General features: G+C 67.7%; 52 protein-coding genes and 1 pseudogene (1 of these 53 cut by a window edge). 25 read left to right on the top strand and 28 right to left on the bottom strand.

Going from position 1 to position 57241, the window contains the following annotated elements:
* Window positions 1-460 carry the 5' portion of an MFS transporter gene (locus tag ACIBLC_RS38565; RefSeq protein ID WP_399216149.1) on the bottom strand. Its footprint begins 818 nt before the window's first position, so only the first 460 of its 1278 coding nucleotides appear in the window; its start codon is at window positions 458-460; its stop codon lies beyond the left edge, outside the window.
* A 600-nt stretch (window positions 461-1060) separates the two neighbouring features.
* Between ACIBLC_RS38565 and ACIBLC_RS38560 the strand changes: the two genes are divergently transcribed.
* Together ACIBLC_RS38560 and ACIBLC_RS38555 are read left to right on the top strand one after the other, a co-directional pair.
* A complete protein-coding gene (locus tag ACIBLC_RS38560) occupies window positions 1061-1819 on the top strand; it encodes an FkbM family methyltransferase (protein WP_399216148.1) in 759 nt (252 codons plus the stop codon).
* Window positions 1820-2027: 208 nt separating this feature from the next.
* Window positions 2028-2600: a TetR/AcrR family transcriptional regulator gene (locus ACIBLC_RS38555; protein ID WP_399216147.1), complete on the top strand. Its 573-nt coding sequence runs from the start codon at window positions 2028-2030 to the stop codon at window positions 2598-2600.
* A 43-nt stretch (window positions 2601-2643) separates the two neighbouring features.
* Here ACIBLC_RS38555 and ACIBLC_RS38550 read toward each other — a convergent pair whose 3' ends face one another.
* From ACIBLC_RS38550 to ACIBLC_RS38530, 5 genes are all read right to left on the bottom strand, one after another.
* Window positions 2644-2982: a hypothetical protein gene (locus tag ACIBLC_RS38550; RefSeq protein ID WP_399216152.1), complete on the bottom strand. Its 339-nt coding sequence runs from the start codon at window positions 2980-2982 to the stop codon at window positions 2644-2646.
* Window positions 2983-3237: 255 nt separating this feature from the next.
* Window positions 3238-4743: a UvrD-helicase domain-containing protein gene (locus ACIBLC_RS38545; RefSeq protein WP_399216146.1), complete on the bottom strand. Its 1506-nt coding sequence runs from the start codon at window positions 4741-4743 to the stop codon at window positions 3238-3240.
* Window positions 4724-5212, bottom strand: coding sequence for a hypothetical protein (locus ACIBLC_RS38540; protein WP_399216145.1), 489 nt, complete (start codon window positions 5210-5212; stop codon window positions 4724-4726). Before ACIBLC_RS38540 ends, ACIBLC_RS38545 begins: the two co-directional genes overlap by 20 nt.
* A 2-nt stretch (window positions 5213-5214) precedes the next feature.
* Window positions 5215-6072 carry a DUF6083 domain-containing protein gene (locus ACIBLC_RS38535; RefSeq protein ID WP_399216144.1) on the bottom strand — a complete coding sequence of 286 codons (858 nt, stop codon included), beginning with the start codon at window positions 6070-6072 and terminating at the stop codon, window positions 5215-5217.
* 171 nt (window positions 6073-6243) lie between these two features.
* On the bottom strand, window positions 6244-6507 hold the full coding sequence (locus tag ACIBLC_RS38530) for a helix-turn-helix transcriptional regulator (RefSeq protein ID WP_399216143.1): 264 nt from the start codon (window positions 6505-6507) through the stop codon (window positions 6244-6246).
* Window positions 6508-6692: 185 nt separating this feature from the next.
* Between ACIBLC_RS38530 and ACIBLC_RS38525 the strand changes: the two genes are divergently transcribed.
* The 5 genes from ACIBLC_RS38525 to ACIBLC_RS38505 all read left to right on the top strand — a co-directional run bounded on the left by ACIBLC_RS38525 (window position 6693) and on the right by ACIBLC_RS38505 (window position 11327).
* Window positions 6693-7706, top strand: coding sequence for a hypothetical protein (locus ACIBLC_RS38525; RefSeq protein ID WP_399216142.1), 1014 nt, complete (start codon window positions 6693-6695; stop codon window positions 7704-7706).
* Between the two features lie 563 nt (window positions 7707-8269).
* On the top strand, window positions 8270-8536 hold the full coding sequence (locus tag ACIBLC_RS38520) for a hypothetical protein (protein ID WP_399216141.1): 267 nt from the start codon (window positions 8270-8272) through the stop codon (window positions 8534-8536).
* 158 nt (window positions 8537-8694) lie between these two features.
* On the top strand, window positions 8695-9774 hold the full coding sequence (locus ACIBLC_RS38515) for a helix-turn-helix domain-containing protein (RefSeq protein WP_399216140.1): 1080 nt from the start codon (window positions 8695-8697) through the stop codon (window positions 9772-9774).
* Between the two features lie 27 nt (window positions 9775-9801).
* Entirely contained in the window at window positions 9802-10365 is a 564-nt protein-coding gene (locus ACIBLC_RS38510) for a hypothetical protein (protein WP_399216139.1), read from the top strand.
* A 107-nt stretch (window positions 10366-10472) separates the two neighbouring features.
* Entirely contained in the window at window positions 10473-11327 is an 855-nt protein-coding gene (locus ACIBLC_RS38505) for an SAM-dependent methyltransferase (protein WP_399216138.1), read from the top strand.
* Between the two features lie 28 nt (window positions 11328-11355).
* Here the strand turns inward: ACIBLC_RS38505 and ACIBLC_RS38500 are convergent, their stop codons facing one another.
* Window positions 11356-12258, bottom strand: coding sequence for a helix-turn-helix domain-containing protein (locus tag ACIBLC_RS38500; RefSeq protein WP_399216137.1), 903 nt, complete (start codon window positions 12256-12258; stop codon window positions 11356-11358).
* An 88-nt stretch (window positions 12259-12346) separates the two neighbouring features.
* Entirely contained in the window at window positions 12347-12583 is a 237-nt protein-coding gene (locus ACIBLC_RS38495; protein WP_399216136.1) for a DUF397 domain-containing protein, read from the bottom strand.
* A 203-nt stretch (window positions 12584-12786) separates the two neighbouring features.
* Between ACIBLC_RS38495 and ACIBLC_RS38490 the strand changes: the two genes are divergently transcribed.
* Together ACIBLC_RS38490 and ACIBLC_RS38485 are read left to right on the top strand one after the other, a co-directional pair.
* Window positions 12787-13332: an ATP-binding protein gene (locus tag ACIBLC_RS38490; protein WP_399216135.1), complete on the top strand. Its 546-nt coding sequence runs from the start codon at window positions 12787-12789 to the stop codon at window positions 13330-13332.
* A gap of 462 nt (window positions 13333-13794) precedes the next feature.
* Window positions 13795-14442 carry a hypothetical protein gene (locus tag ACIBLC_RS38485; RefSeq protein WP_399216134.1) on the top strand — a complete coding sequence of 216 codons (648 nt, stop codon included), beginning with the start codon at window positions 13795-13797 and terminating at the stop codon, window positions 14440-14442.
* A 469-nt stretch (window positions 14443-14911) separates the two neighbouring features.
* Here ACIBLC_RS38485 and ACIBLC_RS38480 read toward each other — a convergent pair whose 3' ends face one another.
* From ACIBLC_RS38480 to ACIBLC_RS38455, 6 genes are all read right to left on the bottom strand, one after another.
* Window positions 14912-16165 carry a hypothetical protein gene (locus tag ACIBLC_RS38480; RefSeq protein ID WP_399216133.1) on the bottom strand — a complete coding sequence of 418 codons (1254 nt, stop codon included), beginning with the start codon at window positions 16163-16165 and terminating at the stop codon, window positions 14912-14914.
* Window positions 16165-17415: a hypothetical protein gene (locus tag ACIBLC_RS38475; RefSeq protein ID WP_399216132.1), complete on the bottom strand. Its 1251-nt coding sequence runs from the start codon at window positions 17413-17415 to the stop codon at window positions 16165-16167. The genes ACIBLC_RS38480 and ACIBLC_RS38475 overlap by 1 nt, the downstream gene beginning before the upstream one ends.
* Before the next feature lie 515 nt (window positions 17416-17930).
* A complete protein-coding gene (tpg, locus tag ACIBLC_RS38470; RefSeq protein ID WP_399216131.1) occupies window positions 17931-18485 on the bottom strand; it encodes a telomere-protecting terminal protein Tpg in 555 nt (184 codons plus the stop codon).
* A gap of 9 nt (window positions 18486-18494) precedes the next feature.
* Window positions 18495-20582, bottom strand: a complete 2088-nt coding sequence (gene tap, locus ACIBLC_RS38465) for a telomere-associated protein Tap (RefSeq protein ID WP_399216130.1) — start codon at window positions 20580-20582, stop codon at window positions 18495-18497.
* A 22-nt stretch (window positions 20583-20604) separates the two neighbouring features.
* The gene (locus ACIBLC_RS38460) at window positions 20605-20961 is read right to left on the bottom strand and encodes a hypothetical protein (protein WP_399216129.1); all 357 of its coding nucleotides are present in this window, start codon (window positions 20959-20961) and stop codon (window positions 20605-20607) included.
* Window positions 20962-21447: 486 nt separating this feature from the next.
* Window positions 21448-21969, bottom strand: a complete 522-nt coding sequence (locus ACIBLC_RS38455) for a hypothetical protein (RefSeq protein ID WP_399216128.1) — start codon at window positions 21967-21969, stop codon at window positions 21448-21450.
* A gap of 375 nt (window positions 21970-22344) precedes the next feature.
* On the opposite strand from ACIBLC_RS38455, the gene ACIBLC_RS38450 reads away from it, so the two are divergent.
* A complete protein-coding gene (locus ACIBLC_RS38450; protein ID WP_399216127.1) occupies window positions 22345-23103 on the top strand; it encodes a TnsA-like heteromeric transposase endonuclease subunit in 759 nt (252 codons plus the stop codon).
* 305 nt (window positions 23104-23408) lie between these two features.
* On the opposite strand, the gene ACIBLC_RS38445 is transcribed toward ACIBLC_RS38450, so the two are convergent.
* Together ACIBLC_RS38445 and ACIBLC_RS38440 are read right to left on the bottom strand one after the other, a co-directional pair.
* Entirely contained in the window at window positions 23409-27674 is a 4266-nt protein-coding gene (locus tag ACIBLC_RS38445) for a hypothetical protein (RefSeq protein ID WP_399216126.1), read from the bottom strand.
* A gap of 426 nt (window positions 27675-28100) precedes the next feature.
* Complete coding sequence (locus ACIBLC_RS38440) at window positions 28101-28751, bottom strand: hypothetical protein (RefSeq protein ID WP_399216125.1); 651 nt, start codon at window positions 28749-28751, stop codon at window positions 28101-28103.
* Between the two features lie 297 nt (window positions 28752-29048).
* Between ACIBLC_RS38440 and ACIBLC_RS38435 the strand changes: the two genes are divergently transcribed.
* On the top strand, window positions 29049-29885 hold the full coding sequence (locus tag ACIBLC_RS38435) for a pentapeptide repeat-containing protein (RefSeq protein ID WP_399216124.1): 837 nt from the start codon (window positions 29049-29051) through the stop codon (window positions 29883-29885).
* A 27-nt stretch (window positions 29886-29912) separates the two neighbouring features.
* Here ACIBLC_RS38435 and ACIBLC_RS38430 read toward each other — a convergent pair whose 3' ends face one another.
* From ACIBLC_RS38430 to ACIBLC_RS38415, 4 genes are read right to left on the bottom strand one after another with little or no spacing between them, the layout of a single operon-like run.
* A complete protein-coding gene (locus ACIBLC_RS38430; protein WP_399216123.1) occupies window positions 29913-30677 on the bottom strand; it encodes a TatD family hydrolase in 765 nt (254 codons plus the stop codon).
* Window positions 30661-31932, bottom strand: a complete 1272-nt coding sequence (locus tag ACIBLC_RS38425) for a hypothetical protein (protein WP_399216122.1) — start codon at window positions 31930-31932, stop codon at window positions 30661-30663. The genes ACIBLC_RS38430 and ACIBLC_RS38425 overlap by 17 nt, the downstream gene beginning before the upstream one ends.
* Window positions 31929-32771 carry a hypothetical protein gene (locus ACIBLC_RS38420; RefSeq protein WP_399216121.1) on the bottom strand — a complete coding sequence of 281 codons (843 nt, stop codon included), beginning with the start codon at window positions 32769-32771 and terminating at the stop codon, window positions 31929-31931. The genes ACIBLC_RS38425 and ACIBLC_RS38420 overlap by 4 nt, the downstream gene beginning before the upstream one ends.
* Window positions 32771-34468 carry a P-loop NTPase fold protein gene (locus tag ACIBLC_RS38415; RefSeq protein WP_399216120.1) on the bottom strand — a complete coding sequence of 566 codons (1698 nt, stop codon included), beginning with the start codon at window positions 34466-34468 and terminating at the stop codon, window positions 32771-32773. Before ACIBLC_RS38415 ends, ACIBLC_RS38420 begins: the two co-directional genes overlap by 1 nt.
* Window positions 34469-35620: 1152 nt before the next feature.
* Between ACIBLC_RS38415 and ACIBLC_RS38410 the strand changes: the two genes are divergently transcribed.
* From ACIBLC_RS38410 to ACIBLC_RS38375, 8 genes are all read left to right on the top strand, one after another.
* Window positions 35621-36439 (top strand): sulfotransferase family protein, encoded by an 819-nt coding sequence (locus ACIBLC_RS38410; RefSeq protein ID WP_399216119.1) that lies wholly within the window; start codon window positions 35621-35623, stop codon window positions 36437-36439.
* Window positions 36436-37551: a DegT/DnrJ/EryC1/StrS family aminotransferase gene (locus ACIBLC_RS38405; RefSeq protein WP_399216118.1), complete on the top strand. Its 1116-nt coding sequence runs from the start codon at window positions 36436-36438 to the stop codon at window positions 37549-37551. Before ACIBLC_RS38410 ends, ACIBLC_RS38405 begins: the two co-directional genes overlap by 4 nt.
* A gap of 251 nt (window positions 37552-37802) precedes the next feature.
* Window positions 37803-38510: a hypothetical protein gene (locus ACIBLC_RS38400; RefSeq protein ID WP_399216117.1), complete on the top strand. Its 708-nt coding sequence runs from the start codon at window positions 37803-37805 to the stop codon at window positions 38508-38510.
* Window positions 38510-39553, top strand: a complete 1044-nt coding sequence (locus ACIBLC_RS38395; protein ID WP_399216116.1) for a hypothetical protein — start codon at window positions 38510-38512, stop codon at window positions 39551-39553. The genes ACIBLC_RS38400 and ACIBLC_RS38395 overlap by 1 nt, the downstream gene beginning before the upstream one ends.
* The gene (locus ACIBLC_RS38390; RefSeq protein WP_399216115.1) at window positions 39550-40383 is read left to right on the top strand and encodes an NAD-dependent epimerase/dehydratase family protein; all 834 of its coding nucleotides are present in this window, start codon (window positions 39550-39552) and stop codon (window positions 40381-40383) included. The genes ACIBLC_RS38395 and ACIBLC_RS38390 overlap by 4 nt, the downstream gene beginning before the upstream one ends.
* Window positions 40364-41209, top strand: a complete 846-nt coding sequence (locus tag ACIBLC_RS38385; protein WP_399216114.1) for a hypothetical protein — start codon at window positions 40364-40366, stop codon at window positions 41207-41209. The genes ACIBLC_RS38390 and ACIBLC_RS38385 overlap by 20 nt, the downstream gene beginning before the upstream one ends.
* Entirely contained in the window at window positions 41194-41952 is a 759-nt protein-coding gene (locus ACIBLC_RS38380; protein ID WP_399216113.1) for a phytanoyl-CoA dioxygenase family protein, read from the top strand. The genes ACIBLC_RS38385 and ACIBLC_RS38380 overlap by 16 nt, the downstream gene beginning before the upstream one ends.
* 45 nt (window positions 41953-41997) lie before the next feature.
* Window positions 41998-42216 (top strand): hypothetical protein, encoded by a 219-nt coding sequence (locus tag ACIBLC_RS38375; protein WP_399216112.1) that lies wholly within the window; start codon window positions 41998-42000, stop codon window positions 42214-42216.
* Between the two features lie 191 nt (window positions 42217-42407).
* Here the strand turns inward: ACIBLC_RS38375 and ACIBLC_RS38370 are convergent, their stop codons facing one another.
* From ACIBLC_RS38370 to ACIBLC_RS38355, 4 genes and pseudogenes are all read right to left on the bottom strand, one after another.
* The gene (locus ACIBLC_RS38370) at window positions 42408-42608 is read right to left on the bottom strand and encodes a hypothetical protein (protein ID WP_399216111.1); all 201 of its coding nucleotides are present in this window, start codon (window positions 42606-42608) and stop codon (window positions 42408-42410) included.
* A gap of 726 nt (window positions 42609-43334) precedes the next feature.
* Window positions 43335-43809 (bottom strand): annotated as a pseudogene (locus tag ACIBLC_RS38365) (transposase family protein); the annotation flags it as partial.
* A gap of 106 nt (window positions 43810-43915) precedes the next feature.
* A complete protein-coding gene (locus ACIBLC_RS38360; protein ID WP_399216110.1) occupies window positions 43916-44092 on the bottom strand; it encodes a hypothetical protein in 177 nt (58 codons plus the stop codon).
* A gap of 36 nt (window positions 44093-44128) precedes the next feature.
* The gene (locus ACIBLC_RS38355) at window positions 44129-45331 is read right to left on the bottom strand and encodes an IS110 family transposase (protein ID WP_399216109.1); all 1203 of its coding nucleotides are present in this window, start codon (window positions 45329-45331) and stop codon (window positions 44129-44131) included.
* Window positions 45332-45923: 592 nt separating this feature from the next.
* Between ACIBLC_RS38355 and ACIBLC_RS38350 the strand changes: the two genes are divergently transcribed.
* The gene (locus ACIBLC_RS38350) at window positions 45924-46469 is read left to right on the top strand and encodes a helicase associated domain-containing protein (protein ID WP_399216108.1); all 546 of its coding nucleotides are present in this window, start codon (window positions 45924-45926) and stop codon (window positions 46467-46469) included.
* Window positions 46470-46637: 168 nt separating this feature from the next.
* On the opposite strand, the gene ACIBLC_RS38345 is transcribed toward ACIBLC_RS38350, so the two are convergent.
* Entirely contained in the window at window positions 46638-48566 is a 1929-nt protein-coding gene (locus tag ACIBLC_RS38345; protein ID WP_399216107.1) for a pentapeptide repeat-containing protein, read from the bottom strand.
* Window positions 48567-49150: 584 nt separating this feature from the next.
* On the opposite strand from ACIBLC_RS38345, the gene ACIBLC_RS38340 reads away from it, so the two are divergent.
* Entirely contained in the window at window positions 49151-49312 is a 162-nt protein-coding gene (locus ACIBLC_RS38340; protein WP_399216106.1) for a hypothetical protein, read from the top strand.
* A 159-nt stretch (window positions 49313-49471) separates the two neighbouring features.
* Here ACIBLC_RS38340 and ACIBLC_RS38335 read toward each other — a convergent pair whose 3' ends face one another.
* Both ACIBLC_RS38335 and ACIBLC_RS38330 read right to left on the bottom strand, forming a co-directional pair.
* On the bottom strand, window positions 49472-50005 hold the full coding sequence (locus ACIBLC_RS38335) for a pentapeptide repeat-containing protein (protein WP_399216105.1): 534 nt from the start codon (window positions 50003-50005) through the stop codon (window positions 49472-49474).
* A 55-nt stretch (window positions 50006-50060) separates the two neighbouring features.
* Complete coding sequence (locus ACIBLC_RS38330; RefSeq protein ID WP_399216104.1) at window positions 50061-50453, bottom strand: hypothetical protein; 393 nt, start codon at window positions 50451-50453, stop codon at window positions 50061-50063.
* 578 nt (window positions 50454-51031) lie between these two features.
* On the opposite strand from ACIBLC_RS38330, the gene ACIBLC_RS38325 reads away from it, so the two are divergent.
* From ACIBLC_RS38325 to ACIBLC_RS38310, 4 genes are all read left to right on the top strand, one after another.
* Window positions 51032-51934, top strand: a complete 903-nt coding sequence (locus tag ACIBLC_RS38325) for a replication-relaxation family protein (RefSeq protein WP_399216151.1) — start codon at window positions 51032-51034, stop codon at window positions 51932-51934.
* Window positions 51935-52075: 141 nt separating this feature from the next.
* Window positions 52076-52615 carry an SMI1/KNR4 family protein gene (locus ACIBLC_RS38320; RefSeq protein ID WP_399216103.1) on the top strand — a complete coding sequence of 180 codons (540 nt, stop codon included), beginning with the start codon at window positions 52076-52078 and terminating at the stop codon, window positions 52613-52615.
* 218 nt (window positions 52616-52833) lie between these two features.
* Window positions 52834-53256, top strand: coding sequence for a carbohydrate-binding module family 14 protein (locus ACIBLC_RS38315; protein WP_399216102.1), 423 nt, complete (start codon window positions 52834-52836; stop codon window positions 53254-53256).
* A 493-nt stretch (window positions 53257-53749) separates the two neighbouring features.
* The gene (locus ACIBLC_RS38310; protein ID WP_399216101.1) at window positions 53750-54334 is read left to right on the top strand and encodes a hypothetical protein; all 585 of its coding nucleotides are present in this window, start codon (window positions 53750-53752) and stop codon (window positions 54332-54334) included.
* A 1499-nt stretch (window positions 54335-55833) separates the two neighbouring features.
* Here ACIBLC_RS38310 and ltrA read toward each other — a convergent pair.
* Complete coding sequence (ltrA, locus tag ACIBLC_RS38305) at window positions 55834-56856, bottom strand: group II intron reverse transcriptase/maturase (RefSeq protein ID WP_399216100.1); 1023 nt, start codon at window positions 56854-56856, stop codon at window positions 55834-55836.
* Window positions 56857-57241 lie beyond the last annotated feature (385 nt).

Genomic DNA, 57241 nt, shown 5'->3' with positions numbered 1-57241 from the left:
ATATCTGCTGCACACTCGTTATCTTCGCGTTGGCCTCGACCAAGTCCTCCCGCCCGACAAGTCCAGGGAGATAACTCTGGTAGGCCACATCGTAGAACACATTACAGATACCGAACAAGAGAACCGCAGCGCTTAACCACCAGACATTCAGGACATCGAACCACCATAACAATGGGATCGACAGCAGAATCACAGATCGCGCCATTTGGCAGAACATCAAGACCTGCCGGCGCTGCATCCGGTCCACCCAGGCCCCAGCTGGCAGCCCAACGAGCAGAAAAGGAAGCGTCAAGAAGACCGAGACGAGGCCAACCTCAAACTCGGTGGCATCCAACGCCACAACCGCAGTCAGTGGAACCGCTATCCTGGCTACGCTCACCCCCGCAGCACTTGCTGTTGTCGCCGCAAACAGGTTTCTAAAACCCTGATCTCTGAACAATTGAATCGATGGTCCAGGCACGTCAGGACCGTAGCACCGATTCCGACGGCTTCACAAGAGGTGATCCACAGGGAGTGATCCCGTTATCAGAACTAACTCCGAAGAATCCAGTACGCAATGCAATCTGTCTTGATCGTATCGGAATACATCTTTGCCCTGACACCGCTTTTGACGCCCGCAGACGGCCCCATTGACCAAGAAACGGACAGTCCATAATCGACTGGGACACACTAGGACACTTGTCGTTACTTACAGGGCAACCCCCTAGGCCCCATGAGCGCGCGGTGGGCGTGAGCTGGGCACCATCGGGGTCCGACTAGTACCCAGGCTGATATGGATGTATGACCCAGGCATGGACGACTTCTCGCCAACTTTGTTTGCCTGATTAATCCTGACCCCATAACAACACCGGGCGGCGCACAGGAAACTCTCAGCAACCGGACAGCAACCATGAAGCCAGTCGCGAGTGGGACTTGCAAGCCTGTGATTCCTTTGATGAACTGACATCCACCGCCATTCACTAATCGTCAGCAGGATCGCCAAGTTGCCACCTGCGAGCCCAAATTAGAGCGAACGGAGAAAGAAATGCACCCGAAGCGTAAGAGGCTCCCCAATGGGCAAATGATTTCCATCTTGAACCGAAGGGAAGCAGATTATCTCTATAAAGAAATTTTCGAGGATGAATCCTATATCCGCGCCAGCGGCATCACCCTACCTTCCCAACCGATCATATTCGACGTAGGGGCAAATATTGGAATTTTCTCTCTTTTCGCCGCCCAGAGTTGGCCTGCAGCGAAAATCTACGCCTTCGAACCGGTACCGGAAATATTCAAGATACTAAGAGAGAATGTACGCACTCTTCCAGACGTCACTCTCTACAATTCCGCGCTAGGAGAAAAAACAGGAACCAAGGACATAACCTACTACCCTCGTTACACCATGCTGTCTGGATTCAATGCCAATAAATCTGCAGATCGAACCATCGTCGCGCAATATATTCAAAACAGTTTCGATGAAGTGACTGACCCCGAGGTGAAACATGCTGTCCTTAGCAATTTAGACGGGCTGCTAGACGGCATGTTTGAGCAACAGGTAACCCCAGTTACAGTGGATCGGATTTCGAACGTGGTACGCCATCACAACCTCAATCGCATTGATCTCCTCAAGATTGACGTCGAAGGTTCCGAAATGCAAGTAATAAAGGGGATTGACGAAGAAATATGGCCACTACTGGGAAACGTTGTAGTCGAAGTAGCCGACCACAATGGGGGACTCTTAGCCATGGAAAGGGAATTTCACACGCACGGAATGGAAATAGATGTCCAACAGATGAACGGCTACCGAGGAACTAATCTATACCTTGTTTTCGCAGGCCGCTAACCGAAGAGATGACGACACGCGCAGGTTTCCATCAAGAAAGAGAGTGTCGGGTGAATCCGCAACATGGTGGCCCATTGGCACGTCCCGCACACGAGAGTCAGGAGATCGCTGACTGTCAGATACTTACGGAGTTAATGACAGTTGGGTTGGTGCCGTTCGGGGTGACGTGCTCATAAAGAAGGACCCGGCTCGACGAGAGAAGCCTGGTATGGAACAGTCCCGTCGCCGCGCGACACGGTCAGATGCACGGGATAACCGTGAACGTATTATTGAGACCGCGCGCAGGGTGCTCACCGAAAATCCGAGGGCGACTCTACAGTCGATCGCGAGAGCCGCAAACGTCGGTCAGGGAACGATGTACCGACACTTTTCCTGTCGCGAGGCATTGTTGCTGGCCGTTTATCGGGAGGACATCGAGGTGCTTATCGACGCAGTTCCGCAACTGCTCAAAGAGCAGCCACCTCTGGAGGCGCTCCGCCTCTGGTTCGACCGGCTCGCCGCCTACGGGCGCATTAAGCACGGCGCGTGCCTGGCTGTCGAGGCCGCCACTCGCGCCGACCAGGGAACTCAGTACTACGCGCCGGTCTTCGCCGCACTAGACCGACTGCTCACCGCCGGCAAGGAAGCCCAACAGGTTCGAGCGGACGCCGACGTGGACGAGGTCCTGCTGCTGGTGTCGTTCCTCTGGAGGGCCGATAGCGGACCCGACTGGCACAAACGCAGCCAGCACATGCTCACTATCGTCATCGACGGACTGCGCGCCGACACGCACCGCCGATAAGGCCGGGTTCGCCGCTTCCGCATCAGTGTGTACAACAAAGGGCTTAAATGAACCCTGGACTGTCATCAAGTAGCTGTTGTTGCACGTGCGTTGCAGACCGAGGCATCGTCCGAGCCCGAGATGGTGCCAGAGTTGGGGCCGTTGCGGAACAGCCGCCCGTGTCTGCGGTGATCACCGGAGTCCCGCTGTTCTGGTGGTTGCGGGCTTGTTCGTTGAGGTAGTGGAACGGTGCGTCCCTGTCGGGGTGTTGCCTGTCTTCTACTTCCAGGGTCTTGACTTTTCTCTGCAGGTTGAAGCCCCCTCGCGCAGGAGTCGTCCAGCGTATCCGCGCAGACCCGGCGGCGCCCTGGCGGGTCAGTTCCTCGGCGAGCCTGCGGGGGATTCGGTGATCCAGCCCAACGACGACATGGGATCCCCTCGAACGTCAGGCTCGACCAGCGCGAGAGGCGCCTTGCGGACGGCTGGGTTCAGGGCGACGACGCGTTTGCGGCCGCCGGGCCGGAGGACCCGTCCCAGCGACGTCTGCCCGGAGTCAAGTTCCCGCATTCCAGCAGACACACCCTTGCCTCACGGACACCGGCTGCAGAGGCGACCGCTCTGATCCTGCGGTGGCCCAGGGACTGGGCTTGCGCCCCTATCAATATACGACGCGGCTGCTCGTCAAGGTGCGCTGCCGCAGTGACAGCTGTGCAGCAGGGTGGTCTTCGATCCAGGACAGGCCTCCGATGTCGAGACGCTGGCGGGTACGGGTGACGGCGACATAGGCGAGGCGGGCTTCACCGTCGTCGATCGGTCCGGGCACCGCGCGGCCGGTGGCGTCCAGCTGGTCGCTGTCCTTAGGCGGGATGAAGTCGTCGGCAATTCTCACCCGCGCCCATTCACGGCCTTTGGCCCTGTGGGCGGTGGAGACGGTCACCTCGGCCTGTTGCTCCGGGACGAGCTGGGCAACAGCGCTGAGGATGGCGTCGGTGCCGTGCGTGTCGACGAGGTCGACCAGAGGCTGCAGGTCTCGTCCGGCAGGGTCGTGGGCGGCGTAGTCCTGCAGCTCACCCCAGGAGGAGAACAGAACCAGTTCGGGATGGGTGGTGCGGCGGCCTTCCTTCAGGTCGTAGGCGGCCAGTGCCAGAGCGCGCAGATTGTCCCCTCCCCCGACCAGGGCCACCCGGTACCTGTTCGCCAGAAGGTCCATGACCTGGGTCATGGCGCCGGCATTGGTGCGGCACAGGACTGCGTCGGGCCGGGTGAGAGGGCCGAGTTCGGTGGGGACGGTCTCGGTGCCGGTGAGGCGGATCGGGGCATCAGCAATGGCCAGCCACCGGTTGGCCTCTTCCGCAAGCCTGGGACCGAAGCGGAAGGATCGGGAGAGGGCGAGCTGGGTGCCGTCGAAGGCGGTCATGACGTCTTTGGCACCGCGCCAGTGATAAATGGCCTGGGCGGAGTCGCCGACTATCACCAACTGGGCGTGGCCGCGCTGGTTGAGGAAGATCTGCTCGACGACGGGGTTGGTGTCCTGGGCCTCGTCCAGCAGCAGGAAATCGGCGGCGATTCTCGGCTGGGTGAGGGCCCAGATTTTCAGGTAGTGATCGTGGTCGAAGCGGACTGCGCCGTCGTCGAAGTGCTGGAGGTCGGTCCAGGCCTTGCGGGCGAAGGGCACGATGTGGGCTGCGAGTTGGGCGTGCAGGGCATGGTCCTCCAGGCCACGCAGGTGCGGGACGTGGTAGCGGGTGATGGCAGCGTCAGCAGTGTGGCAGAAGCTGGCCACCGTACGTAGGGCGGCATTGGAGAGGGTCTTTTGTGACAGGTCGCGGTCGCCGATGCGGATGGCTTTGGTGATGCCAAGGGCATGTCCGGCCTGCCAGGCAGGGCGGCGGGGAGCATTCAGCCGGCGGGTGTAGCGGTGGCCGACGGCGGCGTAGGCCAGGGCGTGGGCGGTCTTGCAGGTGACGGTGGAGGGAAAACGGCTGCGGGCGTCCTGGGCGATGGCCCGGTTGTAGGCGAGATAGCGGCCTCGGCGTCGAGTGGTGGAGGCAAGGAGGGCCAGGGTAGTGGTCTTGCCGGTGCCCGCGCCGGCCTGCAGTACCAGGTGCTCGCCGGCGCGAAAGGCGTCGGCAGCCGCAGTCTGTTCATCGGTGGCATTCGGCACTGTGTGCTCCGAGTGTTCGTGTCAGGGCGCGTCCGAGGGCGGCCAGGAGGTGGGGTGCGGTGGTACTGGCCAGCAGGCACGTCACTACTTGGTCGAGGCGGTCGGCCTCGTTGCTGGCGTGCCGGTCCAGGGCACGGTGGATGGTCTGCTGGAGGAAGCGGTGGGGTGGTTGTCCTGTGTGGCTGGCGACGGTGCGCAGGGCGGTGTGCGCGGCGGGCGGAAGGGTGACGCTGAGGAGAATCTGTCCGTCTGCGTCGGGGTAGTGCGTGGTGATGATGTCCAGGGGCAGCAGTGCGTCTGCCTGGTGGCGCAGCCGGCTGAGGGCTTTGCGTTCAGTCTTGGCGTGGACGACGGTCATGAGGCGGGTGGCGTCGTGGTTGGCCGCGAGCGGCATCGTGCGGGCGGCCTGGTGAAGTTCGGCCGGGGTGAGGGGACGGATCAGGGTGATTTCCAGGGCGTGGTACGGCACCGTCACCTCTCCTGTCGGCGGCTGGCGTCGGGGTGCGGGAGGCGGGTGTGGAGGTGCTCCGCGTGGAGGAGGGGGTCGAGGACTTCCCATCTGGCCAGGGTGAGGTCGGCGGCGCCTGGGGCGGCGGCGTGGTCGGGGCAGCGCTGGGTGCGCCAGCGCAGTTGCTCGGCGTAGGACAGGCGGCTGAGGTCGTAGACGGCCATCAGCTGGGCGGGCAGGGCGAGTTGGCCGCGTCGTGGGCTGGTTTCGAGGAGCGTCCAGGCGCCTTGGGGGGTGTGGGGGGCGAGCACGGGGTGCGGGCAGCGGTGGCGGTGGCGGGTCTGGGCCACGCATTGGATGTCCGGTACCGGCCGGTCGGCCAGGTAGCACGTGAGCAGTAGCTGTACGACGGGGCGGGCAGGACGGCCGCTGCTGGAGGGAGGCGCGGCGGTGGGGGCGAGTGTGGCTGGGGTGAAGTTGCCGGTGTCGATGAGGCGGCGGGTGCGGACGGCTAGTTGGCGGCGCAGAACCGCAAGGTGCGGGCCCAGTGGTCCGGCTGGGGTGCGGTGGGGGCAGAGCAGTGTGTGCGGGATGCGGCACCAGTCGCTGCCATCGCCGTGCGGGTGGGCGATTCCGCAGTTCAGGTGCCAGCGGCAGGCGGCGGGAACCTGGGTGGTGGCCAGTTCCGCGGGGTGCAGGGCGATGGGCCGCTGGTCGGCGCGCTGGTAGAAGTCGATGCGGTTGCCGCACTGGCGGCAGCGGCCGCTCTGGCCGTGGCGCAGCAGGCGGCTGGGGCTGGTGGCAGTCACCCGTAGTGGGCGGCGGGGGCGGGCGGTGCGGGGGCTGCCGTCCCAGTGGCAGGCGGCGGGGGTAGGGCGCATGAGGGTGACCGTGCCAGGAGGCACGCCGCCCGGCCGGTGGAGCAGCTGCGGGTGTCCTGCGAATGGCGCAGCGGAGGGGAACGCGCATGCGACAGCTGGAATGTCCGTTCGGCGCCTGGTCGCCTTTTCGGGTGATTCGCATTGCGGTGGCGGAGGCGCCCGTTGGGCGGGTCAGGGTTGCGGCGTGCCGGAGGGAGTGTGGTCGGAGCAAAGGGCGCCCAGGAGCTGTTCGATGGGGACGTCGAAGGCGTGGGCGAGGGCGTGCCAGGTGGTGACACTGCCGGTGGTGCGGCCGTGTTCGAGGTCGATGAGGGTACGCCGGGCCAGTCCGCTGCGGCCGGCGAGCTCGTCGAAGGTCCAGCCGCGTTCGTCCCTCAGCCGCGCCAGCGTCACGCGCAGGGCGGCGAGGTCGGGGTCGGGCGGCAAGATCGTCACTCCACCATCCGACGGTGCAGGACCCTGCCCTGTCAGTGCAGACCTCTGCACTATCTGTGCAGGTGAGCGCTGCGGGCACGGGCACTGCGCGGGTGCAGAGGTCTGCACTACGGTGCGCTCCGACCCTGTTTGCCTACAGGGACGGTGCCCCCGGGGCGCGGATCGGACGGGAGGGTGACGAGCCCATGCGGCTTTCCAGTACGCATGCCACGGTGCAGCGCATCTGGACGGTGGAACTGCGCCCGCATGCCGGCGGGCTGGCCCTGGCCTGCCCCCGTTGCACCCCGCGCGGCCGCCCGCTGCAGGCCGCCTCCGCGCGGTCGGCCGCCCTGACCCATCTCGCGCGCCATGCCCGCACCGACGCGCTGCCCGGGCACTTGCGCACCTGCCAGTGCCGAGCGCGGGGCTGCCACTGGCACCCCCGTCACCGCGGCTGTGCAGGGCCGGTGCTCCTCGCGCTGACCTGTGACCGCGGTGGCCGCGCGTGGCGGCTGGCCGACGCCTGCGCCGCGTGCGCAGCCGCGATGAGCTATACCGCAGTGGTGCCCCCCACGCTGCTGAGCGCCGGCCGCCCCCAGTCCGCCCCGGGCAGGCCGGATGCCGGGCACAGCGCGGCGTCGTACGGGCCGGGTGAGCAGCAGCGGGTGCGGGAGATGCTCACCTATCTCGCTGCCGCGCTGCCGCGGTTCTCCTCGTCCGCCGTTCGGCTGCTGGCCCTGCAGTGCGCGCTGCGCGCCGACAGTCAGGGACGTGTCCGGCTACCGGGCGGCTTCCTGCGCGGCATGCGGCTGCGCGGCCGCACGGAGCTGTGGCATGAGTTGGAACACGCCGGCTGGTTGCGTCTCCCGGCCAGGAGGCATTCCTGCCTGGAGGTGCAGCTGCTCGATGCCGCCGTGCTCGCCCAGGCTCCCGGACGCACCGCACGGGTCCGCGCTGCCCAATGGGCCCTGCACCCCGTCCCGATGGCCGTCCCGCCCGCCATGCCCCCGGCTGTGCGGCTGACCACGCTCGTGCTGGCCTCTCACGCCTCCGTGAGGGCGGGCTGCGGCGACCTGGACACCCTTGGCCGCCAGTGCGGGCAATCGCCTCAGCAGTTGGAGGACCTTCTGGACCAGTTGGTCCGCTCGCAGGTCCTGGCCGCCTGGCACCACCAGGACAACGGCGAGGTCTCCTGGCGCCTGCCCGGCCACAGGGAGTGAGGGCGGGCAGCGACCGCCCGCCCGGCACGGCGTGTGGCGGTCGCGATGCCCCTCGACAGCACAGCTAGGTTCCCCGGGGTGGGCAGAGACCGAGGCTTCCTGGCGGCTGAGCTTCGGCGTGAGCTCGGCCGAAGGTGAGCTTCGCTTCTTCCAGAAGGCCTCGTTTCGAATTTGCGCAAACATTCGCGTGGCGGCGCGGACAGGAGTGCGGGCTTCCTGCGCATTCGGCGTCCGGGGAGGTGCGCGGGGCGCACGGCGGGGTAGCGAGTCAGGACGAAATCCCCGTCGCCCACCTGCACATACTCAGAAGAATGGCCCGCTTGGTCAACTGTGGTCACTTTCGGTCCGGACCGGACGGAAGTGAAAGCAAGCTGGTGTTCGCCTCGGTACCGCTCGCTAATTAGTCACCGCTGCGGCACTCGAACTTTGCGCGATGAACCGTTTATATAGCGCCGGGCGTTACGGAGGCACTACCGTCCGTTGACGCGAGGAAACCCCGGGCAGGCTCGCTACCAACTCCGGGGCTCCCTCATGGACCAGACCAAGAAAGAGGTAAATGCCCCATGCTTGATCGGTTTTCCGCCACCGCGCTGTTTCGTGCGGTAACTCGCGACGACGCTAGCATTCCGCGTCTTTCCCGGGATGAAACGCGTACCGCGAGTGCCTGGACTGTCACGGTGCAGGCAAGTGTGTTCCTGGCCGTCATGGTGCTGCCCGTGATCCTGATTCGCGGCTGGTGGACGGCCCCCGCCACCACAGCTGTGGTGACCGGGCTGTTTCTGGCGATGCGCCAGTCACGCTGCCACTACCAGCGTCTTCGGCTGAGCTGAGCTTCCCGGGGCGGGCGGCGGTGAGCCGCAGGATGCATCTCTGCCCGGCCCGGGCCAACCAGCGCTGCGACATTCAGGAATGCCGAGTTCTTCCTCCGGGTGCGCAAGAACCCGCGCACCCGGAGGAGAAACGGCCCCGTGTACTTGTTGGAGGAACAATGGCGGGCATCACTCCCCGCTATGACATCTGCCGCCGCTGCCAGGTGCGGTTTGCCCAGCGCGGCGGTCCGGGGCGGAAGAGGGAGTACTGCAGCATCGCCTGCCGTCGGCAGGCGCAGCGCGACCGGGACGGCCTGCTGGGGCAGCGGCCGACCCGCAGTGCGCATCCGCTGGGACGGCGCATTGCGGAAGATCTCCAGGCGCTGTCGGCGGCGTTGCTGGAGGCTGAGTACGACGGGCGGCCGCTGAAGGAGCTGTTGCGCTGCGCGGGCGAAGTGGCCCGGGAGATCGAGTACTACACGGCGGCAGCGGTTCACGATGCCCGTACCAAGGGTGCGGACTGGGAACGGGTGGCGGCGGCCGCTCAGGTCAGTGCGACCACGGCACGCACACGGTGGACAGAGAACAGGGTGCAGGAGCGTCTGAAGCGGCGGGCCTCGGAACGGGCCGCCGTGCGGCAGACGGCCCCCCCTCCGGTTCCGGGCAGGGACGCCGTGGAGGACAAGCTGCTGGCACAGGCCGCCGAACGGGCTTCGGCAAAGCTCGCCTCAGCGCTGTCGTACCTGCACCGGGCCAGTGAACTGACCATCAAGGACGTGGCCGATCAGACCGCACTGTCTCCGTCGTACGTGTCGCGGATCCTCTCCGGTGAGCGCACACCGACCTGGCCGGTGGTGCGCATGCTCGTCGAGCTGTTCGGCGGGGATCCGGCCGAGCTGGCGGTGCTGTTCGAGAGCGTGCACGGGCTGGGGCCGCGGGCGCGGCACGCGATCCCGGATGCGGTGGCTCGGCTGCAGGCTGCTCTGCGGGGGCTGCATCTGGCCGCGGGACGGCCGCCGTTCGGGTCGGTCCGTAAGGCCTCACACGGTGTGCTGAGCACGCAGGCGATCAGCGAGATCCTCGAGGGCCAGATGGTCCCGGGCTGGGAGCAGACGTCGGCCCTGGTGACGGCACTGGGCGGCTGGCCCGTTGATGTCCGGCCGCTGTGGGAGGCCATTCACTACGCCTTCCTGTTCTGTCTGGACCCCGTCCCGGAGGGATTCAGGCAGCTTCCTGCTGCACATCCCGAATCCACCTGACGCATCCTGCGTCCGGAGAGAGGTGCCATGTTCTGGTTTTTGCGCCGCTTCAGCACTGTGCATGCGTGGGGGTCGTGCCCCCAGTCCGCGCAGGACGATGACCCGCCGCAGCAGGCGATCGTGCTGGTCCTGCCGCTGGAGTACATGGCGTTCTGCCTGCTGCACCGGGACCGTTATCTGCGCTATACGCGGGAGCGGGTCCAGGACGCGTGGGTGAGCCAGAGGCTCGTCGAGGCGGCGCTGGGCAATCTCGCCATGATCTGGCCGGCGGTCATCAGCAGCTCCCGCCCGGCTGCGGTGGCCTGGCGGGAGCTGGACGCATTGATCTCCTCGGCTCTGCGAGACCGTAGGGCCGGGGCCGCGCAGCCGGTGGATGCGGTGCACCGGGTGCTGCCACCGGCCCAGGCGGATGCGGTGATCCTGCGCTGCCGCCTGCGCCTGAGCGAGGTGCAGGCGGCTGAGTTGATGGGAGTCGAACAGCCGGCCGTCGCCTCCCAGTTACTGATGGCCCAGCGGGCGCTGCCCGGCCGGCTGACGGCGGCGCCCGCCGCGGCGGGGGCGCAGCGGCAGACGGGTCGCACGCGCCGGTGACCCTCGACACCGGGGGTGTCCCGTAGCGCACTTCGGACCGCCTCGGTTGGTTCTGCGCAGAACTACCCTGGCGGGGAGCGGTTTTCCTACCATGGAGTGTCCGCAGCATGGAGTGTGCTGTGGATGCGCCGACGGGGGGTGCCGCATTGAAGCGCGGGCGAGTGCCGCAACTGGACGTACTCGATGTCCACTCGCCGAGTGTTGCCCGGATGAACAACTACCTGCTGGGCGGCAAGGACCACTATCCCGCCGACCGGGAGGTGTGCGAGCGGCTGCTGCGCATCGCTCCCGGTGCACGGCGAGTGGCCGAGGCCGGTCACCGGTTCCTGCTGCGCGTGACCAGCCGCCTGGCCCGGGACTACGGCGTGCGGCAGTTCGTCGTTTTCGGCGCCGGGCTTCCCACACCCCTGGGCGTGCATCAAATCGCCCAGCACGTCGATCCGCGGGCCCGGACGGTCTATGCCGATGCCGACCGGCTGGCCCTCGTGTACAACCGGGCCCTGTGGGAGGACCGGCGGCACACCCTGGCCGTGCGGGCGGATCCCCTGCACGCGGCGCATCTGCTGCTCGACCCGGAGGTAGAAGGGTTCATCGACCTCACCCGGCCGGTGGCGGCGCTGTTCGTCTCGGGGCTGCACACGATCCCCGGACCCGCCGATCCGGCCGGGATACTGGGCCAGACCGCCCGGCTGCTGGCCCCGGGAAGCTTCATCGCCGCCAGCCACCTCGTCAGCGAGGACGCCCGGCTGCGAAGGCAGGCCAGCGATCTGATGCTGAGGGCGACCGGCGGACGGTGGGGGCGAGTGCGCTCGCGTGCGGAGGTGGGCAGGTTCTTTGACACGCTGCGGCTGCTGGCACCGGAACTGGTCGACGTGTGCCAGTGGCGGCCGGGCAGCGACCGCGCCGCGGCTGCCGGGAGCCCGACGTGGGCCGAGCACGGTGGTGTGGCCATGATCCGCTGACGGGACAGGTCACGCCGGACAGCCGGGGTCAGCTGAGGCTGAACTCAAGCAGGTCAACGCTCTCCTGCGGGGAATGGCAGCTCTGGGCCAGGCCGTCCAGGACGCAACGGTAGTGCTCGGTCGCCTCGGGCCTGTCCAGGTATTCGGCATCCCTCAGCTGTTCGAGATAGACGATGTCGGGCAGGGCGGGCAGATCGAAGCGCAGGTGGGTTATCGGGAACCCGGCCGCGACGCAGCCCGGCCGGCTGAACGGCGCGATCTGCACGGTGACGTGGTCGAGCTGCGCCATCTCCACCAGATGGCGCACCTGTTCCCGCATGACCTGCTCGCCTCCGATGAAACGGCGCAGGACGGCTTCATCGAGCACCGCCCACAGGTGGGGAGCATCGGCGCGGGCGAGCACGTCCTGGCGGGTCATCCGCAGCTCCACCCGGTCGTCGATCTCCCCCTGCGGTGCCAGCGGGTAACTCAGGCGCATCACCGCCTCGGCGTATGCGGCCGTCTGCAGCAGTCCGGGCACCAACTGGACTTCGTAGGTGCGGATCGTGGAGGCGGCCTCCTGCAGGCCGATCAGCTTGCCGCACCAGTCCGGCAGCACCCCGTCATATCGGTGCCACCAGCCGGGCTGGCGGGATATACGCACCATGTCCACGAAGTGATCGAGAACTTGGGCATCGGTCACACCGTACAGGGACAGCAGATCCATCACGTCGGCGTGCTTGCAGGTGACCTGGGCCCGCTCCATGCGGGAGATCTTGGCCTCCGAGCTGCGGATGGCCCGGCCTGCCGCCTCCGCCTCGATCCCGGCCTCCTTGCGCAGCGCGCGCAGGAGATTGCCGAGGACCAGGCGCAGCGCGATAGGACTGCGCGCGGAGGCGGCGAGGTAGTACTCGAGCGTTGGTGCATCAACCGGGCGGGCAGACGCGGGCATGGGGACTCCTGCAGGGGAACAGAGGGCGAACGTCAGTGTCCCAGGATGCCGTCCGGCAAGGACTCGATTGGGCTTTTCTTCCCTGGTGTCAGCTGGCGATCCGGTCGAACTCGCCGTCCTTCACCCCCGCGATGAAGGCCGCGATCTCCACCTGCGTGTACACCAGTGCGGGACCGTAGGGGTCCCGGGAGTTACGCATTGCCACATCTCCTCCGACCAGTAAGGCCAGTTCGACGCAGTTTCCGTCTGCCGTGCTGTGCCGGCTTTTCACCCAGGCCACGTTGCTCAGCGAATCCGCCCGGACGCCGTTGCTGATCTGTTCCATGTCTGCCTTCTTCCGGTCCTGTCCGAAGTTCTCCTGCCCCTGGTCTGTGCTGTTCTCCATGCTGAGTACATGCGTTCCCCTCCCTTCCCCTTCGGATGCAAGTCACCGATGCAATTGCATCCGGGGCGGCGCGGCGCGGATACTAATCAGTCAGGGCAGGGTTTTACGGCCCGCAAACTGAACGTCTTCCGGGGGGATGAACAGTGACAACACGCGCGGCAGCGGCACTGAGCCGGGCCACAGGTGTCCAGATACCGCTCTCCCCTGCCGGCAGACACCCCCTCGAAAGCGCAACCCTGGCCCCACCGGCCGCACCGGACTGGGGACTCGCCCTAGGGATCAGCGCAGCCGGCTTCGCCGCCCGCGCCTTCACCTGCGAGCCAGACAGTCTGGAAAACATCCGCCGCTTCGTCCGCGACACCATCAGCGACTGGGGCCTGAGCGCGGTCGCCGACGACATGACCACCGTGGTCGGCGAACTCACCACCAACGCCGTACGCCATGCACTGACCGGACACGGCGAAGCCGACACCAGAGCATGGCTGGGCATGGTCCGCACCGGCAGCGCCGTCGTGTGCACCGTGGTTGACCCCAGCCCCACTCCCCCCTCACGCCAAGATCCGGACCACCTGGCGGAGACCGGGCGAGGATTACTCATCGTGGACGCCCTGACCAGCCAGTGGGGCTACTCCGAACCCGACCCGAACGGAAAAACCGTCTGGGCCCGCATCGCCGTACCCAACTCCTAAGTCTGTCGTGGTGTCCGATCCCGTGAGGCCGTTCCTCACCAGGGGCTGCTGTGCTGGAAACAACGCAGACAGGCGGGGAGGCGGGCGGATGACGCCGGCCACCCTACGCAGGGCCTGCGCGCGCCCGTCGACTCTGCAACGTTGAAGGGATCCGGGCGAGACCCCAGAAAGTGCGGGACCTCGGCCGCGTCGTGGTGGGAGCAGCTGCACGACGCCTACGCCGCAGCAGATGGCCGGCCGTTTGCTCGTTCGAGTCACGTGGGTGCCTTGGCCAGAACATGGGACCTCGGTATACGGCCGGGCAGCGCAGTTCACGCCGAGGTCGTGCTTCCGCTCCAGCCAGCCGCGTTCCCTGCCCCCTCGAGCATCCAAGTGCACGACGCAGCTGCGGGAACTGCACGAGAACGGGGCTGAGTAACATCCGCCATCAGCAGACCACTCGATTCCAGAAGAGGCACTCCCATGGCTGAAAGCACACCGGAGGCAACGAACCTGAAGGCGCAGTACACCGCCCAGGTCACTGCCGACCTCGAACGCAATGCGAAGGAGCAAGAACATGTCGGCGCCGAAATCGCGGCACTGCAAGAGCAGTTGGACGCTCTGCGGCATGACCAGGACCTGCTGGCGAACGTGCGACAGGCCCTCGACGGCAAGGGAGCGGCAGCCACGCCGGAGGGAGGCAGCGTCGCTGCGGCCGCAGCGACGCTGCCTCCTCAGCAGACTTCAGCCGCACCCGGAGCGCGCCGCCAGAGGAAGACTGCCACGAAGAGCAGGAAGGTGACAGCCGCGGGCAACGCGACTGCACCCAGCGCCGTCAGGGCCCCCACGCTCGGCGAACTTATCCGCAACCACCTCCTCCAGCAGCCCGAACCGCGCTCGGCGGCCGAGGTCACCACAGCCCTCGCCGAGGCCCATACCGAGCGCAATGCCAACGGCAAGGTGGTGCGCATGGCTCTGGAAGGGCTGGTCGCCAAGGGGCATGTCCACCGCACGAAGCAGAAGAAGTCTGTCTTCTACTCCGTCGCCGACGGCGCTTCGGCCGCAACTACGGCATCGGACGAACCGGCCGATGCCACGACGGCACGTTCTGCCGCCGAGTCCGGCGCGTGAGCACGACGATGCTGTCTGCGCTCAAGACCCGGTGCCGGCCTCGACCTGCCAGCAAATCCCCGACCGAACTCGTACCGTCGGGCCGGGTTGGCTGCCCCTGCTGAGACGGCTGCACGAGCAAGTGATCACGCCATAGCCAGCGTGACCAGGCCGCACCGCCAAGGAGAACAGCAACAGAGTGACCAGGTAGAGCACTCACTGACCGTCTGGGACACCCAGTCACAACCATGGTCGGGTAGCCGGAGCGCATCAACACCACCTGTGACTGAGTGTGTCAGTTGGCGGGTGACCGCTTGAGCTGGCGAGTTTCGCCGCGTGCCGGGCGACCGCTTGGTGGGATCGGCCTGAGACGCGGGTTCGCTCTGAGCGCGTCTTGTCACGTTCAGCAGTCCGCAGAAGGCCTTGGCCTGGCGGGTCCTCGATGACGCTGCGGCTTCGGCCAGTCCGAGCAACTTTTGCCGGTACGACGCTACTCGACGGGACGCGCCTCGTGCGCGAGTTTGGGGGTGGAGTGCTCAGGCTGCACGGCGGACCGGTCGGGGATGGTCGGCGCGGCCCGGCAGAAGTCCAGGTCGTCGAATTCTCCGATTGTGTCGGCGAGCTGGTCGCCGACGATGTCGCGTAGCACCTTGATGGCCGTCACCAAGAGGTATCTGTGTTCAGGGGTGAACAGATAGTCGAAGGCGGCCTCGGTGTATGCGTGGTCGCCGCAGCGTGCGTCGAAGCAAGCCAGTTCGGCGGTCTGGACGAGGTCCCGCGCGATCGCGGGGTTGGCTCGCAGCTTGGTGACCAGGTCGATGTAGCGGTCAAGCCAGTCGGGTGGTTCGGCGACAATGGATTTGAGGCTGGCGACGGCGACGTCCTGCCGGGTGGCGCCCACCCTGGTGTAGCTGTCGTGGATGCGCCGGACTTGGTGTTGGACGAGTTCGTCTGCCTGGCTAAGGATCGCCAGGATCTGGCTGTTGTCGGGATCGCCGAGGGTGACTGCGCGGGCGACCCGTTCCTTCAGGTCGCTGGCGGGTACGACATCCAGGCGGGAGGCGTCGCGGATTGCGGCCAGCAGCAGCACGATCAGGGCGTGGCTGGCCAGGATCTGTGAGGTCGGATTCGGGACGACGCCCTGGCGTGTGGCGGAGTTCAGCGCGACCAGCGCGTTAAGACATTCGGGCGAGTCGGCCAGCAGGCTATCGGCACGCAGAAACGCCACCAGTCCACCAGGGATGTGCTTGAGTCCCTTGAGCTGGGTGTCAGTGCGACGTTCCGCCTGTTCACAGCCCATGCCCTGGATGTGGGCGAATCGTTCGGGTACCCAGGCGTGGCCCTCCTCCCTGGAAGCGAGGGTCTGCATGTCCATGATCTGCAGATCGAGCGCCTGGGCGATGGCCCGGCCCCGGCGGGTGATGGTTTGGCGAACGAGAACGGCTCGTTGGGTGCCGGTCAGGCGCTGCAGTCCGGAGAGCCACAACAGCCGATCCGGCTCGCCTGACTGTCCTTTGGTGGTCTTGCATTCCAAAACCGACAGGCTCGTCCGCAGCCGACCGTCGATGTCGACCGCGAGCACGTCAAGGTCGGTCAGGATTTCGCGCCCCCGGTCGGCGGCAACCCGCAACGGGACCCGCAGGCGAGCTAGGGCGCCCTCAGCGAACTCAAGGCGTCCCACCCGCCGCTCCAGGTCCGCGCCTGGGTCCTCGGGACGGGTGCGGTTCGTCTGAGCGGCCGCCACTAGAAGTTCCTCCGGGCCGTCGTGTCGCGCAGTGCTGACATGAACCGCCGCGAGTCGGCGTCGTCCAATACGACCGCGGCGGCGACCTGGGCGCGCTCGCGTTCCAGGTGGTTGTACGAGCGTTGCTCGCCGATCCCGGCAAAAGTCGTGTTCTCGCCGCCAGCGGTGTGCCCGCGCGCGTCGAGGATGGTGAGCGCTTGCTCCGCGACCTCGGCCTGCAGCAGGCGCATCCGAGCATGGCGGCCGTCGCCTACAACTTCGATGGTTCCAGCGGTTTCGAGCATCGCGTAGTCCTCCGCGATGCGCTCGTGGTTGCCGGCTTCGCCGTCACGGATGAGGACGTGCAGGAACGCGCCTGGGCTATTGAGCTTCCAGGACGCGAACGTCGATGCGTAGATCATGCTGCCGACGAGCTGACGGATGTGGCCGGATGGGTCGCGGGGGTCGGTACCGAACGGGTCGCGATGCAGGTGTGGTGTAAAGAGGAGTTTTTTATCGCTGGTGGCGACGACCTGGGACCGCTCGACCAACCCGGCACTGACAGCGAAGTCGATCCAGCGCTGTTCGGTGCTCTTGACATGCTCCTCGGGAATACCGGGCGAGGCCATGACCTCCTCAATCAGCGCACCGACCTCTCGCTGCACGCGCGCGTCCTCAGTGCGCAGCGCGGCCGTCACCACCTCGGCGTCACCGACCCAGATGTTCGGATTGAAGACCACCGCGCGGCCGTCCTCACTCTGCACCTCGCGCACAAGGTTGACGGTGATCAAGCAGCCCAACGCCCGCTCGGCAGACTCATCCCCGTGCCCAGAGCCTGCCTGCAGGGCCGCATGGCGCTCCAGCGGCTGGATTGAGGTCGCCCGCATGATCTCCAGCGCGGCGCGCTGCGTCGGCGTGGCAGGCAGCATGCCCAGCAGCCGATCCGTCGCACCCAACAGCTCGGCATTCGGCGGAACGAAGGCTGCCACGCTGACCAGCCCTCCGTCGGGTCGCCGGTCGCACTGAACCCAGCCCAGCTGTTCCATCGTAGGCAGCACAAACCGCTCAAGATCCAACGGTCCGATCTTGGCTTCGATGCCGATGGCCCGTACTCGCTCGACCGAGGAAACTTGGGCGTTACGCAGCCGCCAGGCCATCTCGTAGACCTGCCCGGCAAACCGCAACGTCTCCAGTTCAGCGTGCACAGCCGACACCGAGTAAGCGGTCAGGTGCCGAGAAAAACCCAGGATGAGCTGAGCGTCGCTGATCAAGAATCCCCCTGGACGTGATCCGTGAAAGCCGGACCCACAAGCGTAACGGATAGCAACGTCTTTGCAGGCCCTGCAATACCGCAAGGCCGGCCGCGTTGCAGCGACACGAGCAGAAACCCGTCCCCACGGCCCGACGGCCACCTCGCACGATCCAGCTGACGAGGTCCGCTGCGGCAATCGGAGTCATGGCCCTGATAGTGCTCATCCTCATCGGCGTGGCGCTCTTGATCTAAGGCGCTGCCGTGTCTGGCTGGGTTCTCTCTCGTGAGGTGGTCCCTGGCCTTGGCATCGGTGCCCGGCCTGGCCGAAGCCGCAGCGTCATCGAGGACCCGCCAGGCCAAGGCCTTCTGCGGACTGCTGAACGTGACAAGACGCGCTCAGAGCGAACCCGCGTCTCAGGCCGATCCCACCAAGCGGTCGCCCGGCACGCGGCGAAACTCGCCAGCTCAAGCGGTCACCCGCCAACTGACACACTCAGTCACACCACCACGGCGGCAGCGCGACATCCGCGGTCCCTAGAATTCGAGTTCGATGTAGTCGATGTCGGTGAATTCCACCTGCAGCCCGGGGGCGCGGTGGCCGTGGTCTTTGAAGTAGATCTCCTGCAAGCCCTCGGCGGCGATGCCTTGCAACTGCTGATCGCTCGCGCCTGCGGCGTGGGCATCGAAGAGTCGGGCGGCGTAGGCGGGCGGCAGGTGCTGGGTGATCAGGCGGATGCGGGCGTCGTCGGTGGTGCCGGGGGCGGCGGTGAAGCCGAACCGTGCGCGGGTTTCGATGACGATGCCATCGGTGGTGGCGGCCTTCTTCTTGGCTCGTTCGCGTACGCGGGGCTGCCAGTTCTTGCGTGTCTCCGTGGCGAGCCGGGTGGAGAGGTCTTTGCGGGGCTGTTTGATCTGGCCGGTGAGGTAGCGCTCGACGGTGCGTTGGGAGATGCCCAGGCGTTCGGCTGCGGCCCGGGTTCCTTTGAGGGTTTTGACCAGGAACTTCATCTGCGCCTGGGCGGACTTGGGGACGGGGCGGGTGAAGGTGTTGGTGGTGGCTTTGTCGAGGCTGTTGCCGAAGACTCCCATCGCGGTGTCCTACTCTCCGCCCGCGGCGGCATCGGTGCCCTTGATGTGCCGGGCGGGGTTGTGGCCTTCGTCGAGCATCTTGACGGCCCACATCAGGGACTGGGTGCCTTCGTGTTTGACCATGCCGGGGCTGACGCCGAGGCGGAAGCCGCCGGGCAGCGGTGTGTCTTGCGGGGTGCGTGGCAGGAAGTCCAGCGGGCTGGGGCCGTCGGACAGGTAGACGGCGCAGTCGGAGAGGACCGCGATGGGAAACAGCTCAGCTCTGTCTGCGAGTCTGAGCATCTTGCGGTGCATGTTGATGCGGGCTGTGGCGATAACAGCGGCGCGGATGTCGGGTCGCCAGGTGGGGCGTTCCAGCGCCGGCCAGCGTTGGCCGGGCCGGTATCCGGCGCCTTGCGGGCGTTCCCTCAGTTTGCCGATGCCGCCCTTCACGGTGGCTTTGATGGCGGAGAGTACGGCGGCCTGGGCGGGGTCGGTGTGCTTGTGGTGTTCCATCGCGGCGAGGAAGTCCGCCTCGGGCAGGTTGGAGGTGACGCCGAGCTGCTCCATGGTGGTCATGTAGGCGTCGCGCAGCCGGGTGTACCAGGCGTCCAGGTAGGAGCCGGCCTCGGGCCGCACGTATGCCTCGAGTGGTGTGACGGTGTGGCCGAGTTCTGCGGCGTAGGCGACTGTGGGTGTCGCGTACCAGGCCGGTCCCTGTGGCCGGGCGCCGTGCGGGGTGAACGGGTTGGGCAGTCGTGCATCGAAGTCGATGTGGGAGAGGTCCACGAGCCAGCTGCCGGGCAGGGACTTGTCGAAGGCCGGAGCGTTCACGTGGACGGGCGCGCCGAGGCCGACGGACAGCCGGTTGGCGGCCGCGGCGAATGCCATGTTGACGTCGATGCCCACCGCGAAGGGTCTGGCGCATTCGGCATCCGTGAGCAGTTCCGGGTCCCGGGTCCACTCGCAGGCTTCCTCGTCGAGGACCTCGGCCGGGGTGCGCTGGTGTCCGCGCGGGTGCAGGGCGGCGACCACGGGGTGTTCGTCGGGGGCTTCCGGCGGTGCCGGGTCCACCGCGGCGGTGAGGGCGCCGGGGTGCGGGCCCGATACCCAGGTGCCGGTCGTCTCGTCCTTGACCGGGCGGGTGGGGGGACGCAGCGCGGTCATCAGTTCCAGGCCGGAGACGGCCGTCGAGCCTCGTGGGGTGATCACGCGCTTCGCGTAGTCGCCCAGGGTCTGGGCGAGTTCGGCGGGCGGCATCTGTGCGGCGCTGCCCCACGCGCGGGTGTCCAGTGCGTTCCAGGGCAGGACGGCGAGTTGCACGCACTGGCGGCGGCCGCCCTGTGCGGGACGGTAGATCCGCGCCCAGGGGCCGAAGCCTCGCCGGGTCAGTTGCCACTTCGCGCGGGTGATCTGACGCACCACCGGGTGGTCCTCGGGCAGGCGCAGGCCCCGCCGGTCCTCCAGCACAGCAGGGAGACCCAGGCGGGCGGCTGCCTCGGTGGTCAGGATGATCAGAGGGTCAGCGTCTTTGCCGTTGCGGTGCAGGCGGGGTGCGCCGAGTGCCGCTTCGGCGAGTGTCCACTCCACCAGGGACGGTACGTCCGTGGCCGGGCAGTCCAGTACGAGTCCGCCCATGCAGTACGCGGATCCGTCGCCGTCCAGCACAGCCAGCGGCCCGTGGGTGAAACGCGCATCGACAGCAGCAGCCGCCTCGGGGGGCGCCGCGGTGTTCGTGCGCGGTGGGCCCGGCGGGGTGGGCTGTCGCGGGCCGGGCTCCGGTCGGGCCGGCAGGGGCTGAGTGGTCGTTTGTGCCGGCGTTTCCTGACGGGTCTGTTCGGCGTGCGCCGGGGGCGTGTCCTGGGCTTGTGCGGCCAGTTGAGCGGCCATTCCGTCCAGGAGCTGGGCGTAGGCAGCCCGGGTGGCGCCTTGTGGTTCACTGCGGCCGGCTTCCCAGCCGGCGACGGTGTTGCGGGCCACACCGAGGGCTTCGGCGATCTCGGCCTGGCTCAGGCCGTAGTCGGTACGCAGCCGTGCCCGCTGCGTGGGTTCCGGCAGCGCGGTGCGGCGTGGCCCCGGCTTCAGCAGGGTTTCCACGGGGTCGGGCGTGCTGGCCATGTCGGTATGGATTCCCCTCGGCTCAGTGCTGGCCGGTGTGGCGGGCGTAGTTGGGGTCTGCGTCGAGGAAGGCCCGCAGATGCTGTCCGGTGAGGATGCGCGCGGGGTTGCGCCCCGGGGGCATCGGAAGCCTGTCTCCCAGAGCCCATTGGAAGCGGGCGGCTGGGGCCAGGTCGAAGACGTACTTGCTGCTCTCGGCGGTGTCGGGGGTGCTGCTGAGGATCTCGAACACGCCGACGCAGACGCCGCCGTCGACGAAGGCCAGCAGGAAGTCACCGTGCTGCGCGATGGTCTGCGCCGAATACCGCCACGTGCGGGAGGCCGCCTGCGCGACGGTGTGCCCCCGCCGCAGCCCTTGTCTGACATCCACCGCCAGCATCTGCCCACCTCCTGCCCGTACATTATTTGATCGAATAACGTGAGCTTACACTAGATCAACTATCTTTATCGGTCGATAAACTTGCCGTGGGCCTTCCGGTGTACGGCAGTTGAGGGCTGAGTGTCTTGCTTCGGAGCGCGGCGCAAGGGGGGGGCCGCTGGGCCTCGGGGAGCCGGACAGTGCGCGGCCTGCCGTGCGGGACGCGCATCGTCCTCCGCCTCCTTGAAGACCTGCCCGCCCGCCTGGAGGAGCACGCCGAGCGGACCGACGGTGCCTCTAAGCTCCGAGAGCCCGCTCCTGCTGGAGACCGCCCTCGACGCCGTCGGGAGATACCGGTCTGTCCGGGCCTGGCTGTGTTATTCGGCAAGGGGGACGGCTTCTCGGCTCGCCGCAGATGACAGAGCGCCGAGAAGCACTGATGCTTCTGCTGGAGACCCATATTCGTGGGTCTCCAGCAGAAGCATCAGCCGACTTCGCAGTCTCGGCCTACAGGGCGGTACTGAGACGTTCGATCAGGACTCGCGCGGTCTCCTCGCTCCCGGTCACGGTCCCGGCCGTGACCGCGCCTGTGGCGATCAGCGCAAGGTAGCCCCTGAGTGCGGCCCCAGCACGCCGGATCACGCCACGGTCCGGCTCGGACTGTACGACCTCGTTGAGGACCTCAGCGCCGACAGCCGAGGCATCTTCCAGGTCCTCGTCCGACGCACCAAGAGTCGGAAGTTGCCGGAGCGTGTCCACCACGGCCTCGGCGATGGCCTCGAAGCCCGGGGCGATCGGCTTGCTCTGGTCCTGGGCCTGGTCCACGGAGTTGTTGCCCCAGGCCAACTGGGAACCATGAACGTCGCCGTGGATAACAGGGCCGTTGAATACGTTGGTGTCACCAAAGGACACATCAGGGTCGGCCTGCACCCGGGCAGTGACCGGGTGCTTGTCGAACTCCCGTTGAACCTCCTCCATCATCTGCCGGATACCCTGCCTATTGATCTTGAATCCGCTGTTTCGAGCCACGAGGTGTCTCCCTTGCTGGTCGTGTTCTGCTCCGCTGCGAGTGTCCCAGGGGGTGCTGACAACCAGTCACCGCCCGCCCGCGCCTCAGCCAGCATCGCCAGCAGGCACCGGCACCTCACATGCCGTGTCGGAGCGGAGCCCCTTCTCCGGGTGTGTTGCGCGCGGCGCCCTACCGGGTGCGGGTGTGAGTTGACGGCCAGCAGGTGCCCGGTGCGAGCGGCGCGGGCCGGACGCAAAGCGCCAGGCCCCTGAGGCTGTCCGGAACGCGTCGCGCGATGGAGGCATTGGGGCGGGGGGTGTGCTAGGAGGTCTGGCAGCCCCGCTGCCGGGGCTGGCCGGCCATGCGGCGTGGCGTGTGACCCCAAGAGGGCTTTTATGGCACGGGAGTTACGGGTTGTCCATCAGGACCAGTACGGGGTACGGCGGACACAGCCGGCCCAGCGGCTGGCCGGGGTTGCGCTGACAGAGCGGGACGAGGTGTGGAAGCCGTCGCGGCATCCCTCTCAGCGCAGCATCGTCACCTGGTGGTGGGCGGCGACCAACCGGCGGCACGTGGGCTGCCGGTCGCTGGATCGGCTGTCGACGGCAATGCTGCTGGATTTCCATCCTGGAGTGGTCGACTTCAGTGCCTGGTCGGCGCAGCTGACCTGGCGGGAGAAGGACCGACAGCGGCAGCTGGTGCCGGACTTCTTCGTGCAGGCTGCGGACGGACGGACGCTGGTGGTGATGTGCGCGCCGCAGACGGGGCCGAGCACGAGGTTCGAGCGGCAGCTGGAGGTGCTGCGTGAGGCGTGCCAGCACACGGGCTGGCAGCTCGCCACGCCGCGGCTGCCGGGAACGGTGGCGCTGATGAATCTGCGGTGGGTGTCGCGCCGTCGCCATCCTCGGTACGGCGATGCGGAGGTGGAGGCGGCGCTGGCCGGTGCTTTCATGCGGCCCAGGCGGCTGCTGGAGGGCGTCGAGGCGTGCAGGATGCCGCGGATGCTGGCCTTGCCGCGGCTCTACCACATGCTGTGGCACCGACGGCTGGGGATGGACTGGAGCGTGCCGCTGTCGCCGGGGACGCTGGTAGAACCGCTGGCCGCGGGTGAACCGGACGCGGTGCGCCGCCCGTTGGTGCTGGAGCAGTCATGACCGCGGCCATGGTGGAGCGGGCGTCGCTCGTGGTGCGGCGCGCTCCGCGCGGGGTGCTGGTGCGGGGGGACCGGGTGCGCTGGGACGGCGGTCAGTACACGGTGGCCGGCCTGGATGGGACGGCTGTGTGCCTGGTCTCCGACGCTGGTGACCGGACACCGGTCTCGGTCCTGCTGGCCATGCTGGCCGCGGCCGCCGACTTCGCAGATCCGCTGCCAGGCGGCGGCAGTTGTGTCCGGGCCCACCTGTTTAGGCGCGATCGTGCAGCCAGAGGCCGCTTCGGACATGCTGGCTGTCAAGCCGGTTCACGGCGGCGGTGATGCAGACAGGGTGGGTGTTCTGCGGCGTGACCATGAACTGGGGGTCGGCAGGTTGCCGTTGACGACGATGGCTGCGACGAGTGACGGCGCCTGTGGGTTGGTCAGACCGTGGAGGGCGGGCTGGAGGGTGAAGAGGTAGTTCTCCGGCACGCCGACGGGTGAGGTCTTGCGGCTCATGTCCAAGATGCACAGGATCGACAGGCGTGCGCCGTCGGCGGCTGCGTACTGGGTGGGCTGGCCCATGTACTTGGGGGCGCGCTCTTGAGTGACCGGGGTGGTGCGCTCGACCTTCAGTTCGGCGGTGATGCCGTCGTGCCGGACGTCGAGGTATCCCAGGGCGAGCGGGCTGCCCCGTTCCAGGCGTCCGCCGAGTTCCGGCTCTGCCTGCAGTTCCTTGTACAGGTCGTCGTGGAACTTGCGTTCGGTCACGTGGCTGCCGCGTTTGTACTGCTTGTTCCAGGTCATGGTGAGTCCGGTGCGGCAGATGGCGGTGAACAGGCGGCAGAAGGCCTGGAGCTGGTCCTCGTCGTAACCGGCGGGGTGGAGGCTTTCGTAGAGGGCGAGCAGGCGTTCGTCGAAGACGGGGAAGCTGGTCAGGAAGTCGCGTGAGGCGTCGAAGGGCCGCAAGCGGATCTCGCGGTGCCCGGCGGCGTCGAGGCTCTGGGTAAAAGGCTTCCCGTCCTTGGTGCCGCGCCAGCGCAGGTTGACCGAGAACGGCGGGGCAGGGCTGCCGGCGGGCAGGGCGAAGCGGAGGATGAGCGTGCCGGTGGCGCTCAGTGTCACCGGGTCCTCGGGGCGTGGCGGGCGCGGCCACAGGTAGGCGGGGGTTTCCACCTCGGCGGGGGTGAAGTGGCCGAGGAGGTCGGCTTCGAGGCTCTGGGCCCACTGAGGCCAGGGGCCGGTGCGGACGTCGAGGCGGAGTTCGTAGACCGTGGAGGGGCGCAGGATCTGCGGGCCGGTGATGAGGCGTCCGTCGACGCTGGCCAGAACGACGGCGGCGGCTAGCTGGTCCTCGGCGGCCCGGGCATCAGTGTCGGTGTCCGCCGTGCCGGAGCGGAGCGGTGTGCGGCGTCGGCCTCGGGCGATCACCAGGGGCAGGGGCAGGGCGGCGAAGTGGGTGAGGAGGTCGGCCACGCCGTCGGCACCGGTGAGGGCCTGTGCCTGCTCCAGGGCGGCCAGCAGTGGTCCGGCCAGCGGGTCGGTGTCCGTGAAGCGCTTGTGAAGGTCGGCGGTGGCGGCGGTGGCGCGTCGGCGGGCTGCGGTGGCCAGCGCGGTCATCTGGGCGGTGTCGGCGTCGAGTTCGGCCGCATCGAGTAGGACCAGGAAGGAGGCCACCTCGCACAGTCCGGCGAAGGACCGCACGTAGACGGCGGTCGCCGTCGCTTCCTGGGCCTGGTTCCTGAGGGTGTCCGCGGCGGCGCGGAGCTGGGCTGCGCGGGCCCGCAGTGCGTCGGCCGGCTCGCCGCCTGCGTCGCCGGGTCGCCGGTCCAAATCGTGCTGGCCGGTGCCGTCTGCCGACGCCGGTTCGTGGCCGGTGAGAAGGCCGCGGAGCGTGACCCGGAGGCGGGCCTGCTCGGTGAGAGCGCGGGCGTCGCTGTCTGCGTCGAGGGTGTGGGCGGCGTGGGTCAGCGCGCGGGCGGCCTCCCGCGTGTCTCCCCCGGCCGCTGCGGCGGCATCGAACGCGGCCGCGGCGGCGATCAGCGAAGCCAGCGCCCGGTGGACGGTGAAGGCGGGCTCGTCCGGTGTCGCCTCGAGGACGGCGTTCATGAGGGCGGCGGCATCTGCCGGGCGGGCTGCCCGCCAGGCGACTTCGGCGTATTCTGCCGTACCGGACACTCCGTGCGGCCCGAGTTCGAGGGCGGCCTCCCGCAGGTCCTGCACCGGCAGGCCTGCCAGGCCCGGGCCGCAGTCCAGCAGCGCGCACAGTTCCTCGTTGTCGTGGGCGTTGAACCGGTCGTTGATGTGCGGGTCGCGTACCTGGCGCAGGCGCAGCTTCGCCATGGCCGAGGTGGCCGTGGTCTGCGGCAGCCAGTCGCGGCTCAGGGCGTCGCGCAGGCGGTAGCGGTCGAGGTCGGCTGCGCGTTTGAGGATCTGCTGTTCGGTGGGTGTCCGGAGGGCTTCGTCGCCGCGGGAGAGACGGGAAGCGGCCGCCATGGCCTTCGTGACGGTGTCCGGGAACCGGTCGCTGTCGACCTGCGCGCAGACCAGCAGGGCGTAGCGCAGCAGAAGATGCGTGTCCTGGGTACTCCAGTCCAGGCGGAGGGCGGTGTCGAGCACCCCGTTGATGACACCGATGTAGGGGTCGTTGAGCAGGGCCGGCAGGAGGTCGGAGATGCTGGAAGGCAGCCGGTGGGCGCCACCGATGTGGGCCCAGGCGCTCAGCGCGGCCGACCGGGAGGCGACATCGGCGTCGACGAGGTAGGTGTGCAGCAGCGGGAGGATCATCCGCAGCAGGCCGGGGTGGTCGCCGTGACGCCGTCCGAGCGTCCCCAGCAGGGGCAGCAGGCGCGGCACGATGACCTGTCTGCGCCGACTGTCGCGTTCGTCGGTGATGGTGTCAATGACTGCGGCGCACACGGCTACCGCGTCGAGGGCGGCGAGGTGTTCCAGGGCGTCCAGGAGCCTGCTGATGCCGGACGCGAAGGACTGCAGGTGGGCCTCCCGTTCGAAGAATCGCTGCTGCGGCAGGACCGTTTCGGGGGTGGCCAGGGGCGATGCGGGTGCGCTGTCCGCCGACTCCAGCACGTCGATAGCGGTAAGGACCGTGCCCAGGAGGGCAGGCAGGTGCGGGCCTGCCCAGGCGGGGTGGGCTCGGGTCAGCTGCTCGGCCAGGATCGCGGCCTGGACGCGTACCTCGTCGCCCCAGCCTCCCCCGACGCGGGCCAGGCACGTGGAGAGCAGTTCCTCGAAGACGGCCTGCTGACGACCCTCGCCGGGCTGGGGATCGCTCGAGGTACGGAACCGGTACTTGGGGTCGATGAGGCGGCCTGCCTGTTCCAGGACCCCGAACAGGCGCTGACGCAGGGTGTCTGCGGCCGTGCTGCCGGTCCGCTCGAGCTGGGCGGGCACATCCCCCACCTCCAGGACGAGCAGGGCGGCAAGGGCTTGCTGGAGAGTGCCCACCGGCGCGGGGTCGTTGTGGTGGTCACCGTCGACGCCCAGATTCAGCAGCATCGCCGGCACGAGCGCGCCCGCCACGTCCGGGTGCGTGAACGCCAGGGCCCGTACAGCGGCCGCAGCAGCGCGCCGGTCGGTCTCGGCCTCTCGTCGTGTCCGGGGTGCGGGCCGCACTCCGGCAGGCACCACCAGCGACGCAGACGGCCGGGGGGCGGGCAGCATGCCGGTCAGTGCCGCGGCCACGGCGCGGGGGGACGCTTCCGCTGCCACCCGAAGACCACTGGCGTCCCCGGTTGCGCCTTCATAGAGCCCAAGACGCCGACTTCGCGGCTCAGCGAGATACGCCAGGGACCGCACCGCCGCCTCATCGAGCCGGCCAGCATCGTCAGGAGTCAGCAGGTCGGCCACGCAGCGGCCGGCCTCCTCAACCGGGCCGCGCCGCAAGGTGTTCAGGGCCGCCAACAGGACATCCGCCACGAACTCGCCGCGGGCGCGGGCCACGTGCCGCAGCGGCGTCAACAACGGTGAGACGCGCACGTCGGCCACCAGCCCCAGGGCCAGCTCGATCACCTCGGTGGTGAAGGTCTCCGGCGCCCGCTCCGCCAGCGCGGTCAGCCGCCGCAGCGCACCGTCGCAGGCCGCCTTGTCCCGTTCCGTACCAGGCTCCTGGTCCAGGACGCCGATATCGTCCAGCGCACCGGCCATCGCCATGTCCGATGACGCCTGCGCACCCCGGCGGTGCTCGACGCGCTGCTCCCACGCGTGGTGCCGTCGTGCTGTTTCGGCTCGCTCGGCTTCCTCGGCCCTGGCCGCGGCTTCTTTGCGTTCGTCCATGACCGTGGCGAGATTCGGCACATCGCCCGTGGGACTGCGGTGAACGCACCCCACGCAGTGCTGTTCGTAGAACTCGCCGGCGATCCAGTCCATGTTCCCGCTGGCACCGCCGTGTGCCACAAGGCAGCCCACCTGCCGCATGTTGATCGGCAGGCCGGTGGCCGCCTCGGCCATTCCCTGGCCACCGCACTCGGTGAACGTCATGTTCAGACAGTGGCGGCGGGCCATCTCCACGGTGATGGCGTTCCTGCGGCCGGTCCTGACCGCATCCTCGAAGAATCGCTCTGTCTGGCTGTCCACCCCATCACTGTCTCAGGCACCACTGACAACGCCGACCGCCGTCCATTCCGCCCCTTGTGCACTTCGCGCTGTCTGCCCGCACCGCCTTCGCTTTTCAGGTCATCCCACGGGCGGTACTGCGCCGCACTGTCGCGGGGCCGATGCAGTCCGCGTCAGCCATCGGCCCGGTGACGATCACGACGTCTCCGGTGGCGGCGACATCGCGCTGCCATGTGGGTGGGCTCCGACGACAGGGAGCCGTCGCAGAGGCGGCTCGTGTCCGGGAACCGGATCATGAGTGCGCCATCGGGCAGTTGCAGCTCTGGGTGCGCCGGGGCACGGGAGTGAAGAGTGACATCGTGGTGAGCTGCAGTCCGCCCGCGCGTCGCATCAGGTCTCGACGGCATCGGGTACCGGTATCTCGGTCTAGTCATGAGCGTCGCGGAGCTACAGGGTGTGGGGCTGCAGGACGAAGATCGCCATCAGCGAAGTGTCTGCCCGCCGCCTGCCGTTGCTTCTCGCCGCTGCCCGGGAAGCGGGGCGGCACCGGGGGTGTGGTGGTGACTCATCACGTCTCCTCTTGTCCTCTTGCCCGCTCAGGAGGCGGGGCGGCCAGGGGTCACTGGTAGAGGAAGTCCGCCGACCACCGGGACAGGCCGGCGACGAGGGTGACAGCGGTGTCCGCCGCTTCGCGGCGCTGTGCTGCTGGCGGTGAATGCAGGCGGTGTCCTGGATCCGCCCGTGTGCGCCGTATTGCCGTGCCAGCGTGCGGAAGGTGGGCGAGGCTCGAAACGGGGCGTCGGACGCCTCGTTGCCGGCGACAAGTTCCGACGGGATGCCGCAGTAGATCTCGGACGTGATGAAGCAGGCCCAGGCCACCAGCTCCAGCGTCGCTCGCGCATCGCCCGCGACACGGTCCAGCAGGGCGGGCTGGCACTGCTGGCAGTCATCCACCGTCGCGTAGATCAGCTGGTCCAGTAATTCGGGAAACGGCGCGGGCAGTTCCCAGGCGGGGTGGGCCCGGGACGGCGGGATGAACCGGAAAGACCGCTCTGCCGCAGCGTCGTGCAGATGGCCGGTGAGGCTCGTATTGTCCAAGGTCTCTCCCGCTCACAGGCTCGCTCCCTGGTACCCCGGCTCATCCTTGCGGGCTTTCACGCCCGGCGGCGGGAACGTCACGAACCCGCCGTGCGGCGGCAGATCTTCCGGTAAACACCACCGCGCAGATGGCCACGAACCGGCAGATCCTGCACGCCAGTTGCGGATCCTCCCGCATGCGCACAGGCGCAGGATGGCCGGTGGTGTGCGGACCGGAGGCACTCCTTTCGTCCTGGGGACTGGGGTGCGGGCGGGGCAAGTCGCCCTCGGTGCGGCGGACGCGATAGAAACCGGGTCATGGAGTTGAGGAAAGTGTGGCCAGCCGTGATGGCTGTGCTGGGTGTGGCCGGGCTGGCGGGAGTGCTGGTCATGATGTTCACTCCGCTGAGCCGACGCTTGGCACGCTGGCTGGCTGGGCAGGACTGGTCGTCGATGGACGCCGCGGCCCGGTCGGCGGCGGTGGGACAGGTCCGGCTGGCCGTGGTGCAGGTCGTTGCGGCCGTAGGTGCCGGCATCGCCCTGGTCTATACCGCCCGGTCCTACCGGCTGAGTCGTCGCGGGCAGGTGACGGACCGTTTCACGAAGGCGCTGGAGCGGCTGGGTTCGGCTGAGTCGTATGTGTGCATCGGAGGTGTTCTCGCGCTGGAACAGATCGTCCAGGATGCCCCTGACCAGGGGAGGCATGCCGCGCGGGTGCTGAATGCGTTGGTTCGGGACCGCACGCAGCCTGCCGGTGCGCCGGGCGGTCTGGCGTCCGTGCGGCTTCCGGAGGAACCCGGCGAGATGGTTCAGGAGGCGCTGCGGGCGCTCACCGCACCTGGTTCACGGCGTCGGGGAGGTTCCTGGCCGCCGGTCGATCTCGCGGGGCGTCACCTCGCGAAGGCCCAGCTTCCGGGGGCTGACCTACGGAGGGCTCTTCTTCAAGGGGTGACGCTCAGTAGTGCCGTTCTGTGCCGGGCGCAGCTCGACGGTGCGGACCTGGCGGATGCCGATCTGGCGGGGGCGGACTTGTCCGATGCGCGGGGGTTGACGGTTGAACAGGTTCTTGCGGCCCGTGGTCTGCACGACTGTGTGCTGCCGGAGCCCGTGCGCAGTGATGCCCGGGTCGCCGAGCGGGTCAGCCGGGGCGAGTGACACCGGCGGTGGCTCGCGGCCTGCGGGTCAAGCTTCCAGGGCCCAGTCCGCGACGTGTTCGGGAAGCCTGTCCAGGACGTGGGTTCGGGTGGTCAGTTCGCGCAGGTTCTGCCAGAAGCGTCGTCTGAGGTGTTGCGGTGTCATGCCGTGGTGTTGGGCGAGGCGTTGTTCGAGCCGGTCGATGTGGCCGGGGCGCGCTGCGCCGGTGGTGCGCCGACTGGCCGGGAAGTCGGTCTCAGGCAGCAGGCGGGTCAGGGGTAGGGAGGTCAGGATGTCGTCGGGCATGGCGGCGTTGACGGAGAAGTAGGCGCCCAGGTCGATGGCGTGTTGCCGCTCGGTGGCGCTGCCGAGGAACCAGTGCAGGATCATTCCGGGGTGCGGCTGGTCGGTCAGCAGGTCGAGGAGAGGGCCGGTGCGTCCGGTGCTGTGCAGCGACAGCAGGACGGGCTGGTCGCTTGCTGCCTTCAGGATCTGGGCCAGTACGGTGCGTTGCCGCTTGAGGTTGCCCCGGCGGTCGAGGCCGACTTCCCCGATGAGGCAGCTGTGCCGCAGGGTGGCACGGAACTGCTGCAGGTCGAAGGCGTCGAGTGCTTCGGGAACGCCGGGATGTACGCCGGATCCCCACACCAGGCGCGCGTCGGCGCGCCGGCCGGCGTGGTGTGCTTCGGCTGGGGTGCGGGTGACGGCAAAGACGACGGCTCCGTTCAGGGCGTCGATCTGCGCGGGGGTCACGTCGGGTGCGATGTGGGCGTGGCAGTCGAGCGGTGGCAGTCCGTCAGGGAAGCGGGACATGGTTCAGCTCCTGCAGGCCTCGTTGGCACATGTCCCCGACGGCGTCGAGGTCGGTGTCGGGGGGAAGTTCACCGACGGCGAGGATGTCGGTGTCGTCGATGCCGCGGGCGATGGCCTGCCGCACGTCGTGGACGTCTTTGCGGCGGCGCTCCAGCAGCAGCTGGTGTGCTTGGCCTGTGAGGTGATCAACGAGGTAGGTGGTGGGGTCGTGGTGGGGGACCGCGGTGAATGCTCCCCGGCGTACCAGGCAGGCCAGGCACAGGCCGCAGTTGAGGGTGGGGTCTCCGCCGGGGTACCAGTTGCCGTCGAGTTTGCTGCACGAGAGGGTTTCCGCTCCCGCCTGCAGCAGGGATGGGCCCGCACCGTCCAGGGCCCGTGCCAGGAGCTGTCCCTTGGTGAGGTAGGCGTAGGGGTTGGCCACCGTCACCGGGATGTCCAGGCTCGCCAGGAGCTGGTTGATGCGGGCGAACGTACCCGGGTGGGTCGAGCGGGTGGACAGGGCGCCGCCCCGGGCGGCGGTCAGGGGCGGGTTGATGCTGGTGAAGCCGTTCTCCGGGACGGTCACTTGCGGGCTCGAAGCGCCGGCGGCGAGAGCTGAGGCCAGGGCGGCGAAGAGCAGGCTGCGGCTGCGTGAGGAGGATTCCGCGGCGGCATGGGTCTGGCAGAGCTTCACGCTGAGATGGCGCAGCGGCTGCCGTGCACGGTCGTTGAGCCAGGCGCTGGTCTGCTGCTGGGCGTGGCGGATGACGGTGCTGCCGTCGTAGTGGCTGAGGTGGATGCGCGCTGCCGTGTCCCCGAGGTGGTCCGCGGCGCCGCACAGGGAGTCGAGTCCGCCACTCAGGAGCATCACGTCGTCGGCGTCGGGCACGGGCGCGGGAGGGTGGCTGCCGGGGATGGCGGGCACGGCGTGCAGGTGCCAGGCGTCGCCGGTGAGCCAGTACAGCAGTTCTTCGGCGAGTCGGCCGGAAGCGTTGTTCCAGGGGTCGGGGTCGACAGTGTGGACGGTGAGGTCGATGGTGCGCGCGAAGGTGGTGGGGCGCCGGGCGCTGCGGTCGGCAAGGTAGGCGGAGGCGGCGATGCGGACGAGGTCGGCGACGGCTGCCGGTGCGGGGCCCAGGAGGTCGAGGTCCCAGCCGAGGGTGCAGGTGACGGTCGGCGTGGGGCTGTCGGTGCGGGTACGGGGCCAGCGCAGGGCCAGCGCGGAGGGCTCGTGCTGCTGTCCGTCGTGCGGCAGTACTTCGTAGGCGGTCGTCATGAGCGTCCTGCGCGCAGAATACGCAGTGCCTCCCTCGTCACTCTCGCTGCTGTGGCGGTGAATTCCTTGACGGTCATATGGCGTGTGTCGGGCACCGAGATGTGGCGTACTTTGCGCTGCAGCCAGGACCGCAGCCAGCCCTGTTTGCGGACGGCCTCCTCGGGGGTGAGGTTGTCGCTGGCTTTTTGGGACTGGAGCTCGACCAAGCCGAGTTCGTAGATCCATTCGGCGACAAGACTGCGCAGGCTGTCTTCCGGGGTGGGCGGCTCGGCGGCGAGGAGGACGTCCTTGACGTGCTTGACGGTGGCTCTGCGCAGGGCCGCCTCGTCGGGGTGCCCGGCGTCGCCGAGGACGGCCTGCAGGATGCGGGAGATCTGGGTGCGCCGTGGCAGGCTGCTCAGCTCGGTGAAGTCCAGGCCGAGTTCGCGCAGTTGCGCGGCATCGCCGTTGCGCAGGGCGTAGGCCCCCGCGAGGGCCGCGGCACCGCGCGCGGAACCCTTGAGTACCTGGCGCTGCGATCCGCCGCCGACACGGCCCGGGCCTGCCGCTCCCCCGGCCCCTCCCCCTCCCCCACCGCCGCTGCCGCGGGCCGGGGCGATCATGGCGGAGAGCGGATAGCCTCCGGCCGGCACCGTTCCGTGGTCCGCGTCGTCCTTGTTCAGCGCGTTGGCCAGCGCCTGCACAACGTCGTCGAGGAGCTGCTGCTGGCTGTCCGACAGGTCCGTGGTACCCGGGGAGTTGGCGGATCCCGTTCCGGTGGCGGGCAGGGCGTCGAAAGCGTCATGGGCCGCGCTCCATTCGGCGGAGCCGCTGCCTCCGTAGGAGCCCGAGGTGCCCATCAGGGGCCCTCCTGTTCCACCTTGGCTGCTTCCCGCACCATCGGGTCGATGTCCGTCGCCTCTGCCAGGCGTGCCGCCAGGTCGCGCAGTTCCCCGCTGTCGCTGTCGGCGATGTCCAGGGCGGAGCCGGGGGTGAGGTTGCTGCGCATGTCCCACAGGCCGTCGGCGATGCGGCGGCGCAGATCCTCGGTGGCGTTCGCGATGTACAGGAGGGACTCCACCAGCGGCTCGCTCTCCTGTTCCCGGCGGCCGCGCTCCAGCAGGGCCTCGACGACGGCCTGCTGCTCCGTGACCGGCCGGGCCGTCACCTCTTGCTGCGCGCTGCGCCGGTGCGGCTCCGACTGACCGGCGAGGTGGGAGACCCAGGTGACCTGCTCCTGGGTGAGGGAAGCGGCCGCGGTGAGGCTCACCAGGGAGGCGGCCAGGCTGAGATAGGGGCCGATCGGGGCCGTGGTGAGATCAGGTTCGGACGCGGCCCAGTGCCTGCTCGCCTCACTGACCTGGTCCGGCCTGTCGTCGCGTTCCCCCTTCCCCCAGGCCTGCCAGTGCTTGAGGAGTTCACTGCGCGGGGCGTCCTGGAGTTTGACCAGGGTCTCGAAGTCCTTGCCCGGGCTGTCCTCCAGCAGCATGAGCTTGACGATCACCGAAGGGTCGATGCTGATGCCCTGGCTCTCGGCGATCCGGGTCCGCAGGGCGAACGCGTTGAGGAAGCGTTTGATGCTGCGTGGGCTTCCGGACCGGTCCGCCGACAGGCCGGTGGCCAGCCGGTCGGCCAGGGCGAGCGAGACTCCGTCGGGCTGCCACGGAAGATTCTGCAGGTCCGACAGGACCGGGGACTGCCCCGCGGCACGCCGCTGCTGGGCGTGCTCAACCAGCCGTGTGTAGTGCTCCGGCGAGCACTCGTGCGCCGAGAGCAGCAGCGTGATGAAGGTGGCTGCCTCGTCGGCGCCGATCCGCGGCAACGACAGCGGCACCTGGACGATCTTCTCCAGGTAGCGGTGGGCGAACCGCTCGCTCCGGCCCGTGGCGTCCAGGCTCGCTGCGATCGACTCGCGCACCATGTCCTGGTCCGCCGCCAGGACGAACGCGACCTTCTCCACCGACAGGAACAGCTTGATAGCCTCCAGCGTGGCCATCACCGCGTCGGGCAGACAACGGTCCAGGTCGTCGACGAGCACGACCAGGCGCTTGAGCTGTGTCAGGTCCTTGAGCAGACTGGCGAACTCCTTCCGGAAACCCGCCAGGCTCCTGGGATCGCTCTTCGAGCGGGGTGTGAGGGCCTCGACCAGGTCTGCGGACTGGGCGACCAACGATCCCTTGGACAGGCTGACCGCAACGCGTGACCAGCTCACCCGCTCAAGAAGCCCATTGGTCCTGTCCTGCAGGCCGTCCTGCGCCTTGTAGGCCGTCAGGAGATCCTGCAGAACTTCACCGATCACGCCACCGCGCACATCGAACTGATCGTCGAACTCCCATGGATCGAGACGGATCACCCGGTAACCGTCTTGCCCGTCCAGCTCCTTGTGTAGCAGCCGCAGCACCGTCGACTTCCCGCCGCCCCAGGGCGCGGCAATCCCGATCGTCACCGGGTCCAGGTACGGGAGCTCGAGTGTGGTCACCACCGTGTCGACGATGGATGCGAAGCCCAGCAGGTCCACACCCGTGGGATTGTCGTCCCACAGTCTCATTTCACTCATCACACGTCCCCCAGCCTGCTGCAGTACTCCGCCGACGCCACGCGCACAGCTCACTCGGTGACCGGGACACCCCCGGCCAGCCGGACAGGCCTCCGCACGTGCCACCGGCCCCTGTGCCGTCACCGCCCCGGGCATCACCCGGGACGGACACCCCGGCCGCGTCACGCGACGGCTCCCCTTTCGGCCGCCATACTTACCACAACAGCGGCAATGGCCACGGCAGCTGACACGCCGTGACAAACACCTGTCCCGTCACAGGGTCACTCCGTGCCCTCCCTGGTGCCGGCGCCAGAAGCCGCCTGGGCCCGGCTCGGGCTCTCACGCTGCTGGGATGCGCCGAGCGCAGCCTCACTGCTGCCGTCCACCGGCCGTTAGCCGTCCCTCTCCGCTCGGCATCACCCTGGTTCCTCCTGGCGCGGCTGGTCGTGGCGGGCAGAGGACGGCTCGCCCATGATCATGCCCGCTGCGGCAGAAATGCCGGATGTGTCGGCGTGGGCTGTGCGGTGGTTCGATGCGCTCAGAGGTCAGAACGTCTAGCAGGGTCTTTGAGAAGTCTCGATGTGGGTGGTTCGCCTGCCGAGTGTGGCATGTGACGTCTTGTCCGATTTGGCGACCAGCAGCCCCATGAACGCAGAAGGGTGCAGCTTCCCTGAGTGAGATCGCTGTCAGGCCAGGAGTTCGGAGTTGTGCTGGTCAGGTTGGGGGCGACCTGTTCGCGCCGTGGTTTCCGCGTGCGTGGACAGCATGTCTCGTGATGAATCCCGCAGACCACTGAGCGCCAGGACCGTCATTACTCCTGCGGCGGTCGTCCGCGGCGTTCCGTGCGCCAGTCGGAAGTCCGCGTGCCCGTCAGCAGCCTGGGGCGACGCCAGAGCGCCGTTGGTCAAATTGCGTGCCGTGCACGATCTTTGTCGATGTCGGCCTTGTTGAGGCTGCGCCGCCCGCGGTCTGGAGTTCGATGCGCAAGCGGTGGCACACTCGTCACCCAGTGATGCTCTTCGGACACGTCGTGTGTCCCGACCCGGCAAGTGGATGCGCAGGGAACCGGCTGGTCTGGAGGTCGCGAACGTGCAGGAGGCGTCTTTCGAGGGTGGAGGTCCGACACCGCGACTGTTCTTCGTCGGAGGCGTGCACGGGCGGACGGGAACCAGTGTGGTCAAGCGTCTGCTGTGCAGCCATCCCCAGGTGAGTGCCGTCGGCGGCGGCGAGACACGGATACTGGAGGCGATCAGCGAAGTCTGGCCGATGCTCGACGCGGACGCCGGCTACACGCCTGGTGCAGCCAGCATCGCGTTGGCCGGATTTGCGCGTCATGTGCGGGAGACACTCGGGGACACATCCGAGGTAGGGGCAGCGCTCGAGTGTCTCGTCGGCGGTCTTGGCGCTCCTGTGGTGCGGCTCGTCGGTCAGCCGCGGCTGCCCTTGCCGCCTGCGCTGTCGTCGGGGGAACTCGCCCCGCTGTTCGGCGCGTTTTTGACCTCGGTCTTCCGTGCTGCCGCGTTGGATCCTTCGCGTCCGTTCTTGTGTGAGAAAACCCCCAGCAACGCGCAGTATGTTCGTCGGCTGCGTCAGTGCCTGCCGGGCTGCCGGGTGGTGGTCATGGTGCGTCACCCGGCGCATGTCGCGCTCTCCCACACCCGGCGGGATTGGGGACCGCCGGATCTGGTCGAGGCGGCTGCTTATACGGCAGCCTATTTCCGTTCCTGGCGCAAGGCCGCGGTCGACGATGAGCGCGTTCTGATGGTGCGGCACGATCATCTGGTCGCCGCGCCTCGGCGCCTTCTTGACGAGGTACGGACGTTTCTTCAGCTGCCCCCTGACGCAGCTTGGCTGGACCGGGCAAGCAGTGAGATCCGGCCTTCTGAGGATCGCACGGTTTCGCTGCCCGGCCAGGGGTTGGCGCGGATGCACGCTGAACTTGCCCGGGAGATGGAGTGTTACGGCTACAGCGTTTCGGCGGAGGGCCAATGAGCGGTGATGGTCTCGACGGGAGTGGGCGCATTCCGCTGGTTCTTCCTCGTGCTCCCTCGTCCGGGGAGTGGTCGGCGCTGGTGGAGGGCATCTGGGCGAGCGGGCGTTTGACCAATGACGGTCCGGTGCTGCGCCGGTTCGAGGCCGCGCTGCACAAGGACCTCGGTTGGGACAACGTCGCCGCGACATCCAGCGGGACGATGGCCTTGCAGCTGGCGTGCCGGGCGCTGCAGCTGGATGGCGAGGTGATCACATCGGCATTCACCTTTCCGGCAACGCTTCAGGCACTGCGCTGGAATGGGCTCGTCCCGGTCCTGGCCGACGTGGAGCCCCGCTGGCTGACGCTGGATCCGGCATCGGCGGCCGCTTTGGTCACGCCGCGCACCTGCGCCATTGTGGCGGTCCATACCTTCGGTCACCCCGCTGATGTTGCGGCTCTGCAGTCGGTCGCCAGCCGTTACGGTCTGGCGCTGGTCTATGACGCCGCGCCAGCGGTGGGCGTACGCGTCGACGGCGTCCCCGTCACTGCGTTCGGTGATGCGAGCGCTGTCAGCTTCCATGCCACCAAGGTGATGCACACCGTCGAAGGCGGTGCGGTGTGCACTCCGCATGACGACGCCGCCGAGGCGGTCCGCCGCCTGCGCAACTTCGGTCTCGGTGAGTCGGGCGGTGCGGAGGAGTATGGAACGAACGCCAAAATGAACGAACTTCAGGCTGCGGTAGGGCTGTCGCTGCTGCGGACGCTCGACGCGGAAGTCGCCGGCCGTGCGCAGGCGGCTGCGGTGTATCGGGAGTTACTGAAGGACATGTCCTCAGTTCGCTTGCTGTGGCCTGCGGATACGGTGAGCGGCAATCACGCATATGCCGTCGCCCGGTTGCGTGCTGGGACGACTGCTCTGGCGGACAAGGTGAGCGTCTTTCTGGACCATCATGGCGTCGACAGCAGACGGTACTTCAGCCACCGCTACCGCAGTCAGGGAGCTATTTGCCCGAATCCGACACCGGTCGCGGACGCTGCCGCCGAGGATGTGCTGTGTCTGCCTCTGTGGGGGGACATTCCCCTCGCCACCGTGGAGCGCGTTGGCGGGCTCGTGGCCGAGGCCGCCGCATGAGCGGCCGGGCGACGCTATGGGTGCGTAACCCGCCTTGCGACGAGCTCCTCGCGCGTCTTGACTCAGGCGGCGGGATCGCGTTTGCCAAGAGGACACACGGCATCTGGGACCACTTGTCCCTCTTGTCCACGGGCGGGTGGACGGCGGACGAATGGCGCCGCTGCGACCAGATGATATTCAAGCGGGCTGCCGAGCCGACTCCTGCGGTTGCCCGCGAACGCCAGGCGTACTTGGCGTACTTGGAGGAGATTTTGGACGACGTGGTCAACCCTCCGGATGATCCACGGTGGATCCAGACGATTAGTCTGGACCTAGAGTACCTGACCGGCAAGTTACGCAAGCCGGCCTTCTGGCTGCGCGCCGGAGTCGATCCGCGTTTGCTGAGTTACTGGCAATGGGACTACTCCTATAGCGATCTGATCGAGCGGTTTGATCTCAGCGACCGTCCTTTCCAGTTCGCGCAGACGCTGACGCAGGGTCTTGTCTCCCTCCGGTTGCTGGAACTTCCGCAGATCGCCCGCCAGTACCACGTCGTGGTCGTGGCACCCGAGAAGATGCGGGATCTCGCGGCCCGCTGGCACCTTGATCCGGACCACTTCACCTTCCTTGCTGCGCCGGCATGGCCGGACCGGCGTCCGAACGGTTCGCTGTTCAGCGATCCTGTTCTGCCGGCTCTGCGCACGTATGCCATCCGCCACCAGGTGCTCGCCCAGTTGGAGTCCGTCACCGCGACTCGGCCCCGGTTGTATCTGTTTGAGCTGGGCACTTGCGCCCAGTGGCTCATCGGGCGGCTGTTCCGCTCGCATCCTGGTGACTCCTATCTGGATATGGGACGGTGCCTGGAAGCCTGGTATCCAGACACGGACTGGCCCCTCAAAGCCCCTGCGGCGGCGGTGTACCGACGCGCGGCACGGACGTACTACGGACGCGCCCGATATCTTGCCCTGAGGTCGCGGTAGTGGCCGCGGCCCGCAAGATCGTGCTGACCAGCGCCGCCAGTGGGGTCGGCGTGGCAGTCCAGCAGGCGGCGCAGGCGAGTTCACACGTCTACTCCGTAACGGGGCTGAGTTCGCTGCCTTCTCGTATGCTCACCGGCGCCTCCACGCTGCCGTGTCCTGCGACGCGGGAGCGGGCTCTCTTCCAGGACAAGGTCCTCGCGACAGCTGCGGAGACCGGGCCCTGCTTAGTGGTTCCCGGCCGCGACGAGGATGCGGCCGCAGTGGGCGAGCTGAGTGATCGGCTCGCCGAATTGGGCAGCTCAGTCGCCTCCGGCCCGGGCCCGGCCGTACGCCAGGCCTACGACAAGGCCGCGACACCGCTGCTACTGACCGGCTCCGCGCTGTCGGTGGCGCGAACGGCAGCCACCGTGCAGGACGCGCTGGAGCTGGCCGAGCAGATCGGATACCCGCTGCTGATCAAGCCGCGCTACGGCAACGCTTCTCACGGTGTGCGGTTCGTGCACGGCGCCGACGAGTTGCGCGCACGCTTCTCCCCCGGCCAGGACATCGCCCAGGAGATCCTGCCGCTCGATCCCCGCGACCGCCGCCCCTGGGACAGGGACGACCCGCAGGCTCAGGACGGCGAATACTCCCTACAGCTCCTGATCGGCCCCCTGGGCCACAACTTGGGATGCTTCGCCACCCGAAACAACCTGGAGCAGGGCATCCCCCGCCTCGTAGAGGTCATCGACGCTGCTGGCATCGCCGCCCAGGCGTACAAGGCCCTGATCCAGCACGGCGCTTGGGGCGCCTGGAACCTGCAAGGCCGGCGTACATCGAGCGGAAGCATCCGTTTCTTCGAAATCAACGCACGGCCCACTGGGTTGACGGGTCTGCGGGCACGGCTGGGATTCAATGAGCTCGACCAGCTCTACGGGGCCTGTGTGCTGAACCAGCCAGCCTCACCAGCACAGCCTCCCGCGCCGGGGCTCGTCATCGACACGCGCGATCTGCAGCACCGGGCTCCGGCCGCGCCCGCGGAGGACGGGCAGGCAGTCTCATGAGCGTGGCGGTAACGGGATGCCGGGGGTACCTCGGCAGCGCCGTAACCCACCATCTGCACACCGCCGACATGCAGTATCGGGCCGCTTTGGGCAGGCTGGAGAGGCTGACGCCGGGATCTGTCCGCTGCCACGCCCTCATCCACTGTGCCGGCGCTCTGCGCTCCCGTCCCGCGCACGAGATCTGGCACGCCAACGTAGCCATGCTGGCAAGGTTGTTGCACGCCATCGGCCCCGACCCCGTCGTGGTGCTCGCCTCTTCACGCGCCGTCACCGCCCCGCCGGACCAGCAAGACGACTACGCTCGCAGCAAGCACGCCGCCGAGCAGGCAGCGGCCATGCACCCCGGGCCGCTCCGCATCATCCGTATGACAGTCCTGGCCGGTCCGTCCCCCACTGGCCTGGGCGGATCCTTCGTAACGCGGATGGCGGATGCAGCCTTGCGCACCGGAACCATCACCATGCCCTCGCAGGACCGCCACGTCGACTTCCTCGACGTTCGCGAAGCCTCGGCAGTCATGGCGGCCGTCACCGACCCGTCCCTGGCCTGGCCTGGGACGGGACCCATAGACGCCACATCCGGCCCACTGGACCTGGCCGCCCTCGCCCACACCACAGCCCAAGCCGTGCGCGAGACAACGGGCCGCCGCATCCGACTCACCCGAACCCGCCTTCCCGCCAGCCATCACCCGCCCCCGGCGGACCCGGCTCGGTGGGCGGCGCTGCGCACCCATGCCGGTGTCACACCCCGCCCGGCGCTGACCACCATCCGCGACACGGTCCACGCACACGTGACCGCATGGGAGAAGAGCAGTGGCCGAGACCGAGACTGAACCCGACACCATCGTCTTCGTGGCCGCCGGACCGGGCCGGTCAGGAGCCGACTCCGCTCTCAAGACCCTGACCGCCCACCCATCCGTCACCACGGCACCCGTCTGGAACGTCCCGATGATCGCCGCACTGAATCGCTTGCTGGCCCACGCCCCAGACGACGGGCGGAACTGGCTCCCTCGGCGCGCGGCGCAAGCCCTGACGGAGGTGGTCAGCCGACTGGACGCGGGATCCGACACCGACAAAGAAGCCGCCCGGACCCTTCTCGCCTCGGCCCAGGCGCGGTCGGTCACGATCCCCGTGTACGGACGGCTGTGGATGCCCGCTTCTCTGCCCCGCGCGCAGTGGCAGCTCCTCGTAAGGAAGGCCATGCTACTGACGGCCGCCGACGGGACCCATCTGGCCGTGAAAATAGGCCCCCACTGTTCCCCTCTGGTCACCGGCATCATCGGCCCCCAGGACTGCCTCCTCTACGCCGTGCGGCATCCCGCCGAAACCGTCATCCAGCTCACCGCATCACAGGTGGACGGAATGCGGCCCACCGAAGCCGTGCACTTCGTCAGCACCGCACTCGCTCATGCACACCGTGTCCTGTCCTCCCTGAACGCGTCCGCCTTCGTCATCCGCCTCGAAGCCCTCGTCTCCGCTCCCGCAGCCGTCCTGGCCCAGGCCGAACAGAGCGCGCGGCTCAAACCCATCCAGTGGCCCGCACACGCACTGCAGCACCTTCCCACCGACATCCGCTGCGCACCCGACCTCACCCACCCAGCCGTGCAGGGCCACGGCGAGACCCTGACGGCTCTCGCCTCCCAATGGGGGTACGCATGAAGGTCCTCCCCGGGCTGGCACCACAGGAGTACGGAGACCCGGATTCCTGGCTAGTAGTGCTGCGTCAGTTCGGAGTGGCCGCCGCCCCAGCGTGGACGAGCAGCCAAGTACTCCACCAACTGCTCGCAGAACACCGGCGCGTCTTCCTGCCGGCAGACAAGTCTGCTGCTCCTCCCAGTGACTCAAGGGCGGTGTCCGAAGTCGCCTACCGCCCAGGTATCGCGTCCCGTGCCGTGCGGCTCACTACGGCGACCGCCCACGCCCTTCCCCGCACACGGGCCTTCCTCCAAGACGCCGTCCTGGCAGCAGTGGCAGCGGCATACCTCGGCGCCGACGCCTCCATCAACCAATTCGCCTACCTGACACTCGACGTACCGCACGCAACTCCCGTCACCGCCTTGCACTACGACCGAAAGCACGCCCTCAAGGCCTACCTGTGCCTGACCCCAGCGGACGAGGGCTGGGGAGCACCGGCTTTCGTCCCCGGCACGCACCACCACAGCAGGTCAGTCCGGCAAGCCCACCTGGCGGCGGGCGTGCCGGAAGAGCTTCTGCCGATCACCCAGGGCCATCAGGACTACACCACCATCGGACTGCAGGGACCGCCGGGAACGCTCGTCCTCTTCGACACCGACTGCCTGCACCAAGGCGGAGCCGTGGCCGCAGGACACACACGCCGCGTCCTGAGGGGACATTCGCATCCAGGGCCCCGCGCGGGCTCTGGCACCGCAACAGCCAGCTGACCATCGCCGGGCAGGACAGCCTCCGAACCGCCTACGCTGCCCGTCATGAAGTCCGAGATCCTCAGCATCGAACGCTGGGACACGCCGCAACCGCAGCGCGACAACACCGTGTGCAGCGCTCACGGCAAAAAATCCTGCGCCCGGGACCTCGCGGCCAAGGTCGTCCTGCAAGACGAGGGCAGCGATCACATCGAGTGGACCGTGTGCGAGCACTGGCTCGACCACGAACCGGACGTGGCGGCACACGAAGCCCGCTACAGCTGACGGCCCACCGCGATCATCCTTGCAGGTCCGCCAAGACCGGCGACTGGCCGGTAGCTCGGGCGACCACCACGCCGCTGAACGAGGTACCGGCGACCGGACATGAAAACGGGGCACACCTCGAAAGAGGTGCACCCCGCCATGCGCGGCCGGATCCGGTCATCGTGGACCGGTTTCCTCACCCTGAGCTGAACTCACTCCGAGCGCTGTTCACCCGGTTCTTCCTCCGACAGATCCGGCTCCACATCTTCCGGCTCGCCCTGCTCGTCGGGACCGACGAGCCGGTCGTGCCGGTCGAGGGTTCCACGCCGGGTATCCCGCCTGGCCTCGCGCACCGCCAACGCGAGTGTGAGGTAGACGCCGATGACCTCGAGCACCAACAGAAACGTGTCCATGTGACCCTTCCCGCTTCCTCCGCCGTCTTCTAAGACCACAGTGGCGACGAGGACGGAAACGGGCATTCACTCTCCCGCTGGGTCAGGTGCGCTGGTCCGCAGGCGCGGGGGGTCCACTTCGCGCGGCATCACGGCAGGTATCGCGGGCGGGTGCGCGAAACATCGCATCCATGGAGGCCAGCGGCCTCAGTCGACGCCAGTCATACAGTGGGGTGGCCAGTCCTTGTCCCTGCCACAGTCCGAACACCAGCGGCAGGCCCGTCATCGCGACGGCCGACCATCCCGCGACCGGCACGCGGGTGGTACCGGAGGAGGCTCGCCGCCCCCATTCAGTCGGACGCTGCACGGGCTCCTTCGACGGGCAAAACCCAATGCCGTGACTCTTTTGGTGATCTTGCGAGGGTGCTGACAGGTCGCCTGTCCGGCGGATTACTGGGATGAGGCGGGGCGGTTCCGGGGAGAGGGCCAGAGATGTCCTTGCGGGCCAGGAGGTACCAACGGGTCCCGACGCGAACGGTGTTGATGGCGTGGGCAGGGTGCCCGAAGAGCACACCGGCGATGCTGATGCGGGACCGGCTGGAAGTGGTGTTCAAAAACGAGGAGTTCGCGGGCCTGTTTCCCAAGGATGGGCGGCCGGGCTTGTCGCCGGGGCAGCTCAGGCCGAGCAGAAGAGCCACCGAACCACCTGTCGGCAGTCCGGGATTTTGCGGCTTCTCCTGGGGCGAGACCGGCCGGAGCCGGTGCCGCCCAGAGGAGGCGACCCTTCAGATCGGCTATGACCTGCACGTTCATGCCGTGCTTCTTGTATTTGCTCGAGTAGAAGGGACAGTCGGCAGCGATCTCCCCCAGCCTTCGGCCGGGAGGTGCTCCCAGTCGATCGGCACAGCGTCCCATCCAGGATTAGATACGCCTTCATCGACGCGGCCCGTACGGCTTCGGCGAGGGTTGGGGCAAGGGCAGCCAGGAGCTCGACGGCTTCGGTGACGTACCGGTAGACGGTGGTGGTGCCGATCCCGAAACCGGCCGCGAGCTGGGCATAGGGCTGACCGTTGCGGAGGTGGGCGAGGGTGAGCAGGAGCTGTCGGCCCGCGCTCAGGCGCCGCCATCGGGTGCCGAGAGCGCGCCGACGTTCCCTCAGGCGAGCGGCTAGGAAGCACAGGGCAGAACCGGACACGTCGATGCCGGACGGGTAAACAAGCATGCGAAGCCTCTGGTGGAGACGGTTCCCTTGGTCGAAAACCCATTTACCAGCGGCTTCATCCGCCTGTCAGGCCAACTGCCCAACTGACGCGGGAGGTTGGAAATGGTCAGTGGAGACTGCCCATGAACGAGTTGTCGAAGGTGTCGTTGGGCTTGGCCCGGTATGGGTAGCGTCCGAGTTTCCGGCCGCGCCGCACTCGGCACCCGCGCAGCACCCCCACGGCGAAGATGCTCAAGAAGAGCAGCACGCACCCGCTGCCTCCGAGTATCAGTGCTGTCGCCATCGGCTGAGTGTACGGGGGGTGCCTCTATGTCTTTCGTCAAGCGAGGCGTGGGGTTCGGAGTTCGTAGAAGGTGCCGTCGCGGAGCATCGCGAACAGCACGCTGATCCGCTGTCGGGCGAGGCGGAGAAGTGCCTGCGTGTGTATCTTTCCGCGGGCCCGGCAGCGGTCGTAGTAGGTGCGGGAGGCGGGATCGTGCAGGGCGGCGAACGCGGACAGGAACATCGCGCGCTTGAGCTGGCGGTTGCCGCCTCTGGGCGCGTGTTCGCCGTGGATCGAGGTGCCCGACGACTTCGTCGTCGAGGCGAGGCCGGCGTAGGAGGCCAGGTGGGCGGCGGTGGGGAAGCTGGTGCCGTCGCCGACGGTGACCAGCAGCACTGCGGCGGTCCTGACCGCGATCCCCGGCATCGAAGTCAGGACCGGGGAAAGAGGGTGTGCCTCCAGCAGCCGTCCGATCTGTGCTTCCAGGGCTCGTCGCTGTTCGTGGACAGCGCCGAGCGAGCGGGCCAGAGACGGGATCACGACGTCGAGAGTGCCGGTCCCGGGGACGACGACGGTCTGCTCGTCGAGTGCGTCGAAGACCTCGTCGATCAGCCGGGTGGCCATGCGCGGGGCCTTGGGCCGGATCACCTCGACGAGCCGGCGGCGGCCGGCTTTCCGCAGGGCGGCCGGGGATCCGTGGCGTTCCAGCAGCCAGGTCACGGCGGAGTGGTCCAGACGGGGGCCGAGGACGCGTTCCAGGCTGGGATGGAACTGGGTGAGCAGGCCGCGGATCCGGTTGGAGGTGCGGCCTGCCTCGGCCGCGGGGTCCTGGTCGAAGCCGACGAGAACCGTGAGCTCGGCGGTGATCTCGTCGGTCAGTTCCAGCGAACGCAGAGTGTGGGGCATGGTGCGGGCGGCATCCGCGATGACCGCCGCGTCGCGGGCGTCGGTCTTCGCCTCGCCTGGGTAGAGGTCGGCGATCCGCCGCATGGACAGGCCGGGCAGGTAGGCGACTTTGCAGCCAGCGGCCCGGGCGACGGTCAGGGGCAGGGCGCCGATCGAGGCGGGCTGGTCCACGATCACCAGGACGGTGCCGAACTTCGCGGTCAGCCTGTCGAGGACAGCCCGCAGTTTCGGTTCGCTGTTGGGCAGCTGTTTGTCGAAGACTTTCTTGCCGGCCGGGGTGAGGCCGTGCCCGTGATGGGCGCTCTTGCCGACGTCCAGGCCGAGGAAGACGCCTATCTCATCGATGTCGTACAAGCCGTCCTCCCGAACGGGGTTGCGGTGCTGGCCGAGTGTTGGCGTCGTATGCGCGCATCCACGTTATGCAGACCTGCCGCCCGGAAACGGCCGGGATTTTCCCCAGGCCAGGCGGTAGTCGGACCTCTCATCAGCGTCTCCAACGGCGCCTCCCGGACCCGGTGACACCACCCCCCCCCAGGTCATCCGTTCGACAGGGGGGAACAGTCATACCGGGCCCGGAGGCCAGCGGCCCTATTGCAGGACCGCGAAGAAGATAACGGGGGCAAGGGACACCCCGGCCCGCCTCTGCCCAGCGGAACGGTCCGCCCCACGCTGTCCAGCATCTGGCCTGTCCCCCAGCAGTACACGGGAACAACCTTGTTCACCCTCGCTCAAGATCATCAGCCGGCACCCGCCCGACTCCCAAAAGCAAAAAAATTATCTATGCAGTTACGACATCCTCTTTCTAACTCCAGCACCCCAGCTCAATGACATACAAGTCGCCGCCCCAGCAACCACTTTACTGAACCACCACAGGTCACATGCCATACCAATCAAGATCAAAAAAATTAGTTCTCTACCACAGATAGAGCAGGTCATCCGCATATCAATGTCGTATCCATATGGAAGAACGACAGGTGTCCCGTACGCCGGGGAGCTGTCAGAAGCCCGCCAGGACGCTCTAACAGAGGTCGATCCCGGCTGGTACCCGGCATGGGAGATCGGCTGGCAGCGGAACTATCGTCTCGCCCTCACTCACGTGAAGGCCAGCGGCACCCTGCCCACGGGGGTGGGCGAGCTGGTCGTTCAGGGTGAGGATCTCGGAGTGTGGGTGGCCGGGCAGCGGGCCGGGTGGGACAGGCTGATGCCCACGCAACAGCACCTGCTCTCAACCCTCGGCATCGAACCGCCCGCTGAGGGCGAGACGGTCGGGCCGGTACGGCGGACACAGGATGAGCGCTGGAACACCAACCTCACCGCCGCCCGCCAGTTCCACACCCGCGAAGGCCACCTACGATCCGCACGGGGGCATCTCGAGGACGTGGACGGTGAGCAGGTACGGCTCGGGGCGTTCCTCGACAACACCCGGCGCCGGGCCGCCAAGCTCAGCCCGGAGCGGCGGGCAGCCCTCGATGAACTCGGCATGCGCTGGTAGGGGATCCCTTGCCTGCCGTCGGTGCTGTCAGCTCTCCATGCGTCTCATCCATCGGTCGGTGAGGTCGCGGATGGCGGCTGTGCCGAAGCGGACGATCCAGTGCCGCTGTTGTGGGTTTCCTCCAAGCGCGCTTGGAGTCTGCTTGTGTCCGTGCCGTGGCGTTCCAAGTCAGCGTTTGACGCGGTTGCGGATGGCCAGGACTGCCAGGCCCAGGAGTATCGGTTCGGTCACACGGGAGGCCATCTCGATGTAGGTGCCGGCGGTGGTAAGGCCTTGCCCGGAGGAGCGAAACACCACCGAGTTGAGCGTGACGTTCAGGGCCTTCTCGAAGCGCTTGCCGGTGAGCCTGAGCCCAGTTGGGTTCTTAGGATCGTTCTTCTCGATCTCGAAGGTCACTCGCCCGCCGCCGGGCGGAACGTGGCCGGTCGCTTCCTGCTTTGGATCCTTATCGGGGAGCCCGAAGCCCATCAGCAGCACGATGGTTATGAGCATGGCCGCGGCGAGCCATCCAAGGGCGCGGGAAGCCCGCAGCCCGTAACCAGACAGCAGCCAGTAGCCGTGCAACAGCCCGCGTTCGGCGCGGGTGGGGCCGGTGCGGTCATGGCGGCGCATCTCCATCTCGCCGTAGTAGAAATCCGCAGCGCCCGGCTCGTTTTTACCGTCTTCGAACGCCTTACGCAGCGCCCTGTACACCGGCGCCAGTTGCGCTGGCCCGACGTACAGGTCGCCGGACACCCTTGTATTCCACCCAGGGGCCGCCGCCGGCTGAGTTGAGCGCCAAATGTGTTCTTCGAAGAGAGTACGCCGCTGGGTGAACCGTACGGGGCGCCAGCTCCGCCAGTAGGTGGTAGACGGGGTGCGGTTGAAGGAGCAATCGCCCTCCAGGCGAATCTGATCCAGATGCACGGTGCCGGTGAAATGGCACATGGCCAAGTCGACGTTAGAGATGACGAGATGGGCTGCGTCAACCCCGTGTAGATTCATTATCCGAACCGTGGCAGGCTCACCGATAAAAGCTGCTTCTGACACCGTCTCTCCGTCGGAAGAGTCGAAGGGGCGGGGCTCCGTGGCGATCGTGAGAGGGTACTCGAAGACAGCCTGCGAAAAGACCACCACGGCGTACCGCAGACGAAGTTCAGCAGTCGATGACCAGCGGGTTCGTCGACAATCCAGTAAGCGCGCGGCGAGCATGAGAGTCACTGGGCCTCTGAACTCCGCCCCGGACAACTTCATTTTCCCGGCACACACCAAGGGTCCGAGGATCGCCAAACGCTCGAAAGCTACTCGCTCAAACTTGGCATCTTTCTGAATGGTCGCCGATTCGAACCGAGCGACATTCTGGAAGGTCGCGTCGCCGAACTCGGCATCGCCCGTGAAGTTTGCCGATTCGAATCCAGCCTCGCCCGTGAACTTCGCCGCGCCAAACACGGCATCTCCTGTGAAATTCGTCGACCCGAATGCCGCGATGCCTTGGAAAGCCGTCGAATTGAACCATGCCTTGCCCTCGAATTTCGCCTGCAAGAACCGGGCGGTGCCGTTGAAGGTCACGGACCCGAAGTGGGCGTCGCTCTCGAAGGATGCCCGCCCAAACTCGGCGTCGGCCTTGAAGGCAGCCGACGAGAACGAGGCGTCGCCCTTGCATGCCGTCAACTCGAAGTGAGCGTTGCCCTTGAAGACCGTCAACGCGAAGTGAGCGTTGCCGGTGAAGTCTGACGATCCGAAGTGGGCGTCACCTGTGAAGATCGCTGCGTGAAACCAGGCGTCGCCCTCGAAGGTCGCCTCTTCGAACCAGGCGTCGCCCTCAAATGTTGCAGACCCAAAGTGGGCCTCGCCTTCGAAGATCACCCCTTGAAACCAGGCGTCGCCTTCAAAAGTCGCGGACTCGAACCGGGCTGTACCAATGCGGCAGCGTCTGGTGGCAGGGTCACGGAGGGCGTTGATGAGGTCACGGAGAAGTCTTGGTGTGAAGGAGGTTCCGCGATGGTCGATGCTACTGCTGGGTGTCAGGCTGGCTAGGTAGGCGTCGCGTTCGGCAGCGGCCAGGTGGGTGAGGCAGGCAGTGCGGCCAGGGACGTTCACGCCGCGGCAGCCGCTCATGTCCTCTGGGCTGCTGTCGCGGCCACAGTGTCGTCGCCAGGTAGGCCGATCTGAGGACGGCTGTGGGCTTGGATGCGGCATATCTGATGGACGACGTAGTGTGTCCGCTTGGTTGCGGGGCCCTCCTCTCAGCGGACGGCGGGGGGGGAGGTGTAAGCCGAAGCCGTCGCCCTCTGGGCGAATTCTGGTGGTGCCAGGCACTGACCCGTGTTGGCGCTACCGGCCAAAGGGCGGCGCCCGAATAGGGCCCGGCGCAGGATCGGGTGCTGTTGGCTCAGGTGCGGCAGGTGGAGCCGTGCATGGTCTCGGTCTCCCAGTCCTCGAACAGCTTCGGCAGGATCTCCGGGTTGCGGGCGGGGTCGCGGTGTCAGCGGATGAACGCGCGGGCGGCGTGGACTGCGCGAATAGCCACGATCCGCCCGCCCGTTGACCAGGGTCAAGAGGTGGGAAGATGGGTGTCTGGGCCGGGAGATGCCTGCGGTCTGTCGCCTGACCATATGACGAGTCGCGATCACGCGTGACAGGCCGGCTGGAACGCCGGTTGGCGGGGCATAATCCGACACCTTCTGACAACAGCCGTTGTCATGGCGGCGCTCACCGGGGCCACCGTCACGGAGACCGCGGCGAGCCAGCCCGAAGCGGTCCCGTGCGCGGCGAAGTGGCGGGCGGTGCAGCGCGTGGCGGTCCGCCGGCCCGGCCCTTACGCCGGACCCGTGGCAACCCTGCGCTCCCCCGTCCATCACTAGCTCAGCTGCGGCGAGGTCGTGCGCTCGTGCATCGTTGCCGTCGGGCGGTCACAGAGCGGCCCGGCCTACCGGGCATACGGACGTGAGGGGAGCCTGTGGCGGGTCGTGCGGGGCGGACAGGTCCCGCAGAGTTGCCTGACAACTCTGACCGGCGGGCACTCAGCCGACGGGCACGAGCGGCTCCGACAGATCTGCACCACTGTTCCCGGATCCCTCGACACGCCACCTGCCGCCGCCCAGAGGTACGGATCGCGCCCGCATCACGGCCCCGAAGTCAGACGGCCACCGGGTCTGCTCCGACCAGAGAACCGCAATCAGGTTCGCCTCGGTCAAGTTCGCGCGGGTCAGGTTCGCCTCGGTCAAGTTCGCGCGGGTCAGGTTCGCCTCGGTCAAGTTCGCCTCGGTCAAGTTCGCGCGGGTCAGGTTCGCCTCGGTCAAGTTCGCCTCGGTCAGGTCCGCGCGGGTCAGGCCCGCGCGGGTCAGGTCCGCGCCGGTCAGGTCCGCGCCGGTCAGGTCCGCGCCGGTCAGGCCCGCACTGACCAAGTACGCAGCGACCAAGTACTCGCCGGTCAAGTGCGCGCCGGTCAGGTCGCGGTCAGACCAGGTTCTGCCGTTTGCACGGGCGTCTTGATGGGTCTGCTGTCGTGCTCCTGCTGTGATGAGTACACGGGCCCACCAGCCCGAGGCTTTCACCCGGAGCCAGGGTCGGGTGGGCCGGGCAGCTTTGGCCAGGCGTCCGAGAGGGGTGTCAGCGCGCGTCTTCACGTACGGACCCCTCTCCCGAGCCGGTTTCAGGTGGCTGTCGCTCGACACTCGGCAACGGCTTCCGCCGTGGGGTGGCCTTCGGTCGGGGTTTTGGTTCGACCTCTACGCCGGACAGGATGCCCCGGATGGTGGTGGGCGCGCTGATCCCGAAGATGAAGGCCGGCCAGGGTCCGTTCATCTGGTCGTGGGCAGCCGCGGCAACGACCGCGCCCAGGGCCAAACCGCAGCCGAGGACGAACAGTCGCGGCATCAGGTCGCCCTTGTCGTTGCGCCAGGGCCACTTGTATCCACCCGCGACGACCGAGGCCGATAGGGAGAGCAGGGACGCGGCCCCGCCCCCCGTGAGACCCCAGAGGGCCGCTTGCCACCACGTCATTTTCCGACGGTATCGGCTCAACCCTCCTTGAACGATAGGAAGATGACAATCCGGTGGGTAGGGCTGTGACCGGGCGGCAGGGTGTCAACGGGCTACCAACCGGCCGGGCCGGTGACCGGTAGACCGCACCGCTCGCACGGCGACCACATCCCCTCAACACCCTCTCCGCGCCGGACGTGTCCGGCGTGCAGCGCGGAGGCCCCGCCGACGCGCAGCGGAGGAGAACGGCGCCCGATTCCCCGAGGCGCGCCATCGCCTCCCCGCCCGTCCCTGTTTTTCCCTGCTTTTCCTGTCGTTCGGTGGGGTGTGGGGTGTGCAGAGGGGGATGTCGGGCTGGCGACCACGCCGGTAGAGGTGTGGTGAGCTGCGGTAATGCCGTCAGGTGCTGGAGGGGCGGGGACAGTTGTGGGCGGGGTTCCCGGCCCGGTTGTGAGCCCGGTCGGGGGTGGTGATATCGCTTCGTGTCCGTGGTCGGGCCCAACTGGTCGGCCTTTCGGTCGAGGGCGGCTGCTGGGCTCGGACGTACACGCGGTGCCGGACAGAGCGGCGCCGCACCGTACGGGAAGCGGGCAGTGGCGATGGTGAACGTGGACGTGGGTGGCGGGGACCGGATGGCGTTGGCGGTGCTCGCGCAGTACCGGATGGCGAGGACCGAGCAGGTACACCTGCTCCTCACGCCCGACGTGCGGATCGAGCAGACACGGCGCCGGCTGGCCAAGCTCCGCAGCGAGGGACTCCTCGACCGGGTGACGCTGCCTCAGGCCGGACGGACGCGGGTGTGGTTCCCCACCCGCCACGGGGCCCGCATCGCCGCTGAGTGGCCGGAGCTCCGCGCACAGCGGATACCCGCGACGGTGTCCGACCGGACCGCGGTACGGCTGAAGGTCGAGCACGGCCTGGCGGTGACGGAGGTGGGGCTGGCGTTCGTGCGGGACGCCCGGCACCGCGGCGAGGTGTGCCGGCCGCTCGACTGGATTCCCGAGGTCTACCACTCGCTCGGCAGCGGAGAGGCGGTCATCCCTGACGCGCTGCTGTACTACCGCACCGGCGACGCCGGCGACATCGAGGGCGGGTCGATGCTGCGGGCGTTCGTGGAAGTCGACCGCGCGACCATGGGCCCCGAACGACTCGCAGCGAAGATCGGCGCCTACGCCCGCCTGCACCGGTACGTACCCACGCCGGTCGGACGGCAACGCCGATTCATGGGAGAGCAGGCAGAGGAGTCCTGGCGGCGGCGCTATCCGCTGTTCCCGCGGCTGCTGTTCGTCCTGGACGGCACCGGCCCCGCCGGCATCGAACACCGCATCGGGGCCCTGCGCGCGGCAGCTGCGGACACGGGCCCGTACGGCTTCCTGCGGGAGGTTCACGTCCTGGCCGCGGCGATGGCAGACATACTGCGCGACGGACCGTCAGCGCCCATGTGGCGGCCCGTCCAGAACCCCGACCACAGAGTCGGATGGAACCAGCGCTGGCGCCCGTAAACGGACTGCGCAGACCTGCGCACCACCCCGACTGTCGACGTTCACGTAATTCCTCAGCAACAGGGTCAACTTCCCCGCTCAAACGTGCGAGGCCTATGGCCCCGTGGTGGCTCTGTCAGTCCCTCCTGCAAGCATGCTGTCGTGACAACAACATCGCCTGATGAGCGTCCTGCCGCGGACATCCTGGAGTTCCTGCGCTCCGCATTTGAGACGGAGTGGCGTGAGCTGGCACTGGGACACGATGGCGTCTCGGCGTGGGAATCCGAGCACGGGGTCGTGCTACCGGAGCCGTACCGGAGCCTGATCGCCGAGATCACCAACGGGTCGTCCCTCGGACCACCGGAAGACGGCGGCCTCCTCCCTCTGGGCTGGCTCCCACCGGACTGGCCTTACGACGGGGACCGTGATCTCGCCGCCTCGTTTCCGCTCCAGGAGACCTGGGCCTGGGAAGGAGAACCCCTCGCCGACGATCATCACGAGCTCGTCGCCGACGTCTACAACCATGGCTCCATCGTGCTCGGCACTGACGACGGCCCTTCCTATTGGGTCCTGGTCGTGACCGGTCCTCAGCGAGGCAAGATCTGGGTGGTCACCGAAGTCGGCGCCTACCCGTACCCGATGCCGGAGGCGGTCGGCTTCCTGGAATGGGTGCAACGCTGGCACGCCGGCGACGGCTGGTGAGACTAACCACTACTGACTCAGAGCCCGATACACACGAAGGCATCCGGCTCGAACGAATGCGTGGGGAAGTTGACACTGCTGCTGAGTAATTACGGGCTCTGTCGGCGATCACGTGACGCGGACGTCACCGGCCGCGCAATCCAGGGCGTGTCCCGTCCGGTGCCGGCCCACCTTTCGGAATGATCAGTGGTTCCGTGACCCCGACTCAAGGAGCCCCCGTGAAAGCCCGCTTTCTCTCCCTGCCCACAGCCCTGGCACTGGCCACATCCGCACTCCTCTTTTGCCCTGCCGCCTACGCCGGTGAAGCCCCGGGGGCCTCTGCGGACATCTCGGCCCAGTGCCCGGAGTCGGGCATGATCCTGATCGCGGACCCGGACAACGAGCGCGGGTACTACCAGTGCGTCGACGGAACGGCCTCCAAGAAGGTCTGCCTGGTCGCCGACAGCATCTTCGACCCCGGGACCCAGTCATGCAAAGATGCCCCGATCACGGTCCAGTGCCCCGAAACGGGTGCATCCAAAATCGCGCACCCGGACGACAGGCACATGTACTACGACTGTCTCGACGGGACCGCGTACAAGAGGACGTGCCCCCAGCCGCTCGTCTTCGACACGGAAACGCTGACATGCGAATTTGGGTAGACACACCCGGCCTCAACCGGCGCGCCGACACGGCGCCCGCCCGATCGGCCCCCTACTCAGGCTACGGATACTCCTGACTCCATGATCTCGTCACGTGATCGCCGACAGAGCCGAATTACGTGAAGTTCCACTCCCGACCACGCCTGCGCAGATACCCCCAACCACCACGCGCACAGACCCCGACCACAAGCCCGACCACGGCAGGTCACAGCGCTGCACGCCCGCAACCACTGCGTAGGCGGGGCCGCGGGCGTCCTCAAGCGACGGAAGGGCACCGCCTGTCGCGGCAGGCACGGTACAGAGACACGGCATTCGAGACAGGCGCAGCGTCTGCTTCACATCGGTATGACCGAAAGGCCGATGATCACCGCCGTCACCGTCTTCATCCAGACCGGTTCGGTTGCCAGGAGATCCCGTTTCCGTCTGGGCAGGCAACACCCTGACCTGTCGCCAACTGAGAGATACCCGGTAGCAGGTGCGGGAGACTCCCGCCATGACCGACCTAATGCCCACGATCGTCACCGGCTTCCTCGGCATCTTCGCCGGTATCTTCATCGGCCGACGCGGAGTCACCGACCAGGCCGCCGTCGAGCACCGGCAATGGCTCCGGGGGCAACGCCAAGAGGCGTACATCAACCTGCTCGACGCCTGGGATGCCGCCCTTGCCGCGCTGGAAGACGTCGTTGACGTGTGGGACGACCGAGTTGAAGAGGCCTCGCGCGGTGACGGCTTCATGGAGGACTTCGTGGAGCTGAGGGTCGAGGCCGCGAACCAGACCCTGGCCAAGCCCTTGGACAGGGCGGCACTGATGGGGCCCCGGGAAGCCGACGTGGGGGTGGACGCGATGGACAGCACCTTCGACGCCATGTCCGCCTCCCTGAACCACCAGTCGAACCCTGACGAACCCTTCGAGGCCGACTGGCATTCGTGGACGACCTTGCTGTCCCAGCCTCACCGGTCCCGCCGTGTGTTCATGGAGTCGGCGAAGACATCGCTGCGGATGATGCCGAGGCCCGGCCCGCGGCGGTGGGACCAGCCGTGGTGGCGCCCGAACTGGAACGGCCGGGGCGAAGGGTGAGACCCCTCAACAACCGAGGGCCCGGACGTCAGGGCATATCGCCCACCCAGCCCAAACGCGCCCGCGTCGGACCCGGCCGTACCGCCCGAGCGTGACGGACAGCCGTCACACGGTGACGCCTACGGCAACGGCCGCCCGGACGCGTCACACCCGTCAGAGCCCAGGGTCTCCCGGCGCTGCCGCCACGCTCTCGTGCGGCACTTCGGCGAGCAGTACACCGAATCGGTCCGCTTGCGCACGGAGACGGACACCCCGCACGCCGGGCACCGCCCCTGCCCCCACACCACCCCGCCCCTGACCAACTCCAGACTCAGGCCCACGACGCGCTGGTAGATCTCGTTGTGTCGCTTCAGCCGCCGCCAGTGCCGGCTACGGCACGTCGTGTCGCAGTACCGCCGCCTGGGCCCCGCACCCTCCGGCAGCGGCATCCGGCACTGCCCACACAGACGCATCCTCTTCCCGGCCACCCCGACAGCGTCCCGCCGCCACCCACCACACGGAAGAGCGCACCGGAGTGCGCACCCGGCCACGGCGACTGGTCGTTGGCCGGTCATACGGCTGCACGAAGTCCGCGACGTCGTCTCCCGCCCCTGAACCCCTCGGTCGCCGCCGTTCAGACCGGGGCCCCGGCGCCTCGCCGTCGCACAGTGCGCGGGCGGTCCGCTCGCAGGCCTGGCGATGTGCTCACGGAACGGCGCGATCCTCGGATTGGCCATGTCCTTGCGCAGAGCCGCGAGAGCTTCGATCCATTCCACCGCGTCCTCGGGCAGGGTGTAGGGCTGGCCGCTCAGCCGCTGCGCAAGACGGGGCGCCGCACTCACCGCCGCGACGTGGCGGACCACGGTCCGCTCCACCACCTCCCGCACCGGCTCCGCAGTACGCCCTCCCTCGCTCACCGGACGCTCCGCACGCGACTGGGCAGTGCGCAGCTCGGATGCCCGGCGGCGGTGTGAGGGGCGGCAGTACCGCGGCGGCCGTCCCCTGCCCGCGTACGCGACAGGAGCACCACACCACGCACAGGTGCGCTCCACCAACTGCTCACGCACCCCCACGACGTCACCGCCGCCGCCTCGCTCCACGCTGCCGGAACTGCCGTCCGCAGACTCCTGTTTCGTCACACACGAAACTTCATGCACCCCGCCGTTTCCTGACTGGTGAAGTCGGCCCGGGGCGCGGTGCCGGTCTTTCGACCAGTCCGTTTCCCCGGAGCCGCTTCCCGAACCGGGCATGCGACTTGGCACCGCACCCGGCTCTCCACAAGCCCCGAAGGCTTCGTGTGGTTGTCCTCAGCCCGCCGTGGTGTCCCAGGGAGTGGGAATCGCCATGCCCCGGTAGCGGTAGCGAGTGGTGCCTACCGTGATCGGGTTGAACAACTCCCTGTTCTCACTGGCCCACCAAGATCTGCGACCGCAATAGCGGCGGAAGATCTTCCTCCGACCCGTCTTGGGGTGCTTGCGCTGTACCCATCTCCAGACCGTGTGCCACATGTAGTTGCGCAGCTAGGAGAAGGTCGCGAAGGACACCCCGGGCCGGAAGTAGGCGCACCAGCCCCGCACTGCCGGATTGACCCGGGCGAGCAGGGCATCGAGCGGCTGGTTCGTGCCGACCTGTCGGCAGAGCGTCTTGACCTTGGCCATGATGGCCCGCAGGGCCTTCTTGGCCGGGTAGGTGTAGACGTAGTACCGGTTGGTGCCTGGCTTTCGGTGGCGCTGGATGTGCCAGCCGAGGAAGTCCAGGCCCTCCTCGATGTGGGTGATCAGAGTCTTCTCCGGCGAGAGGCGCAGGCCCATCGTAAGGAGGACTTCCGCGATCTCTTCGCGTAGCGTTTCGGCGTCTGCCTTGGTGCCGTGAACCATCAGGCACCAGTCGTCCGCGTATCGGACCAGCCGATAGGTGGGCAGACTGCGGCGTCGACGCCTTCGGCGCTCGTTGAGATCAGTTCCGGCGCCTCCCGACGCCTGGGCGATGTGTTCGTCCAGGACCGAGAGCGCGACGTTGCTGAGCAACGGCGAAAGGATCGAACCCTGCGGGGTGCCGGTGTCGTTGTCCCGCAGGAGGCCGTCCTCGCTGAGGATGCCTGCCTTGAGAAACGCCTTCACCAGGGCCAGGACGCGTTTGTCCCCGACGCGTGCCCGCACTCGCTCCATGAGAGCGGTGTGTGAGATCTCGTCGAAGCAGGCTTTGATGTCGCCTTCCACGATCCACTCGTACTTCTTGGACGTGAGCAGGCGCACCTCCGCCACCGCGTCATGAGCCCGGCGGTTCGGGCGGAACCCGTAGGAACACGGGAGGAAATCCGCCTCGAAGATCGGCTCTAACACCAGCTTCAAGGATGCCTGCACCACCCGGTCGGTGATCGTCGCGATCCCCAGTCGGCGCAGTTTGCCGCCCGACTTGGGGATCATCCGTTCCCGTACCGGCATGGGCTGGAAACTGCGGTCCTTGATCTGCGACCGCAGCACTTCGAGGAACTCCTCGACTCCGACCCACAGCGCGATGGACGACGCCGTGCGTCCGTCCACCCCGGCCGTGCGTGCACCCTTGTTGCCCCGCACCCGATCCCAGGCCACCAGCAGGAAGCCGGGATCGGCAACGAGATTGAACAGGTCGTCGAACCTGCGATGAGGATCATCACGAGCCCAACGGTGCAGCTTGGTCTGGATCTCACTGGTTCACTCTCGCTACACCTTCTGACCTCGCTAGACGGACCCGCACCGTCCGGTAGTACCGGCACGTCCCGCCGTTGTCGGGGCCGCTTGCCACCCTTCCCGGCGTTCCCCGGGTCGGTCGGGTAGGTGGGGGGGGGGGGGGGGCCCCCCCCCCCCCCCCACCCCCCCCGGGGGGCCCCCCCCCCGCCCCGCAAACGAGGCCCGCGGGGGGGGATCGGTTGTGCAACCCGGGGGGAGG

The organism is Streptomyces sp. NPDC050535, assembly GCF_044457665.1.
GTDB lineage: Bacteria > Actinomycetota > Actinomycetes > Streptomycetales > Streptomycetaceae > Streptomyces.
The sequence above is the reverse complement of the archived record's forward strand: the minus strand, read 5'-3'. Positions and strand labels throughout refer to the sequence as shown.

Coding starts and splice junctions, on each gene's coding strand:
- ACIBLC_RS38560 (WP_399216148.1), top strand. CDS start 1,061: ATGATTTCCATCTTGAACCGAAGGGAAGCAGATTATCTCTATAAAGAA.
- ACIBLC_RS38555 (WP_399216147.1), top strand. CDS start 2,028: ATGGAACAGTCCCGTCGCCGCGCGACACGGTCAGATGCACGGGATAAC.
- ACIBLC_RS38535 (WP_399216144.1), bottom strand. CDS start 6,072: ATGCGCCCTACCCCCGCCGCCTGCCACTGGGACGGCAGCCCCCGCACC.
- ACIBLC_RS38525 (WP_399216142.1), top strand. CDS start 6,693: ATGCGGCTTTCCAGTACGCATGCCACGGTGCAGCGCATCTGGACGGTG.
- ACIBLC_RS38520 (WP_399216141.1), top strand. CDS start 8,270: ATGCTTGATCGGTTTTCCGCCACCGCGCTGTTTCGTGCGGTAACTCGC.
- ACIBLC_RS38515 (WP_399216140.1), top strand. CDS start 8,695: ATGGCGGGCATCACTCCCCGCTATGACATCTGCCGCCGCTGCCAGGTG.
- ACIBLC_RS38510 (WP_399216139.1), top strand. CDS start 9,802: ATGTTCTGGTTTTTGCGCCGCTTCAGCACTGTGCATGCGTGGGGGTCG.
- ACIBLC_RS38505 (WP_399216138.1), top strand. CDS start 10,473: ATGGAGTGTGCTGTGGATGCGCCGACGGGGGGTGCCGCATTGAAGCGC.
- ACIBLC_RS38500 (WP_399216137.1), bottom strand. CDS start 12,258: ATGCCCGCGTCTGCCCGCCCGGTTGATGCACCAACGCTCGAGTACTAC.
- ACIBLC_RS38495 (WP_399216136.1), bottom strand. CDS start 12,583: ATGGAACAGATCAGCAACGGCGTCCGGGCGGATTCGCTGAGCAACGTG.
- ACIBLC_RS38485 (WP_399216134.1), top strand. CDS start 13,795: ATGGCTGAAAGCACACCGGAGGCAACGAACCTGAAGGCGCAGTACACC.
- tpg (WP_399216131.1), bottom strand. CDS start 18,485: ATGGGAGTCTTCGGCAACAGCCTCGACAAAGCCACCACCAACACCTTC.
- tap (WP_399216130.1), bottom strand. CDS start 20,582: ATGGCCAGCACGCCCGACCCCGTGGAAACCCTGCTGAAGCCGGGGCCA.
- ACIBLC_RS38460 (WP_399216129.1), bottom strand. CDS start 20,961: ATGCTGGCGGTGGATGTCAGACAAGGGCTGCGGCGGGGGCACACCGTC.
- ACIBLC_RS38450 (WP_399216127.1), top strand. CDS start 22,345: ATGGCACGGGAGTTACGGGTTGTCCATCAGGACCAGTACGGGGTACGG.
- ACIBLC_RS38435 (WP_399216124.1), top strand. CDS start 29,049: ATGGAGTTGAGGAAAGTGTGGCCAGCCGTGATGGCTGTGCTGGGTGTG.
- ACIBLC_RS38430 (WP_399216123.1), bottom strand. CDS start 30,677: ATGTCCCGCTTCCCTGACGGACTGCCACCGCTCGACTGCCACGCCCAC.
- ACIBLC_RS38425 (WP_399216122.1), bottom strand. CDS start 31,932: ATGACGACCGCCTACGAAGTACTGCCGCACGACGGACAGCAGCACGAG.
- ACIBLC_RS38420 (WP_399216121.1), bottom strand. CDS start 32,771: ATGGGCACCTCGGGCTCCTACGGAGGCAGCGGCTCCGCCGAATGGAGC.
- ACIBLC_RS38415 (WP_399216120.1), bottom strand. CDS start 34,468: ATGAGTGAAATGAGACTGTGGGACGACAATCCCACGGGTGTGGACCTG.
- ACIBLC_RS38405 (WP_399216118.1), top strand. CDS start 36,436: ATGAGCGGTGATGGTCTCGACGGGAGTGGGCGCATTCCGCTGGTTCTT.
- ACIBLC_RS38390 (WP_399216115.1), top strand. CDS start 39,550: ATGAGCGTGGCGGTAACGGGATGCCGGGGGTACCTCGGCAGCGCCGTA.
- ACIBLC_RS38380 (WP_399216113.1), top strand. CDS start 41,194: ATGGGGGTACGCATGAAGGTCCTCCCCGGGCTGGCACCACAGGAGTAC.
- ACIBLC_RS38375 (WP_399216112.1), top strand. CDS start 41,998: ATGAAGTCCGAGATCCTCAGCATCGAACGCTGGGACACGCCGCAACCG.
- ACIBLC_RS38370 (WP_399216111.1), bottom strand. CDS start 42,608: ATGGACACGTTTCTGTTGGTGCTCGAGGTCATCGGCGTCTACCTCACA.
- ACIBLC_RS38360 (WP_399216110.1), bottom strand. CDS start 44,092: ATGGCGACAGCACTGATACTCGGAGGCAGCGGGTGCGTGCTGCTCTTC.
- ACIBLC_RS38350 (WP_399216108.1), top strand. CDS start 45,924: ATGTCGTATCCATATGGAAGAACGACAGGTGTCCCGTACGCCGGGGAG.
- ACIBLC_RS38345 (WP_399216107.1), bottom strand. CDS start 48,566: ATGAGCGGCTGCCGCGGCGTGAACGTCCCTGGCCGCACTGCCTGCCTC.
- ACIBLC_RS38340 (WP_399216106.1), top strand. CDS start 49,151: ATGGCGGCGCTCACCGGGGCCACCGTCACGGAGACCGCGGCGAGCCAG.
- ACIBLC_RS38330 (WP_399216104.1), bottom strand. CDS start 50,453: ATGACGTGGTGGCAAGCGGCCCTCTGGGGTCTCACGGGGGGCGGGGCC.
- ACIBLC_RS38325 (WP_399216151.1), top strand. CDS start 51,032: ATGGTGAACGTGGACGTGGGTGGCGGGGACCGGATGGCGTTGGCGGTG.
- ACIBLC_RS38310 (WP_399216101.1), top strand. CDS start 53,750: ATGACCGACCTAATGCCCACGATCGTCACCGGCTTCCTCGGCATCTTC.